The sequence below is a fragment of the Azomonas macrocytogenes genome (assembly GCF_014191985.1).
GTDB classification, from domain to species: domain Bacteria; phylum Pseudomonadota; class Gammaproteobacteria; order Pseudomonadales; family Pseudomonadaceae; genus Azomonas; species Azomonas macrocytogenes.
In genome coordinates, this window is record NZ_JACHXI010000003.1 from 114,205 (window position 1) to 171,875 (window position 57,671).

A 57,671-nucleotide genomic window follows, 5' to 3' on the forward strand; every position below is an offset into this window, starting at 1 on the left:
ACATTGGTCGCGTAATCCTTGTGCCGCCAGGTGGCATTCAGTTCGCGCCCTTCGGGCTCGTCGACCAGGCGGATGGTCAGCTCGGAGTCCGCCGTGCGCTGGCGCAGGGCCAGTTCGCACCAGCGGCGAAACTCGCTATCGCCGGGGGCAGCGGCCTGGGTGGCGCGCTGCAGGTCCAGTTCAAGCACGATCACCAGCCTTTTCGGATTGGTGGTTTTCGAAAGCCTCGTAGGCTTCGACGATGCGCTGGACCAGTGGGTGGCGCACCACATCCTTGGGCTGGAACTTCGTGAAGGAAATACCCGGCACTTCCTTCAATACCTCCATCACATGGGCAAGACCGGACTTGGTCCCGCGCGGCAGGTCGACCTGGGTGACATCGCCGGTGATCACGGCGGTGGAGCCGAAGCCGATCCGGGTCAGGAACATCTTCATCTGCTCCAGCGTGGTGTTCTGGCTCTCGTCGAGGATGATGAAGCTGTTGTTCAGCGTACGGCCACGCATGTAGGCCAGTGGCGCAATTTCGATCACCTGCTTTTCGATCAGCCGGGCGACCTGCTCGAAGCCAAGCATTTCATAGAGAGCGTCGTAGAGCGGGCGAAGGTAGGGGTCGATCTTCTGCGCCAGATCGCCAGGCAGGAACCCCAGCTTTTCCCCGGCCTCGACCGCCGGGCGCACCAGCAGGATGCGGCGCACTTGCTCGCGTTCCAGTGCATCCACTGCACAGGCGACGGCGAGGTAGGTCTTGCCGGTGCCGGCCGGGCCGATGCCGAAATTGATATCGTTGTCGAGGATCGCCTTCACGTAGCGCTGCTGGTTGGCGCCGCGCGGGCGGATATTGCCCTTGCGCGTACGCAGGGCAATGGTTTGCTCGGGCCCGCGCGGGTTGGCCAACTCCTCCATGCCGGACTCCTGCAGGTACAGGTGAACCAGGTCTGGCGACAGTTCGGTGCTTTTGGTATCCCGGTACAGGCGATGCAGAAGGGTTTCGACGGATCTGGCGATCTTGTCCGGGCCCAGCACTTCGAACTGGTTACTGCGGTTGCGAATCTCGATGCCGAGGCGTTGCTCGATCAGGCGCAGGTGTTCGTCGAACTGCCCGCAAAGGTTGGCGAAGCGCTGTGCTTCGAAAGGTTCCAGGGTGAAGCGATAGGGTTCTATAGGTGTGTTCAATGTCGTCGGAATGGCCACTAGGCGGCTTGGTTGATGGATAGAGGATAACCCCATGCCTGTAGCGGTGAAAGCGCGGGATTCTCTTTTTTAGTGGGCAAAACCGTTCAGACGACTGCCGGGCATGCTTGCAGGTCTTCGACCAGTATTCCACGCAATGAATGCGGTAGCGCTGCCTCGATCCGTAGTTCGACGAATTGTCCGATCAGGGTCGGATCGAGCGAGTGGAAGTTGACGATCCGGTTATTCTCGGTGCGTCCCTGAAGCATGCCAGGATCTTTCTTGGAGAAGTCCGTGACCAGGATACGCTGAGTCGTACCGACCATGCGCCGGCTGATTTCGAAGCCTTGCTGGGAAATCCGGTGCTGCAGGATCTGCAGGCGCTGCTTCTTGGTTTCTTCCGGGGTGTCATCCGCCAGATCCGCCGCTGGAGTACCGGGTCGAGCGCTATAGACGAAAGAGTAGGAGAAATCGAAACCGATCTCCTCGATCAGCTTCAGCGTCTGTTCGAAATCCTTTTCGGTCTCTCCAGGAAAGCCGACGATGAAATCTGAGCTGATACAGATGTCCGGCACCGCTGCCTTCAGCTTGCGGATGCGTGATTTGTATTCCAGGGCCGTGTGGTTGCGCTTCATCGCCGCAAGGACTCGGTCGGAGCCGGATTGCACTGGCAGGTGCAGGAATTTCACCAGTTCCGGCACTTCGGCGTGAGCCTGGATCAGGGCGTCGGAGAATTCCAGCGGGTGGGAGGTGGTGTAGCGGATACGGTCGATGCCGTCGATGGCCGCGACCACACGGATCAGTTCGGCCAGATCGGCCAGCCGGCCGTCATGGGTCCGGCCACGATAGCCGTTGACGTTCTGCCCAAGCAGGGTGACTTCGCGCACGCCGTTCTCGGCCAGGTGCAGTACTTCGGCGAGCACATCGTCGAGCGGACGGCTGACTTCCTCGCCACGGGTATAGGGCACTACGCAGAACGTGCAGTACTTGCTGCAACCTTCCATCACCGAGACGAAGGCGCAAGGGCCTTCGACGCGTGGTTCGGGCAGGTGGTCGAATTTCTCGATTTCGGGGAAGGAGATATCCACCTGGGGTTGCCGGGTGCTGCGCGCGGCATCGATCATTTCCGGCAGGCGGTGCAGGGTCTGCGGGCCGAACACCACATCGACATAGGGCGCTCGCTCGCGGATGGCGGCGCCTTCCTGGCTGGCCACGCAGCCACCGACACCGATCACCATATCCGGCCTGGCTCGCTTCAGCTCGCGCCAGCGGCCCAGTTGGGAAAACACCTTTTCCTGGGCTTTTTCGCGAATCGAACAGGTATTGAGCAGGATCACGTCGGCTTCTGCCGGGTTCTCGGTGAGTTCCAGAGCCTGGTGTTCGCCCAGTAGGTCGACCATGCGCGAGCTGTCATACTCGTTCATCTGGCAGCCGTGGGTTTCGATGAAAAGCTTGCGGGTCATGTGCTAATCGTGATCGCTCAAAAAATGACCGGATATTATAAGCGGCGAGCCTGGCCTGGGGAAGCGGGCCAGCAGTATGGTCGCGGTGCAGAACGTCGGCAGACCTTAGAGCCATGCCTTTCAACGTCTTTCATCGGTCTGTAGAGTGGAAAACTCGCGTAGCGATTTTCCACCAGGGATGGCCGGGCGACTGTTCTGCTTTCCCGTGCCTCGTCCTGGCCATGAGCCGAATCGGTAGACAAGGCTACGCCGTTGTCCACCCTACCCCTGGAAAATCCGCGTTGCGGTTTTCCATAGCTAGCGGGCACTTTTCGAAGACGTTGAAAGGCATGGCTCTTAACGCATGAGATCGGCAGCCTGTAGGTCCGTCAGGTAATCGCGGAAGATCTGCCCCAGTACCTGGGTGGCGATTTCCAGTTCATCGCCGCGCATCTGAGCCGATACCCGGTCGGCAGTATCGAGGGCTTCCTCGTCGCCGTTCACCGCGGCCATCTTCAATACCACATAAGCCTGGACGTTGTTCGCCCGGACGCCTTCGCCGCGAAAGTACATGACGCCGAGGCGATGCTGGGCCTGCGCATGGCCATGCAGGGACGCCTGTTCGAACCAGTGCACGGCCTTGACCAGATCCCGCGGCGTCCGCTGGCCGTCATACAGGAATTCACCCAATTCATAGGCAGCCTGGGCATCCCCCTTGCCGGCAGCCTGGCGGCAGAGGCGCAGGGCTTCCTGCAATTGGTCGGGGGCGGTATTGAGTGTGCAGCGGGCCGTGGCCGGAATCAGCAGGGAATTGCCTCCCGCCAGAACCAGCAGGGGAAGAAGAAGCAACAAGCAGCCAAGTGATAGCTTGCGGCCGGCGCGAATCATGGTTCGAGGAGCCTCGAATGCCTGGGCGAGTGAGATGGCCAGTCGCGGTGCGACTGGCTCGGCCTATTATGAATAAGGCCCAGGCTGCTTACAAACAGAAGGCAAAGCGTTTGTTGCCATGCGGTCAGCTTTTCGTCTGATTCTGCGGCACCCGTCGTGTTTCTCCAACTGGGTGCGCCGTTCGTCGGATCAGCTTGTAGACTGCTTCAGTTGAGCGAAAGCATGCTCGGCGGCGTCCAGGGTTGTCTGCAGTTCGGTCGCGCCGTGAGCAATGGAAGTAAAGCCCGCTTCGAAAGCGCTCGGAGCCAGGTAGATGCCGCCCTCCAGCATCAGGTGGAAAAAGCGCTTGAAGCGCTCGGCGTCGCTCGCCATCACGTCCTGGAAGGTGACGATGTCATCGGCGCCGCTGAAATACAGGCCGAACATGGCCCCGACCTGGGTGGTGACGAAGGGAATGCCGGCGGCATCGGCGCGTTCCTGCAGGCCCTGCAGCAACTGGCTGGTATATTCGCCGAGCTCCTGGTGAAAGCCGGGACGGCTGATCAGTTTCAGGGTGGCAAGGCCCGCCGCCATTGCCAGCGGGTTGCCGGATAGCGTGCCGGCCTGGTAGACCGGGCCGAGCGGGGCGATGAACTCCATGATCGCGCGCTTGCCGCCGAAACAGCCGACCGGCATGCCACCGCCGACGATCTTGCCGAAGGTGGAAAGGTCGGGGGTGATCTTGTAGTACGCCTGGGCACCGCCCAGGGCTACGCGAAAGCCGGTCATCACCTCATCGAAGATCAGCACGATGCCATGCTGGTCGCACTGTTGGCGCAATCCTTCGAGAAATCCCGGAGCCGGCGGTACGCAATTCATGTTGCCGGCTACCGGCTCGACGATGATGCAGGCTATTTCCTGGCCAACTTCCGCCAGCGCGGCCTTGACGGCGCCAAGATCGTTGTAGGGCAGCGTCAGGGTATGAGTGGCGAAGGCGGCCGGCACGCCGGGCGAGCTGGGGACGCCAAGGGTCAGGGCGCCGGAACCGGCTTTCACCAGCAGGCTGTCGGAATGGCCGTGGTAGCAGCCTTCGAACTTGATGATGGTGTCCCGGCCGGTATAGCCACGCGCCAGGCGGATGGCGCTCATGGTCGCCTCGGTACCGGAGCTGACCATGCGCACCATATCCATGGAGGGCACCAGGGAGCAGATCAGGTCGGCCATCTCGGTTTCCAGCGCGGTCGGCGCGCCATAGGATAGGCCGTGCTCCAGTTGGCGGCGGACGGCGTCGAGGACCTCGGGGTGGCTGTGACCGAGGATCATCGGTCCCCATGAGCCAACGTAATCGACATAACGCTTGTCGTCCTCGTCGATGACGTAAGCACCTTCAGCATGCTTGAAGAACAAGGGCGTGCCGCCGACGCCCTTGAAGGCGCGCACGGGCGAATTGACACCGCCGGGAATGTGTTTCTGGGCGTCGTTGAACAATATTTCGGAGCGGGACATGGGAGGATACCTCTCGAAGCCGTGATGGAAAGGCCGAACCCTTCTATCGAACGGAGCTCAATGGGTGGCAAAGAGTTCGCTGAAGGCACGGGCGCGACGTTCGACTTCGGCAGCAGACGATACGGAGAACAGCTCGTGGATCACCGCGAGCATGTCGGCGCCATTGGCGATCAGCACGCCGGCGTTCTGCTGGGTGACGCCGCCGATGGCGACGATCGGCAAGTTGAAGCGAGCCCGCGCCTGAGTCAGGAGTGCGAGGCTGGCAGCCGGCGCATCCGGCTTGGTCCTGGATTTGAAGAAGCGGCCGAAGGCCAGGTAGTCGGCGCCATCCTGTGCTGCCTGTTCGGCCAGTTCCAGTTGCGCATGGCATGTCGCGCCGATAATTGCATCCGGGTCAAGCTGGGTGCGGGCGGCAGGTAGCGAGCCATCTTCCTGGCCGAGATGCAGGCCGACCCGCAGGCGCGCCGCCAGCTCGACATCATCATTGATGATCAGCCGGGCTGTGTAGTGTTCGCAGAGATCGCGCAAGGCCTGGGCCTCATCCAGACGCCGCGCCGCGTCGGCAGACTTGTCGCGGTATTGCAGGATGCGGGCGCCACCTTTCAAAGCCGCTTCGACGAATGGCAGCAGCCGTCCGTCCGCCAGCAGCGTGCTATCGGTAATGGCATAAAGGCCGCGTAGCCGGTGCGTCATCGACGTTGCTCCGTCAGGAAATGTCCAGTGGCAGGCGCCGCGGCAGGTACTGGCCGCGGCCCGGTGCTTCGGCGTCGCGCAGGGTGCGCCAGGTGTAGTCGAGGGCTGAGCGCACGGCGCTGACCCAGGCTTCACCCAGCGCCACGCGGCCAGCCAGAGCGCTGGCCAGGGTACAGCCGGAACCGTGGTAGCTGCCCGGCAGGCGCGGACAGCTGAAGCTGTGCTGGTCGCCATCGCGTGAATACAGGCGATTATGTACTTCGGTCTCGTCGCCGTGGCCACCAGTGATCAGGAGATGCTCGACGTATGGCAGCAGTTTGGCGGCGCATTCGTCGGCCGTGCCTTCCGGCAATTCGGCGAGCAGGCGGGCTTCCGGCAGGTTTGGCGTGGCGATGCTGGCCAGCGGCAGCAGGCGTTCGCGCAACGCGAGCCCGACCTCGTCACGACCCAGCGCACCGCCACCACCGGCGCGTAGCACCGGATCGCAGACTATCGGCAGGCCGGGCAGTTTTTGCAGAATTTCCTGCACGACCTCGACCATTTCCAGCGAACCGAGCATCCCGAGCTTGACGGCAGCGATGGGCAGGTCGGCAATCACGGCGTTGGCCTGGGCCAGCACCCAATCGCGCTCCAGAACACGAAAATCAATGACGTTGACCGTATCCTGCACGGTCAGGGCCGTGATGGTTGGCGCGGCGTGGCAGCCTTGGGCGAGCAGGGCTTCGATATCCGCCTGCAGGCCGGCACCGCCACTGGGATCGTGACCGGACAGGCAGAGGACGACGGGGCGGGACGTGTAGGTATTCATGGCTGGCGAGCTTACCATCAAAACCCCGCAACGGCTGCCGGCACTGTTTCAGGGAATGGCGTTGCGCTGGCGTGCCAGCTCGGCCAGCAGACGCAGGGACGCGGAATAGTAGTCTTCTTGTTCACCGTCGATCGGTGCGATGCCGGTGATCTGCCCATCCAGCAAGTTGGCGATGGATTTCACTCCGTAGGACGCCGGATAGGGCGACAGGGTGCCATTGTCCAGAGCGACCCAGGCATGGACCTGCCCACAACAGGACCAGAAATTCCGGAAAGGGGACAGCAGCGGGCTGTCTGCCGGCATGCCACCCCAGACCAGATAAAGCGGTACGCGCACGGCATCGAAACCGAAGCGTTTGGGCCAGCCCTCGGCGGGTTGCAGGCTGCCATCCTGCTTCAGGGCTAGCCAGTCGGGCGGCAGTTGATAGGTGCCGAAGCGTGCCTTCAGCAGCAGGGTCTGGCTATCCTGGAGCACATCCCGCCAGCCTTCCGCTGGAGCCTGTGCGGCGAAGGCTTGGAGCGCCGGATAGACCAGATAGGATGGATTGAGGATCAACTGGTCAGGTCGCTCGAAACCGTTCAATCCCGGCAGCAGCACAGTATAGCCCGCGTACTGGCGGATCAGGTTCCGGGCGATGGCCTGGCGGATCGCGCTGGCAGCCTGTGCGTAAGTGTCGTTATCCCAGCGCTCGGCAGCGCGCAGCAAGGCCCAGGCAATCAGCAGATCGCCGTCGCTGGCATTGTTCTGGTCCTGCACCGGCGGTTTTGCCGCTGGATCGTAGCGCCAAGCGAACAGGGCGTCGTCCTTGCGCTGCAGATGGTGGCGAGTCCACTGCCAGAGGCGGTCGAAGGTCTGCCGATCGGCGTTGGCTTCGGCCAGCAACATCCCAAAGCCCTGGCTTTCCGAGTGGCTGACATTGTGATTGCCCGTATCCACCACGCGGCCGCCAGCGATGTAGTGCTGACGATAAGCCGGCCAGCCCTGGTTTGACGCGGTGCTGGCACAGGCTTGCAGGCAGTAGCAGCAAAGGAGTAGCAAAGGCAGGAATCTTGGCATGGAAAGAACTCAACTACCGCACCGGAAAACCAGGGCACCGTTCTTGCTCACGGCGATACATTGCACTTGCAGCAGGGATTCCCCGCTGCCTTGTACCTGGAACCATTGCTGATACATGCCTTCCAGCACGGCTGCCATGGCCTGTCCCCAGTAGTCTGCCGTTTCCATGATTCCCGGATAGGCGCCATGTACGATGCGGACGGACTGGTTGTCCACTGCCAGGCGTACCCAGCCCCACTCCAGTTCCTGCAGAATGCCATTGAGCGAGGCCTCGAATGCTTCCAGTGTCGGTTGCTCATCCAGCGGTTTGGCTGCGGCAACACGCGAACCGACATGGCGCAGGAAGTTGCCGGCATCGACACTACCGGCCGATTGATACATTTCGCCGATCAGCGTCAAGACAAAATCCCGCCACTGGCTGCTGCTGCGGCAATTGCCGTAATAGGCCAGGTTTTGCGCCTGGATGTCGTTTTCGGAAATCAAGGAAGATCCTCCATCGAGTGTTTCAGGTAGATCGCACCGGTCGCTTCCGAATATTCCCCGAAGCTGTCATAACCGACCGTCCCGCCCACCTTGGTCTGCTTGCCCAGTTTGTATTCCAGGCTGGCACCGCCATTGAAGGCGATCCCGCTGTCGCTGTTGGAGCTGTAGCGGGTTTGCATCGTCGGGGCGCTGAGCCCGGCTTCCTGATACAGCGCAGTGCTTGCTGACGACACCTGCTCCAGTTGCGATTGCAGCGACTTGTGGCCCGGAAAATAGGGTGCGCTGTCCTGGTTATAGGATTGGTAGCCGAGCGATGCTCGGGCCTTTATGTCCCAGCGCTTGTTGGTGAACGAATATTGCACGGGCAGGGAGACGCCGACGAAGCTCTGGGGGCTGAAATAGCCGCCATGGCCTAGGGTGAATTCACCCAGGTTCTTGTCGTAGCTCATCCAGTTGAGGTTGAAGCCGGTCTGGAGCTCCTGGTTCTTGGTGCGGAGCGGGCGTACATAGGCGCCGGCGTTGGCGCCGAACGAGTGGTTATCCTTGACGTTTTTGCCACGGTAGACGTTGACGTCGTTGCCGGCATAGAAGCCAGCGGTACCGTTGTCATAGGAATACTGGACGTTCACCCCGGTCCTGGTCACGCCACCCCAGGTCTTGCCGGTGAGCGGGTCCTTGGTTCCAGCGTAGGACAACAGGCTGTCGGTGACCGGCCGGCGCTCGGCACCCAGCGATACCTGGCCGTTTTCGCCGACCTTGGGCATCCATTTGAAGCCGCCGACGAGATTGGTCTTCTCGAAGCCAAGCGGCGTAGTGCCGATATCGGCCTTGAGCGAATCCGACGTGTAGGCGAGGTTCAGGCCGAGACCGGCGTCATCCTGGGATTTGGGGCGGTAGGGTTTGAGCGCATCATTGGCAGTGGAATTGCGTAGCGCATAGACTAATCGATCACCCTCGGCTTCTGTTATCCACCCTTTGTCGATCAAGGCTTGGCGCACTTTCTCTGCTGCATTGTCTCTGGCTGTTGCGATTGCTGTAGCGCGGTCTTCTAAGCTAAAGGGCGCATCTTTGGCTGCCTCCATTGCCTGCCGCAGTTCTATAGCGGACTGTATGATGAACTGCTCGTTATACAGTCCGAACGCCATCTGTAATTGGTTACCCTTTATCGCATTGCTGCCAAATCGACTGGTATCGCCACTCTTGAGCGTTCCCGCATCCACATAGGTTGGCGTGGCGCTTAGTTCGATGCGTCCGTTTTCCAGCGGCACCATCGACAGTTGCAGCGGTGTCTTCACTTCGTTCAGTTGCGACAGACCCTCGTCGCCTTCGCGTGAGCGCAAGGCAATGCTGCCTTGCACCTTGGTCGCGGTCTTATCCTTGAGAACGGCCAGGTTGCGTTCTATTTCGCTGGTCAAAGGATCTGCCGGAATGTGACTGGGCGATCCCTGGGCAAGCAGGAACGGGACTTTGGCAGACGCGCTATCCTCGTCATCTTCTTCGTCGATGAATGGGTTGCTGTAACGCGGCCTGGGGTTGGCCATGACCAGCGGGATGCGTGGATCGTCGCTGTCGCGGAACGGATTATCCTGAGCCATGAGTGGCGTCAAACCGCCGATGGCAACCCCCGGTTGGCCGCTCTTGGCCAACTGGCGGCGCCTGGCCAGTTCCAGCAGCCTGATCGCCCGGCGGTTTTCGCCGTTGGCAGCAGCGACCCGAGCGGAAAGCACCAGCGAGGTGGTTTCGTCGAGCGCATGGCCGACACGGTTGAGCAACTGGGACGCGCGTTGCGGATTATCGCTGGCCAGGGCGGTATCCACGGCGCCGCGCACGGCATCGGGGTTGTCCGGCGACTGCTGCAGCACCGCGTCGTAGACGGCCGTGGCTTCCTTGTTCATCTTTCCGGACTGGTAAAGCCGCCCCATGGCCAGCAGCAGCCCATCGTCGCGCGGCGTGCCCTGCAGATTGGCCATCAGCGTGTCGTAGGCGCCGGCCAGGTTGCCGCGGGTCCGCTGCTGATCCGCCTGGGCGACGGCGAAGCCATTGCGCAGTTCCTGCAGGCCTTGCCTGTCCTCCGTGCTCAGATCGCTGCGCCGTTCGAGCTTGCGCATCAAAGTATCGGCCTCGGCCGCCTGACCGGTTTTGGCCAGTACGGCGACGTGCGAGAGGTAGGCAGCGGCGCTTTGTTGCTCGTCGGTGTCGCGCAAGTCAGCGCGAACCATGGAGAGAGCCCAGGCCGGTTCGCCCAGATCCGCCAGCGCTACGGCCACCTGCCCGCGGCTGGCGAAATCCTGCGGGGTGTTTTCGTGCAGAGTGCGCAGGGCCTGACGGGCAATCACCTGGTTGCCGCTGGCTACCGCACTGCGGGCCTTGGCGATTCGCTCGTTGACCTCGACCCGCTGGAGCAGCGCCTGGATTTCGCTGGAGCCGCGTCGGCCCGGCGGAATGCGCTGCAGATAGCCGGAGGCGTCTTCCCAGCGCTCCTGGTCAATCGCGAACAGCGCGGCGGCCTGCAGTGCTTCGGCATCCACGGCGCCCTGGGTCTGCGGCTCGACCATCAGGCGAGCCTGCTGGGGCTCGTTGCTGGTGTTCAGAAAGCGTGCGTAGGACAAGCGTACCCACGGATTCTGTGGGGCCAGCGCCAGGGCTTCGCCGAATGCCTGGGCAGCGCCTTGCGTATCGCCTTGCTGACGTAGTGTTTCGGCGCGATCGCGTAGCGCCAGGGCTTCGGTTTGCTGCAGGTTGCCAAGCGGTCTGGCCGCGAGGCCGGGATGACTGCGCAGCAGATCACCGGCCTGTTCGCGCTTGCCCAGGCGCAGCAGGCTGCCATACAGCCCGAGCAGGGCCGGTTCGCTGCGCGGGTCTTCGGTCAGCACCTGCCGGTAGGTTTGCTCAGCGTCGGCCAGTTTCTGCTGGCGCAGTTGAATGTCACCCAGCAGCAGCCGGGCTGAGCGTGGCCGGTCACCGGCTCCCTGGGCCAGGCGCTGGGCCAGGGTTGCGGCAGTATCCAGCTGACCCGTATCGCGCTGCCGTCGGGCTGCCTGCAACTGTTCGTAGAATTCGGCATTGGCCAGGGCGTCGGCCCATTCGCTCCGCCGCTTGGGCGCCAGCGCGATGGCCTTACCGAGGCTGGTGCGTGCCGCGCCGTAGTTTTGCAGGCGCAGTTGGGCGATGCCCAGGCCACTCCAGGCGTCGGCATCCTTCTCGTTATGACGCAGCGCCTGGTCGAAGTTGGCCAGGGCTGCCGAGTTCCTGCCGCTGCGCAGATCATTGAAGCCTGCCAGGCGCGTCGTATCGCCGGGGTTGACCTGCCGGCTAGCCTGAACGCTGGCGAAACGGGCCGGTATTTCCGCATCGGCTGGATAGACTTCGCTGTAGTGAGCGTAGAGTGCGGCATCGTTGCTGCCGGCATTCAGCCAGAGCAACGACTGGCGCCAGTCGGCCTGGGCTTCCGGCAACTGCCGGGACAGCTCGGCAAGCATGCCGATGGCTTCCCGGCGGGTCGGTTCGCGGTAGCTCAGCACACGTGCCAGGGCGAGCTGGACACGCGGATTGTTCGGCTGCTGGAGCTTCAACTGTTCCAACCCTTTTCTGGCCTCGGTCCAGGTGTTTTCCTGGCCCGCCAGGGTTTGGTAATACTCCAGCGCCATGTCCGGCGGCGGGGTATCCCCACCGAAGAGTTCCCGATAGGACTGGATGGCACTACTGGTATCGCCACGGCTGGCCAGCAGACGAGTCTGGCTCAGTTTGCCCCGGTCCATAGTCCGGCTTTTGGAAGCCTGCTCCAGCGCCTCGATGCGCGGGCTGTTCGGATGGCTCTGGCGCAGGCGCTGCAACCAGCCCTGGGCAGCTTTCTCGTCGTTCTGCAGTGACATCAGGGCCAGTCGGTACAGCACTTCTTCCGAATCGGGTTGCACTGACAGGGCGCGATTCAGGGTTTGCACCGCCAGTTCCGGGCGGTTGCGCGCTTGCCAGAATTCAGCCTGCTGCAGCAATGGTTCGATACTGCTCGGCGACGGTTCGGCTGCCAGGATAGCGGGTACGGAAAACACGCCGATCTTGCAGTAGATGGCCAGGGACAGCGGCTTCAGGATTTTCGCGGCCATAAGGGGTGTTGTTCCTTTGCTAGCCCAGGCGTTGCGCGGCATGCGCACGCAGGAGCGGATAGAGGCCGGCGGCGACCAGCACGGTGGATACCAGCAGGAGTGACATCAACAGCAATGGGCGCTCACTGAAAAGCCAGCGGATATGGATCGGCCAGGGTAGATTGCCGTAGGCGAACAGAGGGCCGACGCGAAAGCTGCTGGCTTTTTCCGTACTTTCGAAATAGGTCAGGTCGCCGCGAATTTCCGCGTTGATTGCCGGCGTTCTCAGCGTTTGCACCATGCGCGGTAGCCAATCCTCCTGGGTGGCCAGGGCCATGACTACGACGCGAGTCGGGTCGAAGGGCGAGCGCCGGCTGAGCAGGCCCTGGAAGCGACCCGTACCGGATAGCTGGCGGTCAGCCGCACTTTCCTGGCGATTCCAGTCGCCCTGCAACAGCGTCCGTAGCTGTTGCAGAGGCTGTGGTTGGGCGACTCGCAGGGCCTGCCCTTCCAGCCGGTAATCGGAACCGGCCAGTAGCGGCGCCAGGTCCAGTCGCCCATCCAGTCGCCCGACCACCAACAGATCACGTCTGTGCAGCGGCGCGAGCTGGGCGCTGCCCTTGACTATTTCCACGTTGACTGCCGGATAGCCGGTGGATTCGCCGAAGCGTCCGAGCAGGCCGAGCATCGCTTCTATTTCGCCTGGCTCCGGCATGTCCGGCAGCACCACTCCGGTTTCGGCGAGGTCGGCCAGGCGGGTAAAGGGAAATCCCGCACCGACGAAGAAGGAAAGATTGGGTAGCTGAGCGAAATGCTGGGTGTGGCTCAGGTCGATGACCGATTCGCCATCGATCAGGCTCAGGGCTCGATCGGGCAATTTCAGGGCGCAGGTCGGATCAGGCGCATGCTGGATATTGAAAAAGAGGTCCAACTGATTATCGCCAAAGATCAGGTAAGGCGGGATTTCGAGCCGTGCCTGTTCCTGGCGCGTTGCATAACCGAAGTGGTTCCTGATTTTTTCCAGAACACCCGCTTTCAGCACCGGCAGAGACCCCAGGTAGCGGCCGTTGAGCGTGAGATCGAGATGAGACTGGGGGGCGTCGAGCCATTCGCCATCGGGGAAGCGATAGCGTATCTGCATCGGGATATTACTGCCGTCCCATAGAAAAGCGTCCGGTGCGGCCCGGAAGCCGAGCTTCATCAAGGCCGGGGAGGTACTTTCACTGAGCAGCGGTTCTTGGGCCAGCTCGGCGAAGCGAACCGGTCGGTCGTTGGGTATCCAGCGTGGGGCATCGTAAGGGCGGCGTGGTGTCACCATGACCGGCGCGACCTGCATGCTGCTGCCGCTCAGAGGGGCTGGCCTGAGCACCAGGTTCAGCGTCGCTGTACGCAGCTCAGCGGGGGTGCGGCCGGTTACCAGGAGTAGTTTGGCGAGTGGGTCGCGCGGGTTGTCGATGATGCTCAACCCGGGTCCATCAATGGCTGGCAGCGTGAGGCCGGCGATGGTTTCTCCGGCCTGGGCGAAGACGACGGCATGACCCATGGGCAACTCGTCGAGCCATACCGGGAAGCGCGTGCCGCGATAACTGGCCAGTGAACCGAAATAGGAGGTCATGATGGCCGCGTTGCGCAGTATGGTCGTGCTGGGATTGGCTGGCATCACCACCGGCAGGTTGAGCTGGCCCATCTGCGCTTCGTCGAAGAAGGGGCCGGGCAGCGCGGATAGATCGCTCGCCAGTGGCAGTCGCTGTAGGCCCAGCGCAACGGTCGAATCCTTGCCCACAGTGACTTGCAGTGGCGAGTCGGCGGGGTTTTCGCAACGTTCGGCATGCGCATGCAGTTTCAGGTTCAGGCGGTTATGCGGCAGTAACAGAAGCGGGTTGACCGGTATGTCGAAGACGGTGTCGGTAGCCGTGCCGGAAATCAGCTCGATCATGCTCAGCTGTTCGCCGTTGAGCAGTACTTCGAGTCGCGTGCCGCTGGGCAGCCGCTCGGTATACTGGACATGCAGATCGAGGCGTGCACCGCTGACGATCTGCTGCTGGCTGATCGAGAAGGGCAGACCGGCCTGTGCCTGTGCGCCTCTCAGGGTCAGGGCATCCTTGATCCCCATCTGCTCGAAACGCAGTACTTCGAGCATGGCCGTGGGGTCGGTGAGGTAATCGTTGCGGGGCGTTCCCTGACCCTGCCCCTGAACCGCCACTGGCGGTGGCAGCGGCGGCAGTTTGAATTCTTGTGCCTGCAGGGTAGACGCCAGGGTGGTGCAGATGATGAATAGCGCCAGGCAGAGCAGCAACTGGGGATTGGCCTTGCCGCTCTGGGTTTGCGCCGTCAGGCCGATGGGCGCCGGCCGGCTGGCGCTGGGTTTCTTCCGGCGCGCGGTCCAGCGCAGGACGGACAGGGCGTTCTTCAGGATTCCCCAGAACGAGCGGAGCGGCCTGTCGGTCTGCACTGGCGAGTCGTCCAGCCAGGCATCGGCGCGCCCCATGACCAGGCGCACCAGGTTGCGCCGCTGGGAAATGTCCAGTGGGCTGAAGCGCAGACGGATCTGGGTTTCTTCCGCACTCATGATTTCAGCTGGAAGCACTACGATGCGATCTTCGTAGGTCAGCTCGATTTCCTCGAGTACCCCAGGCAGTTCTCGGCCATTGCCGGTATGGGTGATCCGCACGCCCCCAATGGAGATGTCGCGTGTCACGCCTTGCAGAGTTCTGCCGCTGGCGAAATGCAGGATTACCGGCAGTTTCACTTCCAGGCGAGTGGCGGTGCGCAGTTGGCGGGTTTCCATGGCCACGGCGATGGCAGCCAGCAACATGATCAGGCTGAAAGTGGCCCAACTGATGTTCAATACCAGTACGTTCGGGTCGGAAGGAATCCAGTCGACCCAGAAGTGCCGGACCAGGCCGATGGCAATTGCCAGCAGAATCAGAGCGACGGTAACGATTTGGGGCCTGACCATCCGGTAGTCGAAGAAGCTTTCACTGAGCAGGCCGCCCTTGTCCGTCACGTTGAACTTGCCACGCTTGGGGGCGAGTAGGGTGATCAGGGTCGGCTTGAGAATGTGGAAAGCCAGCACCGTCTCGTAGATTTCCCCCCAGAACGAATAGCGATGGCGTCCATGAATCCTGCCATTGGTTGTGAGCGAGTGAACGAGGTGAGGCAGCGCGTAGGAAAAAATCGCGGCAGCCGACGAGGCGACCACGTTCTGCCCGAGCATCAGGTAGGCCATCGGTGCCGTCAGGAAGATGATGCGCGGCAAGGCGAATTGGTAGTACAGCATGGCGTTGAGGTAGCACAGCCGCTGCGTCAGCTTCAGGCCGCGGCCGAACAGCGGGTTGTCGCGGCGCAAGATCTGCGTCATCCCGCGGGCCCAGCGCATGCGCTGGCCGATATGCAGGGATAGCCGCTCGGTGGCCAGCCCTGCAGCTAGAGGAATGGCAATGAAGGCGGTATTCCAGCCCATGCGCTGCAATTTCAGTGCGGTATGCGCATCTTCGGTGACGGTCTCTACGGCAAAGCCATTGGTTTCTTCCAGTGCGGTTCGGCGAATCACGGCACAGGAGCCACAGAAGAACGCTGCGTTCCAGTAATCGTTGCCCTGCTGGATCGGGCCATAGAACAGTTCGCCTTCATTGGGGACGTTTTCCCCGGTGGACAGGTTGCGTTCGAACGGGTCTGGGGAATAGAAATGATGGGGCGTCTGTACCAGCGCCAGTTTCGGGTCCTTGAGAAACAGCCCGACCGTGGCCTGGAGGAAGGCTCGGGTGCTGACATGATCGCAGTCGAAAATGCAGATCAGCTCGCCATCCGTCCGGCGCATGGCGTTGTTTAGGTTGCCGGCCTTGGCATGGTTGTTGTCGCTGCGGGTGATGTAGCCGGCTCCCGCTGCCGCGGCGAAGGCACCGAATTCGGAGCGGCGTCCGTCGTCCAGGATGTAGACGCGCAGCTTGTCCGCCGGGTAGTCGATGTTCAGGGCGGCGAGAACGGTATCCTGCACCACGTTCAGGCTTTCGTTGTAGGTCGGTATGTAGACGTCCACGGTCGGCCAGGCCGAGGTGTCTTCCGGTAACGGTTCGATAGGCCGTTTCAACGGCATGATCGTCTGGACATAGCCCAGCATCAGGATGAGCCACACCCAAACTTCCGCCAGGTAGAGGCCGGCGCCAAAAAAGGCTTCCACGCCATTGTCGAAGGCCAGGGTTTCGGTAGTCCGCCAATACATGTATCGGGTTGAGACCGCCACCGACATGACGACCATGACCAGGGTCATGCCATAGGACTTGAAGCGATTGAGCAGGAGCATGAGCACGATCATCGAGATACCCATGAGAAACTGCATGGGCACGCTGAGCGGAACACTGATAAAGAGCAGCAGAGCGGGGCTGGCGGCTACGAACAGGAGAAGCGCCGATAACCGTTGCAGGCCGGACAAGGCAGGCTGTGAGTTCATGAAGTTACCCCGGACGTTGATCGAATGAGGGGCGCTTGATGGTTTCGATCAGTTGCCCGAGCTGTTGGGCGATCCGGTCGATGTCATAGGCGGAGGCGGAGGCGGATGTCGAGTCGAAAGTGAAAATCGAAACCTGCATGGCCAGTGCTTCTGCCAGGGCTTCGTCGCGATGCACGAGGCCGAGCAGGGAGGCACCCAGACGGGACTGGAGGAATTCCGTCGAATCGAGGTTGAGACGGCGGCGGCGATCCACTTGATTGACGATATAGGTCACGGGCAGCAGGCTTTTGGCATCCTGCGGGGAAAAGAAGCTGCCCCGTTCTATGGTCGGGATCAGCGCGGTGGACGCCGCATCGGCCAGCAGGACCGCAATGCGGATGTCAGCCAGCCGATTCAGGGCATTGAGTGCCGGTGACGGGCCGGGTGGCGTGTCGGCCAGCACGACCATCTGCGGAATCGACAGCAACCCTTGCAGGGCCTCGGCGAGAAACATGGGGTCTTCGGCCAGCCGGGTTTCGAATTGCAGTCGTTGTGCTTCATCGGCCTGGCCATAGGGGAGCAGCCTGATGCCGGTCGGAGTATTGATCGCGAATTGTTGCCAATCGGCATATTGCCCGGCCTGGGCAACATAGCCGCGCGGGTCGTCCAACGGCATGCCGAAGTGCAGGCGCAAGGCATTCTGTACGTCGAAATCGATGACGGAAACAGGGAGGCCGAGGCGTTGCATGGCGAACGCCAGGTTCGCCGTCAGCATGGTCTTGCCTACACCGCCCTTGGGTGAGCCGAGACAGATCAGCGGCATGACCCGAGGCCCTTTAGAAGCGACTTCAAGGAACCTGTCGGCTGGCTTTCCTGGGATTGCCCGGTTGCCGACTGGCTACGGAAAATTCTTCCGAAGGGGTTGTCGGAGGCTGTTGTTGCCGGTACCTGTACCGGTGGCTGTGCAGCCGCCTGTTCCTGGTGGCTGGTGAAAAACGGCTGTGGTTGCGGGTCTCGATGGGTGAAGAAAGGCTGCTGCGCTGGAGCAGGGGTAGCTGGCTGGGTGGCTGGCGGGTGAGTCGTAGTGCCAAAGGACTGCGGTGCAGACTCTGCTGGCGGATAGGGTGCAGATACCTGAGTTCGAGCGACTGGGTGCGGCGTTTCTTCGAAAAAGGGCATTGACGTGGCCTGGCCAGTCGCGGCGTTGTCCACTGCTTCCAGCAGTTTCCAGCGTGAGGCCTGGTGATTTAGATTGGTCGTACCGAATTCCTTATAGGAATCGGGGGTGCTACCCGAATGCTGCATCAAACGGCGTACGTCGTCTTTCGGTTCCACGGTGCGATCTCTGGAGTACTCAGTGGGTGGTGTCAGTGCGATATTATTAGGGGTTAATCCTTTTTTATCACTGGCGGATAGCCAATTTTTTATCACTGATCATTCGTGCGAAGCGAATCGGCTTTGAGTTTGCGTGACGTACTTCCTACTCTCTTACCCGGTGCTGCCTATATCGATAGAAATTGTCCGTCTGGACAGGGTTGGCTCGTGGAGTTTGCCAGGACATTCAGTGTCTGTTCGATATTGCAGGCAGGTTTTCGACGATGCGCGAAATGGCCCGGGAAGACTGGCAGAGGTCGTTGGTATCGTCTCGTTTTCGCCAGTCCTGTTCCCCGCGCAGGCATGCAGGCAAGATAGGCACCCGGTGCATGAACGGAAAACCAATAAGTGAAGAACCATACTGAAGCCTTTGTCGCCGCACATTCCGCAGAGCAGGCCGTGAACCTGCTGGCAGGCCTGCACGAGCGGGCCACCACGGCGCTGAGCCAGGCGCTCAAGCGCTACCTGGCAGAGCGTATCGAACCGACGTCTGCCGAGCGCAATCTGTTCCGCTATCCCGAGTTGCGTCTGACTTATCGCAGCCATGGCGAGGTTCCGGTGTTCACTCGTGCTTACGCCAAGGTTCAGGTGCCGGGCTCCTACAGTGTCACCGTGACTCAGCCGACCGCCTTTCGTGGTTATCTGCTCGACCAATTGGTCCCTCTGCTGCGGGATTTCGAGGTGGGTCTGGAGGTTGGTCCGAGCCAGCGCAACATTCCCTATCCCTATGTGGTGGAAAAGGGCGATGAGTTGGCCGGCAGCGGCGTGACCGCTGCGGAGCTGGCGCGAGTTTTTCCCAGTACCGACCTGTCCGCTGCCTCGGATGATATCGCCGATGGTCTGCACGACTGGGCGCATGACGAGGCTTTTCCGCTGGCGCTGTTCGATGCGGCGCGGGTGGATTTTTCCCTGCGGCGGCTGGTGCACTACACCGGTAGCGACTGGCGCCATGTGCAGCCCTGGATTCTGCTGACCAACTATCATCGCTACGTCGATCAGTTCGTTCGCCACGGCCTTCTACAGTTGCGGGAGGATCCGCGTTTCGTGCGCATGGTGCTGCCGGGCAATGTGATCATCGAGGACGGCACTTCCGAAGAAGATGCCCAGGCAATCGCCGACGCGGTGGTCTGGCACCGTTACCAGATGCCGGCCTACCACCTGATTGCGACTGACGGCCATGGGGTTACGCTGGTCAATATTGGCGTCGGTCCTTCCAACGCGAAGAACATCACCGATCATCTAGCCGTGTTGCGTCCGCATTGCTGGCTGATGATCGGCCACTGCGGCGGCCTGCGCCAGTCACAGACTATCGGCGACTACGTGCTGGCGCATGCCTACATGCGGCGTGACGGCATTCTTGATCGGGTCCTGCCCCCGCATATCCCGTTGCCGGCGTTGGCCGAGGTACAACAGGCGTTGCAGGAGGCCGCCGCGCAGATCACCGGCGAGCAGGGCGAAGCCCTGAAGCGCCGCTTGCGCACCGGCACTGTGCTGACCTACGACGACCGCAACTGGGAGCTGCGCTGGGTTCAGGAGCGGCCGTTGATCAACCTTTCCCGCGCTGTGGCGGTGGATATGGAGAGCGGCACCATCGCCGCTCAGGGCTATCGGCTGCGGGTGCCCTACGGCACACTGCTGTGCGTCTCGGACAAGCCGCTGCACAGCGAGATCAAGTTGCCCGGGTCGGCCAATGCCTTCTACGAGCGTGCGGTAAGCCAGCATTTGCAGATCGGTATCCGGGCTCTCGACCTGCTGCGCAGTCAGCTCAATTCATTGCATTCGCGCAAACTGCGCAGCTTCGACGAGCCGCCGTTCCGCTAAGACAGTGGATGCACTTCCCTCTGCCAAAGGGCGAGGGCGTGCTGCAGGCGAGTCAGGGGCAGGCCAGCGCCAGCCCGACGAAGACCAGATCCGGTACGGTTCGCGCTCCGGGCAGCACGGGCAAGACGAGTTCCGCATCGCCACCGGTCAAAAATACCTCGAAGTCGCTACCGAAATACTGCTGTGCCAGTTGCTGCTGGGCCTGGGCAAAGCCTTGCAGCATCAGCAGGCAGCCGCGCTCGACGGCTTCCGCTGTGCATTGTCCCGGCGAAAAATCGTGCAGGGCCATTTGCGCTTCCGTGTCGTCATAGCGAATCCGCGAGGTGTGGATGCGCAGCTGTTTGCGCATCAGTGGCATGCCGGGGCAGATGTAGCCGCCCAGGTGCGTGCCGTCGTGTGTGACGAAGTCGGCGGTGATCGCGGTGCCGAGATCCAGCACCAGGCAGGCGCGATGTTGCAGGTGATAGGCACCGACCAGCGCCAGCCAGCGGTCGAGGCCGAGCTTGTGGTAATCCCCGTAGCCATTGCGCACGCCGGCCAGCTCCCGGGCCGGCTGGGCACAGCGCGGTTCTATCGCGAAAAGCTCGCGCAACGTGGCGACCAGCGCAGCGGTTTCCTGCTCGGTGCGTACGCTGACCAGTCGACAATCGCGCAAGGCAGGGGCCAAGCCTTGTAGATCTGTCACAAGCTGCGTGGCCGATTCGGTCGATCCGGCCTGGCGGACGCTGCCATCGTGCTCGATGAGGCGCCATTTGATCAGGCTGTTGCCGCAGTCCAGTTCAAGCATCATGACTCAGCCTCAGGCTCAATTCGCCGCCGCTGAAGGTTTTTTCAATTCCGCCGACCAGCAGACGCAAGGCGCCCCGTTCGTTGACGCCCATGATCTTTCCTTCTATGGCTTGGTTGCCGCTGGTGAGCCGGACATCACGGCCTTGCCAGGCGTGGGCGGTTTCCCATTCCTGGCGCAGTGTCGAAAACCCTTTGGTTCGGTGCCGGGAAAGCCAGTCGGCCAGGGCATCGCACAATCTGGCGCAGAGAAGGTTTCGGTCGATCTGTTCTGCTGTCTCCATGCACATGGAGGTCCAGGGCTGGTCAATGGTTTCCGGGACCGCATGCATGTTTACGTTGATCCCGATACCGATGATGACATGGCAGGTGTCGGCCGGATCGCCGACGAGTTCGAGCAGGATGCCGGCGATTTTCTTGCCATCGATGAGTACATCGTTGGGCCATTTGAGACCCACCCGTACCAACCCGAAACCTTGCAATACGTGCCGCACGGCCAGCCCGACCACCAGGCTGAGGCCCTCCAGTTCACGGGCGCCGCGTTCGACTGGCCAGGCCAGGCTGAAATAGAGGTTGCAGCCGAACGGGCTGACCCAGCGTCGACCGCGTCGGCCACGTCCGGCGGTCTGGCGTTCGGCCATGATGACGAACGGCGGGCGTAAACCGCCTTGCAATTGGCGCATGGCTTCGACATTGGTCGAGTCCGATTCCAGATAAACCTGGACTGGCCAATCCACCAGACTGAGCTCGGCGTGCCTGGCCTCGTCCAGCAGGCTCAAGGGTTCGGCCAAGCGATAGCCCTTGCCGCGCACCGAGTGCAAGCGAAGGTCCAGTTCCTGCTCCAACTGCTGTAGGCGCTTCCATACGGCCATCCGGCTCAAGCCCATGGCTGAACCCAGTACCTCGCCCGAATGAAACTTCCCATCCTGCAATAGCTTGAGCAACGCGTACATGTCATTCGCCCCGAAAGAGGCGGCTATCATATCGGCGTATGCTGGCACTGCAAAGAATCGGGTGCTAGCGTGGCGATGCCGTCATTCATGCATGATTGACGAGGCCGCTATTCGCTATTGCTCCGGCGCTTGCTCAGAACAAGGGATGTTCGATCTTGAAAGTCAGCGTTTCGTCGCAGCGGGAGTTCTGCCCGGAGTAGGCGGCGCAGCTGTCGCCGGTGAGACTCGCGCCGCTGTAGGTCAGGCCGAGGCGGGCGCCGCCCCAGGGGCGCGAAAGGTTTAGCGACCAGTCGTTGAAGGTACGCACGGAGCCTCCCGAAAAATAGACGGGTTGGTCCAGGACGTGGTTGGCGTACTTCACGCTCATATCCAGGTTCAGTGGGTGCAGCAGGCCCAGATCAAGCAGCACGGTGCTGTCGCTACGCCCGGACGCTAGGCTCCAGGCAGCGCCTATGCGACTCCCCGGGAAGGTCAGGCCGGCATAGACTTCGTGCCGGTCGCGAGCATCCAATTCAGGAAAGTTATAGTGGATCAGACCGACTTCGTAGCCCATGTTCTGGTCGGCTTCGAGTGGACGCATGTAGCCCATATAGGAATCGACTTCCAGGGCACTGCTGTGGGCCACGCCGATGCTTGGCGACCACTGGCCAAGATACCAGCCGTTGGCATGGGACAGGTCGAGGCCACCATGGAAGGTGCCAAGGCCGATTGGTTTCACCAGGCCCTGGGCCATGCTGCGGCTTGGCGTAGTGCTCAGCCTCAGGGAAAAATCGCCGAGTTCGCGCTCCATCATTTGGGCATTGGCACTTGTCGCCATGCCGGCGAGTAGTGTCAGGATGAATGACTTCCCGTAAGACATTCGTTTTCCTCCTCCAGCAGTGCCGAGCGACTCCATGCCGGCTTCGGCAGATACAGCAGCCTTGTGCTCTCGAAGCGGCTGGGTCTTCACGAGGCGTCGATCTTTCATGCGTTCTGCAGGATAGCCAGCCTCGGCTGGCAAATTTGACCGTTCGTCGCTTGATAGCACAATAAATGAACTTTTCCTATTTCCTTTTTTGCGTTGAGCGCTTGCTCTGCAAGCGTTGCATTACAGGTGTGACGAATGCTTTGATTGCACATATGATTAGGTTGCTAACAAATAGTATTAATTGCTTGCACTTCTCTGATCTTGCGCTCGATATTTTGCGACTGCGCCAGTCGGCGCTGGTTTCCTTAATCAGACAGAATTATTGCCGATCGGTCCGTGACCGCCATCGGTTTGGCCAGCGCTATTAGCTGATTATTTAGGATGATAGTTGCTGAAGGTCGGGCGTGCATGAATCTGATCGATAACCACAGGGCGTTTCTATAATGAACAAGCGATTTTCCCATCACAGCCTGCGTAACGATTTTCGCAAACTCCTCGAATCCGATGGCTGCTTCCATACCGCCTCGGTCTTCGACCCGATGTCCGCCCGCATCGCCGCCGATCTCGGCTTCGAGGTCGGCATCCTCGGCGGTTCGGTCGCCTCCCTGCAGGTACTGGCTGCCCCGGACTTCGCCCTGATCACCCTGAGCGAATTCGCCGAACAGGCGGCGCGCATCGGCCGGGTCACCCGCCTGCCAGTGATCGCCGATGCCGATCACGGCTACGGCAACGCCCTCAACGCGATGCGTACGGTCGTCGAGCTGGAGCGCGCCGGTATTGCTGCGTTGACCATCGAGGATACCTGGCTGCCGGCCAAGTTCGGGCATAAGTCCACGGACCTGATCGAACTGCCCGAAGCGGTCGGCAAGGTGCGCGGTGCGCTGGAGGCACGGATCGATCCGGCGCTGGCGATCATTGCCCGGACCAACGCCGGAGTGATCAGCACGGAGGAAGCCATTGCCCGTGCCAAGGCCTACCAGGCGGCCGGTGCCGATGGTATCTGCCTGGTCGGCGTCAAGGACTTCGGCCACCTGGAAGAACTCGCCGCTCACCTGAGCGTCCCGCTGATGCTGGTGACCTACGGCAACCCGCAACTGCGTGACAATGCACGCCTGGCCAAGTTGGGTGTGCGGGTGGTGGTGAATGGCCATGCGGCGTATTTCGCGGCGATCAAGGCGACCTACGACTGCCTGCGCGAGCAGCGGCAGATCGAGGCGTCGGAGCTGACGGCCTCAGAGCTGTCGGTGAAGTATTCGACAGCCGATGAATATCTGGTCTGGGCCGAGGATTTCATGCGCGTCAAGGAGTGATGGGCGCTTTATCCGACAACTTTATTCGTCAGCTTTGCTCTGTCAGTCACACTTGGTTAGCCGCATTGTATTCCCGCGGTTAGCCAAGGCTTTGCCTTCACTTTCTCTCGTGCTGCCGGTGTCGGGCGGATTTCCGCCATCTCTTTTCAGGTGCCTGGCATTGTCTGGCGATATTCCGCCAAAAGCTTCTTGCGCTTCGGTCAGCAAATGTGTGCATCGATTGCTGCAGGTCATTGATACCGGAGCTCTCAGGATCGCTGGCATATCGCTTGCTAAATACCTGATGCCTGTTGCGATACAGGCTGTCTTCACAGGTATGCCCTTGTCGACCTGTCCTCACAGGTGCGTCCCTGGACCCGAACAATAAAGCCCTCCGATCATGGGGGGCATTCTGTATCGATTCGCTCGGAGTCGATATGGATCGCACAAGAGCCGAGCCCGAAGAGCAAAGGAGAAGTAAGCCATGATGTCCGATTCCCAAACGATCGATACGTTGCCTCTAACCAAGCCACCGATCTACAAGACCTTGTATTTCCAGGTTTTGGTTGCCATCACCATTGGCGTTCTGGTCGGGCATTTCTATCCCGACGTGGGCGCTTCGCTGAAACCCCTGGGCGACGGTTTCGTAAAACTGATCAAGATGGTCATTGCCCCTATCATCTTCTGTACGGTAGTGACGGGTATCGCTGGCATGCAGGATATGAAGGCGGTCGGCAAGACTGGTGGCTATGCCCTGATCTATTTCGAGGTGGTTTCGACCATTGCCCTGATCATTGGCCTGATCGTCGTCAACCTGGCGCAACCGGGCGTTGGCATGCATGTCGATCCGAACAGCCTGGATACCAAAGGGATTGCTGCTTACGCCGCCGCTGGTGAAAAACAAAGCACCATTGATTTTCTCATGCACGTCATCCCGAACACTGTGGTGGGGGCGTTTGCCGAAGGTGAAATCCTGCAGGTGCTGTTCTTCTCGGTGTTCTTCGGCTATGCGTTGCAACGCCTGGGTGACTATGGCAAGCCCGTATACAATTTCATCGACCAGATTTCCCACATCTTCTTCGGCATTATCGGTGTGGTCATGAAAGTCGCTCCCATCGGCGCCTTCGGTGCCATGGCTTTCACCATTGGTAAATACGGTGTGGGTTCGCTGGTGCAACTGGGCCAGTTGATGGTGTGTTTCTACGTTACCTGCGTGTTGTTCGTGCTGCTCGTGCTGGGTTCCATCGCCCGTTTTCATGGCTTCAGCATCGTCAAGTTCATCAAGTACATCCGCGAAGAACTGTTGATCGTACTGGGTACTTCTTCTTCCGAGTCCGTGCTGCCACGCATCCTGGCGAAGATGGAAAGACTGGGGGCGCAGAAATCCGTGGTTGGCCTGGTCATTCCGACCGGCTATTCCTTCAATCTGGACGGCACTTCTATCTACCTGACCATGGCGGCGGTGTTCATCGCCCAGGCTACTGACACGCCCATGGACATCACGCACCAGATCACCTTGTTGCTGGTGTTGCTGGTGGCTTCCAAGGGCGCTGCCGGGGTGACGGGTAGCGGCTTCATCGTACTGGCCGCCACGTTGTCCGCTGTCGGTCACCTGCCGGTTGCCGGTCTGGCGCTGATTCTGGGGATCGATCGCTTCATGTCCGAAGCCCGCGCGCTGACCAATCTGGTCGGCAATGGCGTCGCTACGCTTGTCGTCGCCAAGTGGTGCAAGCAGTTGGATGAAGAAACCCTTCACCGTGAACTGGCCAAGGGGCCGGCCGTTACCGAGATTGCCGAGGCCAAGGAGGCCTGAACCCGGTAAAGCCTGCTGTCTGCCGGTACTCTTCGGGGTGTCGGCGGATCGAGGCGGGGATGATGTGCTTTCCCTTTTCCCTCATTGCATGGTGATTCCATGAATAAAAGATTTTCCCATCACAGCCTGCGTAACGATTTTCGCAAACTCCTCGAATCCGATGGCTGCTTCCATACCGCCTCGGTCTTCGACCCGATGTCCGCCCGCATCGCCGCCGATCTCGGCTTCGAGGTCGGCATCCTCGGCGGTTCGGTCGCCTCCCTGCAGGTACTGGCTGCCCCGGACTTCGCCCTGATCACCCTGAGCGAATTCGCCGAACAGGCGGCGCGCATCGGCCGGGTCACCCGCCTGCCAGTGATCGCCGATGCCGATCACGGCTACGGCAACGCCCTCAACGCGATGCGTACGGTCGTCGAGCTGGAGCGCGCCGGTATTGCTGCGTTGACCATCGAGGATACCTGGCTGCCGGCCAAGTTCGGGCATAAGTCCACGGACCTGATCGAACTGCCCGAAGCGGTCGGCAAGGTGCGCGGTGCGCTGGAGGCACGGATCGATCCGGCGCTGGCGATCATTGCCCGGACCAACGCCGGAGTGATCAGCACGGAGGAAGCCATTGCCCGTGCCAAGGCCTACCAGGCGGCCGGTGCCGATGGTATCTGCCTGGTCGGCGTCAAGGACTTCGGCCACCTGGAAGAACTCGCCGCTCACCTGAGCGTCCCGCTGATGCTGGTGACCTACGGCAACCCGCAACTGCGTGACAATGCACGCCTGGCCAAGTTGGGTGTGCGGGTGGTGGTGAATGGCCATGCGGCGTATTTCGCGGCGATCAAGGCGACCTACGACTGCCTGCGCGAGCAGCGGCAGATCGAGGCGTCGGAGCTGACGGCCTCGGAGCTGTCGGTGAAGTATTCGACAGCCGACGAGTACCTAGTCTGGGCCGAGGATTTCATGCGCGTCAAGGAGTAACGGCAGTGCCGTACTCCTGTTTGTTTGTGACGGCTGTTCAGTCGTGGGTGAGGGACTTGGTGGTGAACAGGTAGTCCTTCAGCTCCTTGTCAAAGGTCGTATCTCGCCGGCGGATCCACTCCAGGACCATGGCAGCATGCTCTTTCTCCTCGTCGCGGTTATGGGCGAGGATCGCCTTGAGCTCCGGGTCTTTGCAAGCATCGACCCGCTGGTTGTACCAGTCGACCGCTTCCAATTCTTCCATCAGCGATACGATAGCCCTGTGCATATCGCGCGTTTCGTTACTGAGCTCGTCGATAGGCTCGTGATAACCCTCGCTTGCCATTACTGCTCCCTCTTCATTTACCATATTTGTCGATAGAACCAGGCCGGTGACGCGTAGCTCTTGGCTTTGGCGAAGTTGGCAGGTTTATCAGCTGTATCGACAGGTGGACTACGGCTTGGTTCTTTTCCGGGGCGTTTGCTATCGCGTCATGGCTCTTGCACTCGGAAAATAAGCTAGCCCTTGGCCGGCAGTTAGCAGCCCGAAGCCGGTAGACGGTGCCCATGAGTACCAAGACAAAGGCACTGCTGAGCCTGCTTATCAAGAAGCGGGCCAGTGACGCTTCATCACCGGGGAACCTCCTCACCGATAAGCCAGGATGCTGGCGATCCAACGCCACAGCCTGCGCCGGCCTTCAACCATCTGTAGCGGCTCAAGCGACATGAGGGCCTTTATATCCGTCTATCAGGATTACCCTCTCGAGTTGTATTAAGTTACAAATTTTTTTTAAGGCTTAGTGTCGCATTCACTGTGAAGCCAATGACTTGCTGGGTAGTTGTGCAGACAGCGGACAGAGGCATGGACGCGTGGCCGAGCGAGACAGTAGGGCACGCATGGGGATCAGCAATAGCGAACTCATGAGCTTAAGGCAGCATGCCGTTGCTTCGGCTTTTTGCCAGGTAGCTGTTTCCTTGCTATGGAGCGCCAGGTTTAAGGAATCAGGACGATGCTTTTCAACTCTACGGTGTTCATTGCCGGGTTCCTTCCGGTGGTGCTGATTGGTTTTTTCCTTCTGAGCAGCACGGGTCGGCAGCGCTGGGCTGTGATCTGGCTGACCGTTGCTTCCCTGGTATTTTACGGCTGGTGGAATCCGGCCAATGTACCCTTGTTACTCGGCAGCATCCTGTTCAACTACCTGCTCGGTGGCTATCTGCTTCGTCGTCCGTCGCGGGTCGTGTTGGTGCTCGGCATAGCCGCCAATCTTCTGCTACTCGGTTACTACAAGTACACAGGCTTTCTTTTTGGCACGCTTGATGACGTGTTTGGCCTGGGTTGGACGGTGGGGGACATTGCTTTGCCGCTGGCCATCTCGTTCTTCACTTTCCAGCAGATCGCCTATCTGGTCGATGCTCATGATGGCGAGGTGGTCGAGCATGATTTTCTCAACTACTGCTTGTTCATCACCTTCTTCCCGCACCTGATCGCAGGCCCGATCACCCATCACCGCGAGATGCTGGAGCAATTTCGCACACACGATAATTTCAAGCCGCGACTGGATAACATTTCCATCGGTACCACCGTGTTCCTCCTTGGCTTGTTCAAGAAGGTGATCATTGCGGATCCTCTGGGCGAGAAGGCTTCACCCGTGTTCGCCCTGGCGGCAGGTGGAGTGATTCCGCAGTTACACGACAGCTGGATCGGGGCACTGACCTACACGCTGCAGATTTATTTCGATTTTTCCGGCTACAGCGATATGGCCATCGGCCTCGGTCTGCTGTTCGGCATCAGCCTGCCGGCGAATTTCAACAGCCCATTCAAGGCGCGTAACGTTATCGAATACTGGTCGCGCTGGCACATGACGCTGACTCGCTTCCTGACTGCTTACCTCTACAACCCGATCGTCTTGCGCGTGACTCGCTCTCGACTGGCCGCGGGCAAGCCGCAGCCGCACCGTGGAAAGATGACAACGGGAACCTTCTTCGCGTTGGTAGCGTACCCCACGGTCTTTACCATGTTCATTTCCGGCATCTGGCACGGTGCGGGCTGGCAGTTCGTGGCCTTCGGGTTGCTGCATGGTTTCTATCTGGTGATCGCCCACGGCTGGCGAGCCTTCAAGGTGAAACAGGGATGGAAGATCGATAGCAACAACCGGTTGCATCAGGGAATAGCCGTGCTCCTGACCTTTCTCTGTGTCGTGGTGGCCATGGTGTTGTTCCGCGCGTCCAGTGTGTCGGCCGCGCTGACGCTACTCTCCGGCATGCTGGGCCTGGGCGGCGTGGCGGCTGATCTGCATCGCTCCGATTTCCTGTCGTTTCTGTTGATCGCGGCGTTGCTGGCATTCGTCTGGGGCTTGCCGAACATTCAGCAATGGATGTGTCACTTCCGCACGGCCCTGGATGCCCGGACGCGAGAGGGCTGGATCGAACGGTGGCTGCCCTTCACAACGTGGCGTCCTACACCAGTCCTTGGCGCCGTCCTTGGGGGGCTCGGTTTCTTCGCCCTGGCGTGCACCTTTTCTGCCGCACCGACCGAGTTTCTCTACTTCCAGTTCTGAGCCACGAAACAGGAGTAACCCCCGATGGAGCAGCTTCTCTGGCTTCCCTCGCACGCGGATCTTGGTGTCGCCATCGGTGCTGCCAAGCAGGAAACCGACCCGGCCAGGCGCCTGGCCCTGGCCGCCATGCTCGCCGGCTACCGCCGCGATGTCACGCTGACAGCTCGTCTGGACCGACTGGCGACAGAGGGCCTTGGCGATTGGACCACGGGCGAAACACTATCGCCCCAAGGGTTCACGCCTTTACGTGTTGCTTTGCTGTCCTCGCATACAGTGGATCATCTGGTGCCGGCAATCCGGGTCGCCGGGTTGCACCGTCGGCTGGCGCTTTCGGTATACGTCGCACCTTACGGCATGTACCGGCAAGTCCTGCTGATCGATGACCCGCAACTGGCAGCCTTCGCACCGCAAGTGGTGGTGTTGGCACTCGATGCCCGGGACGCGCCACTGCAATTGTCACTGGACGCATCGGCGGCGGAGGTTGCGGCGGCTGTCGAGGCCAAGGTCGAAGAGTTGCGTCTGCTTTGGCGCCGGGCACGGGAACGTTTCGCTGCACAAGTCGTACAACAGACCTTGGCGCCGGTCGATCCACCGCTCTTCGGCTCCTTCGAAGCGTTGGTGCCGGCTGCGCCTTATACCGTGACAGAACGCCTGAACAGCGCGATTCGTGCTGCTGCTCGCGAGGACGGCGTGCTGTTGATGGACCTTGCCTGGCAGGCTGCTCAAGGCAGTTATGGATCTGGTCTGGGCGACCCGGTCCGCTGGCATCAGGGCAAGCAACTGGTCAGCCCTAACCTAGCCCCCTTGTATGGCGATCAGCTGGCACGGGTGCTTGCCGCCAGTGTCGGCCTATCGCGCAAATGCCTGGTCCTTGATCTGGACAATACCTTATGGGGCGGCGTGATCGGTGATGATGGAATCGACGGCATCAAGCTGGGGCAGGGCAGCCCGACTGGCGAAGCTTTCCTGGCCTTCCAGCGCTACGCCGCACTCCTGGCCCAGCGTGGCATTATCCTGGCCGTGTGCAGCAAGAACGATCTGGCGGTTGCGCAAGCAGCCTTCAATCATCCGGAAATGGCGCTCAAGCGTAGCGATATCGCTGCCTTCGAAGCCAACTGGGAGGACAAGGCCGGCAACCTGCGGCGAATCGCGACAACCCTCGATATAGGCCTGGACAGTCTGGTATTTGTCGATGACAACCCGGCTGAGCGCGATATTGTGCGGCGCGAGCTACCCGAAGTCGCTGTGCCGGAACTGCCTGAAGACGTGGCCGACTATCCAGCCCGCGTGGCGGCAGCCGGCTATTTCGAAACGGTCTCCTTCACTGCCGACGATGCCACACGTGGCCGCAACTATGTGCTGAATGCCGAGCGTAAAGCTGCCCAGAGCCAGGCCACCGATATGGAAGGTTATCTGCGCGGCCTCGCCATGATCCTGAGCGCAACGCCGGTGGGGCCGGCCGAGCTGCCGCGAGCTACGCAACTGATCAACAAGACCAACCAGTTCAACCTCACCACACGCCGCTATAGCGAAGCCGAAGTACAGCGCCTCGCCAGTGATCCGCGTGCCGTGGCGCTTGCCTTGCGTCTGCGCGACAAGTTCGGTGACAACGGACTGATCAGCGTGGTACTGGCCCGACCCGACCCGAACCTGGCGCCCGACGAACTGCTGATCGATACCTGGCTGATGAGTTGCCGTGTACTCGGTCGGCAAGTCGAAGAGGCCGTGCTGGGTGTCCTGGTGACATCGGCGGCTGAAGTTGGCTGCCGAGCACTGGTAGGCGAGTATCGACCGACACCCCGCAACAGTATGGTGGCCGAGCATTATCCACGGCTCGGTTTTTCCCATCGACAAGCTCCCGAGGGTGCTGAACCCGATGCGAGCTTCTGGCATTACGACCTGATGTCCTCCAATTCCGCCAAACACTTCATCGAGGTTGCAGGCCCATGACCGAAACAGAAATCCTCACAGCGCTGACCCAGGTATTTCGCGATGTATTCGATGATGACGCGATCCTCCTCACCGAGGAGACGACCGCCGAAGATGTCGACGGCTGGGACAGCCAGGCGCACATCCTCCTGATCGTCTCGGTGGAAGAACGCTTTGGGATCAAATTCAGGACCGCAGAGCTGGAGTCACTGCATAACGTCGGCCACTTCGTTCAATTGATCAACGCAAAGCTCGAGAGGCGTTAACGCCATGAAGCAGAGTGCAGAATCTGCCAAGAAGGAAGGCACTACTGACCCGGCCAAAGTGCCTCCTGGTTATCTCCTGTCATTGTTCGGTGGCATGTTCGGTGCTCTGGCAGCGTTTTGCCTGCTGCTGTTTGGGCTGCAGGCAACCAATAACCTTCCGCCACCCGCTTTCTCCAACAGTTTGTGCCTTGATGAAAAGCTCGATTTCTTGCGCGAGCATCCTGTCACTGCACCCGATCTGTTGGTTGTCGGCTCATCGGTTGCATGGCGTCACTTCGACGGTGCGGCCATTGTCGAGCATTTTCCGGGAGCAAAGCCGCTCAATGGGGCCTTCTGCGGCTTGCACGCCAACCAGTCGGTGTATGTGGCCAACTGGTTGCTCGACCGTGAACCTACTGTCAGGCAGGTCCTGATGATCGTTGATCCGCAGGACTTCACCGGCTGCTGGAAAGCATCGAATGCTGTGTTCGATCGCAACGATGTGGACCAATACGTATATGGCCACGCCTCGCGCTGGGGGTATTACATGCGTTATTTCGCCCCTGGCTCCCTTATGCGCAATGCGCTGAACGTCAAGGATCAGCGAGCCAACCTGATCGAATTCGATCCACTGGTCTTTGACCGCTTCGGAGATGGACCACTCGACACAAAAAACAGTCGTGGCCTGCTTTACGGCCAACCTGAAGAACTTGACCCTGGCTGCTTCAATGCACTGCAGTCCCTGGCAAGCCGACTGAACAGGGAAGGGCGGCCATTTACAGTCGTCTCGACACCGCTACACCCCGACTGGAAGGCAAAAGAAGACCCCAGCGGAGTATTTCTCGAAAAATTCGATAGTGAGCTCATCGAGGCTCTGAAAACCACGCAAGCACAGTATTGGAACGCAGACAAGGAGTGGAGGACCGCTCGGACGTCATTCATCGACGCCATTCATTTGCGCTGGTCGGCGGCACAGGCGTTCTCGACAGCCTTGGCGCAGCGACTCCACGTTGGGCAAGTGAATCAAGATAGACCGCTTACCTCGCGTTGATAGATGACGGCTTACTATGAAATCACTGTTGTCGCAGAAAAAGCTGCTGCAACAGTGAGCTGGATAATTCTTTACAGGCCGAAGATCAGGATTCTGTTTCGCTTGAACAAGTCGGCGGATATTCAGCCAAGTAGTGCTTAAAGGTGGATTTCATCGTCTGGCCGGATGATTATTTGCGCTCACAATGATTGCAAATCTTGACGCAAGGATTGGCTGGGGATGCCACCCCTGGCCCGTAGGCTGGATGGTTGATGTTGGCGATCAGGGACTGCAGGGTTGATTCAGTGATCGTGTGCATTGCTGGCTCCAGCTGTTCATGTGCCGCCAGTATTGCGTCATGACATAGGAAAGCCTCATAAGCCTGCCGACGACCAGCACTGAGCTGCCGCCAGAAAAGAAGAAAGCCCCCGCCGCCGCAAGGCAGTGAGGGCTTTTTCGTTTTTTCAGAGAGTGACCGACAACTTCAATCTTGCAGTCACTCAACTGTCGCATATCAGATCAAGTTTGTTTTTTTTGTGCGCACAAAAAAATTGGTTGATTGCTCTTTTGTGCATACAATAAAAATTACGAAATATGAATTTGATCCCGCAAAATCCGCCACAAACCTCGAAAAACACGGGGTAAGCTTCGATGCAGTTGAAGATTTCGAGTGGGAAAATGCGATGGTCGAAGAAGATAACCGCAATAGCTACGGCGAAAAACGTTACATCGCATACGGTCCTATCCGTGACCGTTTATACGTTCTAGTCTTTACGCCACGTGCTGACCGGTTCCGAATCATAAGTTTGCGAAAAGCGAATCGCAGAGAACAACTTAAGAGAGGAAAGCCATGAGTAGTAAACGGAAATTTATCCTTCCAACGCCAGAAGAGGATGCCGATATCAATGCAGGGATTGCACAAGATCCAGACAATCCTGAATTGATCGATGAGAATTTCAAAAGAATGCGTCCTGCGTCCGAAATTTTTCCTGAGATGGTCATGGCTCACATCGAAAGCAAAAAAGGCCGAGGCCCACAGAAAACGCCAACTAAGGAGCGCATCACCATTCGCCTAGATTCAGACATCACTGAATACTTCAGAAGCTACGGCGATGGCTGGCAAAGCAAACTGAACCAGGCATTGAAAGAGTACATTCGTGATCACTAACAATAAAAAAGCCCCCACCGCCGCGAGGCAGTGAGGGCTTTCTCGTTTCAATTAAGCGGCTTCAACAGCAAGCGCCAGGCGCTTGCCCAGGGCAGCCAATGCCCGTTCGATTTACTCGATTTTTGATGTATGTAAAAAATCCACGAGCCGGTCAACCACTACCTGCTTGGTATCGAGTAGGCGACACAAATCAGCTTTGCGCATTCCACGCTCGACTATCGGGCCCGAGCGCAGCAGAACAAGAGCTCGCCAGGCGGACCGCACCGGAAGTGCGTGGGCCAGCAGAGAAGATTTCAGCAGGCAGCACCAATCGCCTGCAGACGCCGACAGCCACCTTGTGATAGTGCTCGGTCAAAATGCTGGGCGCGCTTCGACCTGAACCGCTCCGAGTTTCCCGCAGGCTCCTACTCTTGAGGGGTGGAACGAAACACATCGATAACGCTATGAGGCGTAGACGCGCAGAGCGTGAAAAATATGGACAGATAGCCAACAAAGGCTATGACGCAGGCAAGAAGGTCTCGGGCATCAAGCGCCACATCACAGTGGTATAACAGGATCTGCCTCACGCGCTACACCTGTGCTATGTGCTGCAGCCTCTAATGCGGACCATTTCAACTTTTATAACGTTTTGTCCATCTATTCCTTCAAATTCTTCAGCTCGAACCTCATTGACAACAATAAAGCCAAGCCTGGCGAAGATTTGGGAATTACCCGTTTCTTTGATGGTGCTCAAGGTAAGTTTTGGCTTGTTTTCGCGGATAGCGATTTCTTCAACAGCATTAATGAGTGCCTGTGCGATTCCGCGCCTCCGATGTTGTGGATGGGTAGCAAGTCCTTGAATATAAAGAGAATCAGGTTTCGTATAATACTCAGCTACACCGAATATGAGTTCCCCGTCGACAGCTACAAGCATCTTGGAAATGTATTTTTCTTCAAGAATGGCTCGCTTCATAGGCTTGCTTACAGGTCGATAGACACGACGAAGATCAGCGGTTGCTAGGGTAATAACCTCAGCGACAGCCGCACTATCGTTGATGGTTTTCTCTCGTATATGGACCATGCTATTCCAAACCAACGAACAGTATTAATGCTTAAACAATAAAAACGACTGCCAGCGGTAATGCTATAGATGTTAGGTATAAGCACATGCTTAGGCATATATCTAAGCATCTTGCGGAAGCCTGGCAGCGACTGTCCGTCTCTAATGTCCTGTTGAACGCTGAGTGGCACACGTTTTTTCAGATCACCTTTGAGCAACTGCAAACGGAGCAGGACTGAAATCGGTCTGGGTTGGGATCGTTACGCAAAATTCAGAGATTTTTTGCGTTGAGCTCTGTGCCTGGAATTGCGAGAGATTTCCCGCTTGAATCTGCTACTCTCCTGTCTTTCAATTTTGTTCCGCCGCTTGTGGGTGGAACTATCAATGACAAAATTCGCGCCGATGACTAACGATATCCCCGATCCTCAGCCCGTCTGTAATCCCATTACAAGCAGTGCGATTTTTATCGTCGCGACGTTAACTCCCGGTAGTGATCCTACCGATAAAGTGCGGGCTTGGTGCGCAGACGTTGCAGCCCTCACTCGTTCCATAGGCAAGCGTGTTCCCTCCGGGAATTTGTCGTGCGTATGCGGTTTTGGTTCCAGTGCTTGGGACACCTTGTTTGGCAGCCCGCGCCCTGCCTCACTGCACCCGTTTCGCGAGTTCGCTGCAGAGGGGCGCCGAGCTGTTGCAACGCCCGGCGACATTTTGCTGCACATCCGTGCAGATCAGATGGATCTCTGTTTCGAATTGGCGACGCACTTGCTCTCATCTCTTGGCGATGCGATCTCGGTCGTCGATGAAGTTCAGGGTTTCCGTTATTTCGACATGCGCAGCATGATCGGTTTCGTGGATGGCAGCGAAAATCCAACCGATCGAGAGGCTATCGACTTTACGATAATTGGTGATGAGGATCCGTCGTTTGCCGGAGGTAGCTATGTGCTGGTACAGAAGTACCTGCACAACATGGCTGCGTGGAACGAGTTATCCGTTGAAGCTCAGGAGCGCATTATTGGACGAAAAAAATTGTCCAATATCGAACTCGATGAATCGGTTAAACCGACCTATTCGCACAGCGCTTTGACGACAATTGCCAAGGACGGACAGGAAGTGAAAATCCTGCGCGATAACATGCCGTTTGGCCGGCCAGGTGCAGGAGAGTTTGGTACTTACTTCATCGGGTATGCACGTTCGCCAGAACCCATTGAACAGATGCTTGAGAATATGTTTATCGGGCGGCCGCCGGGCAATTATGACAAATTGCTGGATTTCAGCACGGCTGTCACCGGAAGCTTGTTCTTCGTTCCTTCAGCAGATCTGCTGGAAGCGCTCGCTGATCGGAAGCCTTAGGCTCTGTCGGCGTAAACCCAGTGCGAAAACTGGGTTTTCACCATGATCAACGGAAGCTGCCTGAGCCATAGTGAATGGGGCCGCATACAAAGCCTGTTGATGCCACAAAGAGTATTCGGCTCGACTATCGCGGCTTCGTCGAAGCGGTGCTCTGGATACTGTGCAGCGGCGCGGGAAACTTTTTCCCGGCTGGCTTCCCGCCCGATGCCTCGGTCGTTCAAGGTTTGGCTATGTGCCAGTTGTCGCCCTTGCCATCGCCGGTGGTATCTCCAGCTTTTTTATCCTTGGCATAGGTGTAGAGCGGCATACCTTCATAAGCCCACTGCATGCTGCCGTCTTTACGCTCGACTATGGTCCAGTCGCCGGAAGGCTTGCTGTTCTTGGTCGCCACCAGAGGTGGCCAGTTCTTCGCACAATCGTCATTACAGGCAGACATACCTTTCGAGTCCTTGTCGAAGGTGTACAGCGTCATGCCTCGCGAATCGACGAGTTTGCCATCTTTCTCCATGGCCGGAGCAGCGGCGAAAACGGCAGAGGAAGCAACAAGGGTGGTGGCAATAAGAAGATGAGAAAGGCGCATAAGGGCTCTCCTGATTTTTTTGACAAAACTTATGCATATTTACTACCTTGCATAGCTTTGACTTCACGTTGGAGAAAGCTGTTCATCTTTTCCGACTATCGGATCTTTTTCTTCTATGCCCTGATGCTCAACGAATAAGAGCGGGTAATGGTGGGTAATTGTAGCTGTCGAGCTGATTGGCGAAAGATTCCGCCGACCCCGAAGAGGAACCGTTACCCGGCCAACGTTGCCTGGCCAATTTGCGAGGCTACGACACACTCAGCCTGTGTGGAGCTTGCGCAGCAAGTCCAGCTTTTCAGTGACCCACTTGTCCAGGGGGATAGGCCACTCGTAGGCCCCATCGGAAACCGTGCCTCTGGCCTTGTTGAGAATGCCCCAGGCGGAATGAATGGCGTCGGGCTGCCAGCCAACCGCTACCGGCTCGGGCGCACCGGTTATGTCATCTTCGATGGCAACTTGCCAGCCAACGATATCCAGTTCGGCAATGGCGTGGGTTTCGCCATCGCCCTCATCAAAATAGGTGATTTCAATAAGCGCCAGGTCATGATTCATGTTCGGGATGGTGTGGAAAGATCGTTTCATGTCCAGTCGCCTCTCCGACTTGATTGGGTAGCTAAGTATGTTATTGGCGTTGTAGCCAGGGTCCCTGTACGGATTTGTAGATAGCGTTGCAGGGCTCGGCTCCCGACTCGGAAAGAATCCCGATGACTTTGCCGGTTGCCTGGCTCGGTTGGCCATTCTGGTTTGGTAGATCGACTGTAACGATATCGCCGACATTTACCGTCTGAGCGTCGAGGGTGCCTACGACGTCGTTTGTGAGCAGTACAGTGAAAATAGCCATGATGGTTCTCCGCTTCATGCAAACAGGGGACTCAGTCGGTGGACAACATATCTTGCTCTCTTTATTTATCGCGACTGAAAAAAGACTCGAAAATCGAACTGGAACGCACTTTATGTGATGCATTGCCTGGGATGCGCCGGAACGGCTCGGTAGCTGCTGCTCTTGCGGCCAGGGAGGGTAAGGCGCAAGGTGGTGATGGCTCCCCTCTGTTCGGGTGGCTATTGCTACGGGGGTTCTTTACTGGATTTTGGTCGATTCGTACTTATTTACTGTCTCAAAATATGCCTTGAACTGAAACATATCCTCTCTGGCTATTGGATACGACGGCCTGCTTCGAAAGGAGGTCAGCAATCGTTGAAACGAGGGAGGGGATATCTCCTCTGGTGCCGGGATACACGTACAACTAATCCAGAATGGCTGTCTGCGTACAGTCAACCTATCGCATCCCTCAAAGGGCGAGGAGAATCCATGATCGAATCTCTTCTACTGTCTGCTACGCGCATCATGACCTTCGAACAACAGCAGCATCTCACCAATGCCAGCGGCTTCTTTTTTGCACGGGAGGAGCGCTTGTTTCTGGTCACCAGCCGGCATGTGATGTTCGATGAGCCGAGCAAGCATTTTCCTGATCGTATCGAGATCGAGCTGCATATGGACCCGGACAATATGGCTCAGTCCATCGGGTTTTCCATCCCGCTTTACCGTGATGGGAAAAGCCTGTGGCGCCAAGGTTTCGATAGGGCGGGTGAAATAGATGTCGCGGTGATCGAGCTGGAGCGTTCAGCGTTTCCGCAAACAGCCGTTTATCATCCTTTTACACCTGACCATCTACTGTCTTCCTCCGGCTACATCGAGGTGGGTGCCCAGCTCTTGGTCGTGGGTTTTCCGCTCGGCTTTTATGACACGTTGCATCATATGCCTGTGGTTCGTTACGCGATAATGGCTTCGTCTTTCAACCTTCGTTTCCAGGGACAGGGCTATTTTCTTACCGACGCGCGTACTCACCGGGGGACGAGTGGTGCGCCCGTGGTCATGCGCGATCCCACCCGGGGGGAGCTGCCCTGGTTGCTCCTGGGTGTTCACTCGGCCAGGCTCGATATCGGTACCCGTGATCTGCAGATAGACGAAGCGCTTGGGCTCAACTGTACGTGGTATGCCGATATCCTGTTGACGCTTACCGAGCATTGATCTGCGCTTTGCCTGGCCCGGCGGTGTGACAGACGCAGGCTCGGTTGAGACGCCGGTTCGAAGACCTGTCAAAGATAAATGAGCAGGCGATGCCTGCGGTCGTCGAGCGGCACACGGATATGACGCTCAGTGATGGCCAGGTCTTCTCCATCGAGGCTGGCATGAGGGATGCCCGGGGTGCTTCCCGATGAGACCGTTATCTGAATTTCATAGTGGGTGGTGTCCAGGTTCACCACCATTTCGCAACCTGGCCAGTCCTCCGGCAGACAAGGATCGATGATCAGGTTATCGCCCTCGCGGCGAAGGCCGAGAATCCCTTCAGTGCCCGCTCGATACATCCATCCGGCAGCACCTGTGTACCAGGTCCACCCGCCGCGTCCGACATGTGGCGCAACGGAATAGATATCGGCAGCAACGACATAGGGTTCGACCTTGTAGCGTTCGGTTTGCTCCGCTGTGGTGGCGTGGTTGATCGGGTTGAGCAGGGCGAAGAGCCGGCCGGCTTCCCGACCGGCTCCCAACTTGGTAAAAGCCAGCATTGCCCACATGGCGGCATGGCTGTATTGCCCACCGTTTTCGCGCAGGCCGGGTGGATAACCCTTGATATAGCCGGGATCGTGCGGCGTTTTATCGAACGGTGGCGTAAACAGCAGCGCCAGCTTTTCCTGTTCCAGGATCAGGTAGCGGCTTACGGATGCCATGGCCGTGGCTGCCCGCTGGGGATCGGCAGCGCCCGATAGCACGGCCCAGGACTGGGCAATGGAATCGATCCGGCATTCTTCGTTTTCGCTGCTCCCAAGCCAGGTGCCGTCATCGAAGGTTGCCCGGCGATACCAGGCTCCATCCCAGGCATGCTGCTCGATTGCCTCCCGGATCGCCGTGCCTTGCGTACGCCAGTTCTGTGCCCGCCGGGTATTGGTGTCTTTCTCTACGCTATCCCCGCGCGCCTCGGCTATGGGGGCAAAGAGGTCGATGCTGCGCACCAGCAACCAGCCCAGCCACACGCTTTCACCCTGGCCACCTTCGCCTACCCGGCTCATGCCATCGTTCCAGTCGCCAGTACCGATCAGCGGCAATCCATGAACGCCGTTGCGTTCGAGGCAGTGCTCAAGACCCCGCGCACAATGCTCGAATAAGGATGCCGACTCAGTGGCGATCATCGGTTGGAAAAAGGCGTCGTGCTCATCCGGGCGTAGCTGCGGTCCATCGATGAATGGCACCGTTTCATCCAATATCGCAGTGTCGCCGGTGCAGGCGACATAGTGGGCGGTTGCAAAGGCCAGCCAGACCCGATCATCCGAGATATGGGTGCGCACGCCCATGCCTGACTGGGGAAGCCACCAGTGCTGGACATCGCCTTCGACAAACTGCCGTCCTGCGGCACGCAGCAGATGGGCGCGGGTCTCGGCGGGACGGGCCAGGACCATAGCCATGCCATCCTGAAGCTGGTCGCGGAAACCATAGGCTCCACTGGCCTGGTAGAACGCCGAGCGGGCCCAGATACGACAGGCCAGCGTTTGGTAAAGCAGCCAGCCATTGAGCATGATGTCCATTGCCCGGTCGGGAGTTTTCACCTGAATCGTGCCGAGGAGGGTCTCCCAATGTGTCGTCACCGTTTGCAATACGGCATCCAGATCGGCCTCGCGGTAGCCTGCGAGTAGCGTCTGGGCCTGTTCCAGCGAGGCGCACTGGCCAATGAACCAGACGACTTCGAGGGTTTCGCCAGCCTCGAGCTCGACCATGCGTTGCAACGCGGAGCAGGGGTCGTAGCCGGCGCCAGTCGTGCCGGACAAGGTAACTCCTCTGGCCAGTGCGGCAGGCGCGGCCAGCGTGCCGTTACGGCCGAGAAACTCCGTACGATCGGCTGTCCAGGCGCTTTGCAAGCCACCCAGGTCAGCAAAGGCAACACGCTCGGCAAACGTATTGCTCCAGGGATTGCGTGCCAGCATCGCCCCTGTTTGCTTGTCGATCTCCGTCATGATGAACGGTGCTGTAGCGGCTCGCGAAGTGCCCATTACCCATTCGGCGTATGCCGTGACCGACAATTGTCGTGGACGGTCGGAAAGGTTGCGCAGGGTCAGCCGTGAAACCTTGATCGGGTCCGTAAGCGGCACGTATTGCAATAGCTCAAGTTCGAGATCGCCGGTTTGGTGATCGAACCGGCTGTAGCCGTGACCATGCCGGGCTCGGTAAAGCCCATTGCTCCGAATCGGTTGTGCCGTGGCGGTCCACAGTTCACCGGTTGCCTCATCGCGGACATACAGGGCCTCGCCGGCGGGATCGACTACCGGATCGTTCGACCAGGGCGTGAGCTGGTTTTCACGGCTGTTCTCGGACCAGGTGTAGCCACTGCCTTCGGCCGATACCTGAAAGCCGAAGCTGGGGTTGGCGATTACATTGATCCAGGGCGCCGGCGTCGTTCGACCGTTGTTCAGCATGACCACATATTCACGGCCATCCTGGTCGAATCCACCCAGGCCGTTGAAGAACTCGAGATCGACTGGCGCAACAGCGGGTGAAGACCAGTGATGGGGCGGCCTGGCTGGCGGGTTCGGCTTCCTGATTAGCGAGACAGATCTGGCCGGTGACGCCAGGCGCACAAGCTGGTCGGTGAGCAAGCCACGGCGAGCGAACAGCACTACGTGTGCGATCGATTGCAGTAATTCACGAACCTCAAGCCCCAGAAGATCCGCGCGTAACACATGCACTGAGCCAAGCGCAGCCGTATCGCCGATACGTGGCCGCGATTGACTGCTGCGCACCGCCGTATCGATGGCTTCCTGCAACTCTTGCAGATAGGACGGCGCATGCTCGTTGATGATGACCAGATCCACCGCCAATTGCTTCATGCGCCAATACTCGTGGGCTTGCAGCAGTTGGCGTACCTGGGGCAGATCCACTACATCGTCGATGTGCAGAAGAACGATCGGCAGGTCGCCGGATATCGAATAGGGCCACAGTTTGGACTGCGCGCCGGCACCTCGCCGAATGCTCTCGGACGGTGCCCTGAAGCGCGAATGAGCGTACAGGATCGGCATGGTCAATCGCTGAAAGTCAGCCGCTTCATTCCCGCCGATGCCCAGATGGCGGAGCTGGACCTGGGCTTGAGTCCAGGCCAGGGTCCTGGCTCGTTCGAAGGCGCTGCGGTCATGATGCTTGTCGACAAGATCCAGCATTGCCTCTCGCGAGGAAGCGACAACGGTCCAGAACGAGACCCGTGCATGCTGGCCTGGCATGATCCTGATCCGCCGCCGGAGCGAGAAAATAGGGTCGAGGACTGCGCCGGCCGTATTCGAGAGTGGCCTGTGCTGGGTCAGGGCGAGCGCTTGGCCAATATGGCGGCCGCGTCCGATAAAGCGCGCCCGGTCAGATTCATACTGAGGATCGGCAACGGTTTCGGCCTCTACTACGGCGAAGTGAGCCGACCACACTTCGGCCTCCTGCGGCGAGCGCCGGCGCCGTGTCGCCGTCAGTGCGCCAAACTCTGGCGCATAGTCCGTCTCGACGAACAGCTTGCTAAAGACCTGATGGGCATTGTCGGTGCTTGAAGGGGCAAGGACTACTTCTGCATATGAAGTCAGTTCGATCGTGACTGCATGCGTACTGTCATTGGTCAGTGATATTTGACGCACTTCGCAGTCGTCTTCTTCGGAGACCACGACTTCCATGGCCGTGGTCAGCGTGCCGTGGTGACAGACGAATTCTGCATGGTCTTCGCTAAAGACCACCTCGCGGGTAATCGGACCGACCTTGGCGCTATCCGTCAATGGCTGACTGCTGGCGCACCAAACAGCGTCGCTGCGGACATCGCGTAGAAAGATGAACGTTCCCCAGTCATCGCGCGTCGTATCCTGTCTCCAGCGAGTCACGGCAATATTCTTCCAACGACTATAACCACCGCCTGTAGCGCTCAGCATGACGGTATAGCGTCCATTGGAGAGTAGATGCGTAATCGGTACGCTATTACGCGTTACCTGGTAGCGGCGCGCCATTGCGTCTTCTACATGCTCTCTGAGCGTGACGGTCTTTGCGGTCTCGATAAAGGTACTGACTGCTGCGATTTCTGTGGGTAACCGCTCCTGAAGCAACAGTTCGCTGGCCCGGATCATCGGCTCTCGATGGAACCGCCGGCGCATCGAACCGTCCTGCAGGACATTGGCGATAGCGACGATACTCATGCCCTGGTGATGGGCCATGAAGCTCTGCACAAACGCGAAGTGCTTGCCAAGCGGAACGCGCGACGCGGTGAAATCCAGCGCTTCGAAAAAGCCGTACCGACTGAGAGCTCCCATATCGATGAGGCGCGTGTAGTTGCGAATCGCCCCGACCGGATCGACCATGGCAGCCAAAGCGGTGGCATAGGGTGCGATCACCAGATCTTCGGATAATCCCCGTTTTAGCCCCAGGCCGGGTACGCCGAAGTTCGAGTACTGGTAAGTGAACTCCAGGTCGCGGGCATTGAAAGCAGACTCCGAGATACCCCATGGAACACCCCGCGAGCGCCCGTACTTCTGCTGCCTATGGACGGCACCGCGCGTCGTTTGCTCGATCAGGCTATCGGTTGGCGCACGCAGCACTAGCGATGGCATCAAGTATTCGAACATGGAGCCGGACCAGGACAGCAACACCGAGCTGCTTCCGAGCGGCGCCGAAATTCTGCCTAGGCGCAGCCAGTGACGTGTCGTTACGTCGCCTTTGGCGATGGCGACAAGACTTGCCAGCCGTGCTTCCGAAGCCAGCAGATCGTAGCAAGCAGGATCGAGGCGGCCATCGCTCACGGCATAACCGATGGACAATAGCTTGCGCTGCGGGTCCAGCAGGAACGCGAAATCCATGGCATGAACCATCTCCCGTGCTGTGTCGGCGATTGCCTGTAGGCGAGCCTGCAGGGCAAGCGGCGCAATCCGCATTTCGTAATGGTCGCGACCATGTTCAATGGCCGACTTCATCAGTACCTCGCTCCAAAACACCAATTCCGGCGTGCTTTTGTCTTTACTGACCGGATACAGGGCGCGGGCGGCCTTGGCCGCCTTGCTGGCGAGCCGCTTGAGTGCTGGAGACAAGGCCTGGATCGTTTGCGGGCTGTTCAACTGGCGCCGGCTTTCCTCGAATAGCGCTGCGATCTGCCGGCCCTGTTCGTTGGCGGCCAGAGATTCTTCATCCAGCGACTGGCTGGCCAGCAACAGGTGATCGTCCATGCCGTCCCGGGCATTTAGTGCAAGTCCGTTTGCGATCCATTCCTCGCAGGCATTGGCGAGGGCGAGCAGATGCCCGGCCAGGTTGCCGCTATCGACGGAGGATACATAGGCAGGTGCCAGCGGCTGGAGATCCTGGGTTCCATACCAGTTGAAAAAGTGCCCTTTGAAGCGGGCAAGCGCACGCATGGACGTTAATGCCGCTTCCAGTCGCTCAATGGTTTCCAGCGTGCCTGTCCAACCGAAGTCGCGGGCGGCCACGGCAGCCAGCAGATAAAGCCCGATATTGGTCGGCGATGTCCGGTGGGCGACAGCAGGCTTCGGGGCTTCCTGGAAATTATCCGGTGGCAGCATATGCTCTGCCGGGGTGACGAAGGTTTCGAAGTAGCGCCAGGTACGCCGTGCGATCAGGCGTAGCGCGAGGGCTTGCTGCGCCGGGAGTGCTTGCCGGCTGATATTTTCCGGTGTCCTGCTGGCCCACCAGGCCAGCACGGGGGCGGTCATCCACAGCACGGCAAAAAACCAGGCGAGCGGCCAGGATGACGGTGTGATAAGGGTCGCGCCGGCGGTCACGCCGAGCCCCAGCAGCGTACCGCCGGCCATCTGTCGATAAAAGCCGGGAATGTCCGGGGGCGACTCGCGGGCCAGTTGCTCGGCTGTCGTCCATTCCAGCAAATGGCGGCGTGTGGTGTATAGCCGGTTCCAGGTCCGGACGATGGCATCACCCATTCGCCAGGCTTGATCGGCGAGAAAGGCAATCGAGAGCAGAATGCGCAGCACGGCGAGCCAGGCCTGGGCCAACAACCTACGAAAGTGATAGCGCCAGTGAGTGCTCCAGCCATGCGGAATCAGCGAGAAAAGTACCGGGAGCAGCATGGGCAGCGCGAGGGTGGCGACAACGAACAGGGTGCCCTTGACTGCCGAGGTTAGCGGCAGCATCCAGCAGGTGGCCAGTGCGAGCAGTGTGCTGGGAGCCAGTAGCGAACGCCGCAGGTTGTCCAGGATCTTCCAGTAGCCGACTCCCGGTATGGCCTGCTTCGGCTCGGGACGGCCGAGCAGCCATGGCAGCAGTTGCCAGTCGCCGCGTGTCCAGCGGTACTGTCGCTTGGCTGCAAGGTCATAGCGCGATGGTGCATCTTCGACCAGTTCGATATCGGAGGCCAAACCTGCCCGGGCAAAAATGCCCTCGAACAGATCATGGCTGAGCAGTGCGTTTTCGCGGATACGCCCGGCCAGCGCCGCTTCGAACGCATCGACATCGTAGATGCCTTTGCCGGTATAGGAGCCTTCACCGAACAGGTCCTGGTAAATATCCGAAACGGCCGATGCGTATAGGTCGATCCCAGCCGCCCCGGAAAAGACTCGCTGGTATAGGCTGCCGCGACCTAGCGGCAGGGCAAAGGTCACTCGCGGCTGGAGAATGGCATAGCCGGTCACGATCCGCTGCAGTGCTTCGCTGAAGCGGGGACGATTCAATGGGTGTGCCATCTTGCCAATCAAGCGCAAAACGGTCTCCCTGGGCAGGCGGGTATCGGCATCGAGGGTAATGACGTAGCGGACATCTGCCGGCACGCTTGGTGGCCGGCCTTCGACGGCGACGAACGTGGTGTCGGTCGCTCCACGCAATAATCGATTGAGTTCGTGTAGTTTCCCGCGCTTGCGTTCCCAGCCGATCCACTTGCCTTCACTCTCGTTGAAGATGCGCCGCCGGTACAGCAAGAGGAAGCGCTCGCCTGTCGATCCGGGAAAAGGCTGCGGTCCATAGCGGCGGTTCAGCCTGGCGATGGCTTCTGTAGCCGTTGCCAGCAGAGCGGCATCGCTGTCCAGCACCTCTTGATCGGCATCGGCTCCGTCCAACAGAAGGGCAAAGCTGAGATCGCCACCGATTCCTGCAAGATAATGAGCTTCCAGTTGCTCGACCTGCTTGAGCAGGCCAGCTTCGCTGGTTAGTAGCGTCGGTACCACGACCAGCGTTCTGAGCGCCGTCGGTACGCCTTGAGCGAGCTCAAGGCCAGGTAACGGCGTCGCACCGAGCCGCAGGGCGAAAGTCCGATTGGCCAGTGCCGTCGCCGCCTCGGTTGCAGGCAGGAACATGAACAACGTAAACAAAGCCAGCCAGCCAAGCCCGGAGCCGGGCAGCAGCAGAACGTCCAGCATGAACACCAGCCCTATGATCGCTGTCAGGAGGATCGAGCCGATGTAGCCATTGATGTTGAGAAAAGCACTGAATCGATGGCAATACCCCAACAACGAGGGGCGAAACCCAATCCTATGTTCGAACGCCGGGCGGCCTTCGGCTATCAGGTGATAGCCTGGATCGGCAACCCGCAAGGCCTGCGCAGCATCGGGGTTCGCTGTCATGGCCTCCTGGGCCGCGAGAAGCGTCTGTTTGGCCACATCGAGCTCGGTATATCCTGAACCGCGCGCCAACTGTTCGATGGCACTGCGATAGAGATTGCGCGTCGCGAAATCCATGGTGGCAAAATTGCTACCGTTACGCAGTCGCTCATCCACCAGGCTCACGTCCTCGAACAGCTCGGCCCAATCCAGGTCGGAAATCAGTCGCATGCTGGTAATGACGTTGCGTACGCTGACGTTCGATGCGCCTAGTCTTTCCTGGACATGCTGGACCGCATCCTCGACGGCTACGTTTTGCTTTTCGAGTCTACGTTCCAGCCATTCAAGGGCCGGCATCGTGCGCGGATCGCAGCCTCTGAGGCGCTTGGCCAGTTGCGCCGCGAAGAGCTCGGGCAGCGGAGCCGGCGAGCGGGTCGCGATGTCCGCGTCGAGAACCGCGCGAGCGTTCTCGGCGGCAAGCAGTGCATCGGCCAGTGCATCGGCATCGGCCCGGATGGCTCTGTCCGCCATGATCTGATCGGTGAGGCGGCGCAGGTTCTCGATCAGAATGATGCGCAGCGTAATCGCTACGGCCCAGAGTTCGCCAATCGTCAGCGGTTGCACCTGCTGATAGGCCGCGATGAACTGGCGCAGCGCCTGCGGATCGAGATGGCTGTCCGTATGGGCGACGAAGGCCCATGCAATGCCCAGAATGCGTGGGTACCCGGCAAAGGGACCATCGGCCAGCTTTGGCAACTGCCGATAATAGCCAAGCGGAAGATCTTTATGGATCTCGCGGATCTGATTTTCGATGAGATGGTAATTGTCCAGCAGCCACTGCGCTGCCGGTACTACCGGTAGCTCATGAGCCGCGTCTGTCGCACATACCTGATAAGCCGTGCGCAGCGATGTGGTGTTGCTGGCGAGCCGTGCGTGCAAGGCCAGAACCTTGGGCGGCTGCGTCGTAACAGGCTGCGCCGATGCCAGCGTAATGGCGTGCTGTTCCAGGCGTTCGACACTGAAGCGCTCTGCACGTATCGGCGTCTTGTCGCTCCAGGGCAAGAAGGAAAAATGGGCTCCGAACAGACGGTACAAGATCGATTTCATGGTCACCTTTCATGCCGTCATCGGCTTTTTCTTTATTGAGGTAGCATTAACGCTCCCACACGCGGTGACGTTCCCTGTCCGAAGCGCAACCAGTACTACGGCGATGTGCAGTGACCAAGGTTCGTCCTGCTCTTGCAGGCCCGACTCGCACCTGATGTAGGGTTCGACCGTCTATCACTGAGCCAGTGCTACCGATACAGAGTTTCTTGAACGAGGGCCTGGGTAAGGGTTCCGTTTTTGCGCTGTGTATGCCGGGTTTCCACGAAGGGTTAATTCGGCCAACCCTGCACTGCAGGCCAAGGCAGAGCTTGCGGAACATTAATTTTCAAGGCGTGAAGCGGCATTAGGTGGATACTCGAAGATGTCGAACCATCCAAGGGCACATGAAATGACCAAACACCCATGTGTGAACCGATGCACACCATCCAGCAAGGCATGCAAAGGCTGCCTGCGAACAGCGACCGAGATACGAGACTGGGACACCTACACAGTCGAGGAAAAGCTGAAGATCCTGGAGGATTTGGAGGTGAGAAAAAGAAGGTATGTGCCTGATCCGACTGCCTGTTCCGAAGTCGAATAGCAGGCAGGTGCTCATTTGCATCTGCATCTGGACGAAATCCCCCGCGATCTGATCGACGACATCATTCTGCTGGCTGGCATCGATAAGATTAACGATCGCAAGCGCGTACAAGTCTGGCGTACGCCGGGCGACACCTCTGGTAGCATCAACCTCTAAGGTTAAGTGGGTAAATCGATACCAACGCTTTTGCTCAAAGACGGTTTCCGCGTCTACTTCTACAGCAACGAACAGGGTGAACCTGCTCACGTGCATGTTGATCACTCTGGACGTACTGCGAAAATCTGGCTGCATGACTGCAGCGTGGCCCGGAATATCGGTTTCTCGGCTAAAGACCTTGGCCGCGTTGTTCAGTTGGTGCGTGATCACAGCAACCAGTTCCAGGAGGTTTGGAATGGCCTTTTCAGTGCCTGATACAGATACTCGGGTGATGAATGTCACCCTTGACGAGAACCTTCTGACTGTCGAATTAATGGACGGTCGACTGATTTCAACGCCTCTTGCGTGGTATCCACGCTTACTGAACGCTACACCAGCGCAACGCAGCAATTGGGAGGTTTGCGGAGCTGGCCAAGGCATTCATTGGCCCGATCTGGATGAAGACCTGAGCACCGAAGGCATGTTACGAGGCTTGCGGTCTAAGGCATCGGCTCAAGATTTGCGCGTCTAACTGTGGACATCAGCAACACAGCCAGCCGGTCAGGTCATGGAATTCCGTTATGTTACGCAAAACGATCAAAATTAGGCGCGAACACTGCCAGGTCAAGTGCGAAGCGCAAGCCGCAGCCCGCGCAACGAGGAACGAGGAACGAGTGAGCAGGAACGGGTGAGCATTCGGCGAAGCGCACACTTGACCCCACACTGACTAAAAAATCTCTTGGCTTTGCTCTGGTCCCCACGGGATCGGAGCAGATGCTGCCCGGCGAGGGATGCTTTTGCTCTTTGCTAGACTTCCCGGCTCCTTTGCAGTTTGGGAGTACTACCAATTGTCGAAGGCACGCCGTACATGGAACGACGCCGCTGCTCGCTGGGTGCGCGAAACTCAGCACAAAGCCGACCACGCCAAAGACCAAGCCAAACCACGCTGGCTCTCACCGCACCTTTCACAACGCTACTTGGACGAAATCACTCGCGACCTGGTCGACGACATCGCTCAATTCAAGCTCCAGGACTCAACACCCGCCACCGTCAACCGCTACCTCGCCCTGATACGCGCCATCCTGCACATGGCCCGCGATGAGTGGGAATGGATAGCCCGCGTACCGCGCATACGGCTCCTACACGAACAAACGAAGCGAGTCCGATGGCTAACCCCAAAAGAAGCCGAACGCCTCATATACGAGCTTCCAGAGCACCTGGCCGCCATGGCTAGATTCACCCTCGCCACAGGATTACGCCAACGCAACGTCAGCTACCTGCGTTGGGACCAGGTCGACCTGGAACGATCCATGGCCTGGATTCACGCTGACCAGGCGAAATCGCGCAAAGCCATTGCCGTGCCATTGAATACCGCCGCGATGCAGGTACTCAGGTCACAGAAAGGCAGAAATCGAGAATGGGTGTTCGTCTACAACGGCAAGCCGGTGGATCGAACCAGCACGGCAGCATGGAAGAAAGCGTTGGAGAGGGCGGGAATCAAGAACTTCAGATGGCATGACTTGCGCCACACCTGGGCGTCATGGCATGCCCAGGCAGGTACATCGCTACACGAGCTGATGGAGCTAGGAGGCTGGTCGTGCATGGAGATGGTGCTGAGATATGCCCATCTTGCGGGTGAGCATCTGAAGCGACCGGCGAGCAACATTGAACAGTTGCTGAAGTAAACGACGGCGACCTACGTGAGATGGTGCCCAGGGACGGAATCGAACCGCCGACACGGGGATTTTCAATCCCCTGCTCTACCAACTGAGCTACCTGGGCAACGGGGCGCAATTAAACGAGTTTGCAGGCTGGGTGTCAACCCGCCGGATTAAATTTTTTCAGGGTTTACCGGCGGTTAGGGGCAAGGTGTGGATTAGGTCATTTCACGGGTGGCGGAACGTAGCCTTCGGCCTGGGCGTAGTCTTCGCCGGAGAGAAATTTGTCCATCTCGCTCTGGAGGAATTTGCGATCCTCTGTGTTCATCATGTTCAGACGTTTTTCATTGATCAGCAGGGTTTGGTGTTTTTGCCATTCCTCCCATGCCTTTTGGGAGACGTTGTTGTAGATGTCTTCTCCCTTGGGGCCGGGGTAGGGCGGGCGGTCGAGGCCGGGGAGTTGTTCCTTGAATTTGCGGCAGTTCACGGTGCGGGTCATGGTATGTCTCCTGCGTTGAGCGCTTCAACCGCGTGCTTGAGCAGTTTTTTGATCGGGGCGGCGAGGCCCAGGCGCGGCGGCGAGGCCAGGTTATACCAGAGCCAGTCGGCCTCGGCCATTTGTGGCGCGGCGTTGTCGACTCTGATCAACCAGGGTTCTATGGCTAATTGAAAGTGGCTGAAGGTATGGGTGATAACGGGCAGTTCCTGACTATTGCTCAGTTGTAGTGCATGCCGTTCGGCAAGCGGTTCCAGAGCAGACAGGTCATCGAGCTCCGGCAGGCTCCACAGGCCACCCCAGAGCCCGCTGGATGGGCGACGGTAAAGCAGGACGTCACCCTGGTCATTGATCATCAACGGCATCAAGGTGCGTTTTTGCGGTAGCGTCTTGCGCGGTTTGGCGGTAGGAAAATCGGTTTCGCGGCCTAACCGATGCGCCTGGCAACTGCTTTGTAGCGGGCAGAGCAGGCAACTGGGCTTGCTGCGTGTGCAGAGTGTAGCGCCAAGGTCCATCATCGCCTGGGTGTAGTGGGCTGCTCGTGCTACGGGCATGAAGCGCTCGGCGGCCTCCCATAGACGTTTGGCCACTTTGGGTTCGCCAGGATAGCCGTCGATGGCGAGGTAGCGAGCCAGTACGCGCTTGACATTGCCGTCGAGAATCGGTGCGCGCAGGTTCATGGCGATGCTGGCGATGGCACCCGCAGTGGAGCGGCCGATGCCGGGGAGCTCTGCCAACTGTTCGACCGAGCAGGGAAATTCGCCAGCGTACTGCTCCACGACGATCTTCGCCGTCTTGTGCAGGTTGCGGGCGCGGCTGTAGTAGCCGAGCCCGGTCCATAGATGCAGGACTTCATCTTCCGGCGCGCCAGCCAATGACTGCACGGTCGGCAGCGTGGCCATGAAGTGTTCGTAGTAGCCGAGCACGGTAGCGACCTGGGTCTGCTGCAGCATGATTTCCGAAACCCAGACCCGATAAGGGGTGATGTCCTGCTGCCAGGGCAGGTCCTTGCGGCCGTGGCGGTCGAACCACTCCAATACCGCCGGGCCGAACGCTTCAGGACTCATCTATTGAACAGCCCCTTGAGCTTGTCCTTCAGCTCGGGGCTGACCTTGTCGCCCAGTTTTTTGTCGATTTTCTCGTCAAGTTTGTCCTGAAGTTTATCGCCGGCGAGCTTGGTAGCAATCTTGGTCAGGCCGTCCTGGTCCAGACGGCAGGCCTTGGCGCCCAGTTCCAGTGGTCCGCGGCAACGCAGTGGCAGTTCGATGCCGGTGTAGCGCTCGTTGATCTGGCAAGCCGGGTCGGGCATGTCGCTCTTGTCGCCTTCGAGAAGTACGCCAATGCGATAGTCCATGCCCAGCACACGCAAGTCCACGTCGCCATTTCCCTTGACGGTGAGCCCCGGAATACTGGCCTGGAGATCGCGGTTGCTGGCTACGCCATTGTTGAAGGTCAGGCTGCCGCCGAGCTTGCGGAACGGAGTGTCCTTGGCCCGTGGTTCGCTGCTGAGCGCCTTGCGGTTGAGCGTGGCGATGGCGCGGCAGATTTGCTGTTCGAGGTTGGCCTGGACCAGGACGCCGTTCTTGAGAGCGAAGTCCAGGGTGCCGTCGAGGGCGTTGACCCAGGCTCTTTGGCTGTTGCCTTGTGTGCGCAGCTTGGTGTTCAGATCGAGCAGGCCTTTGACGATGTCTTTCTGCTGCTTGGCTTCGAGCATTTGCTCGACCGGCACGTTGGCGATATGGCCCTGGAAGCCGATCTGTGGATTGTCGCTGCGGGCGTCGAGGCTGGCGTTTGCCCGGATCTGACCGCCGTGCAGGTTGCTGCGTAGCTCTTCAAGACGCAGTTGTCCGGCCGCACTGCGCGCCTTCATGCTGAAGTTTTCCAGTGGCAGCCTGGCCAGGGTCAGTTGGCCTACGGCGAAGGAAAGCTGGGTATCGAGGCGGCGCAGTTGTTCGAGCGGCAGGATTTTTTCGTTGCTCCAGCTCTGCTGGGTCGGTTTGTCCGGCAGGGGTGTAGTGCTACCGGCTGCGATGCCCGCTTCGGTTTTCTGGACTTCGCTCTTGCGTGCCGCGCTGGCGGTCTGGTCTTTCTGGTCAGCCGGGGGCAAGTAGCGGTCGAGATCGAGACGGTCACCCTTGAGGTCGACTCGCAGGGCCTGGGTGGCGAAGTCATCGATGGCCAGGCGGCCGGTCAGGGTGCTGCCATCCAGCTTGAGATTGAGTTTTTCCAAGGCTAGGCTTTTCTGCGTTCCAGCCAGTTGAGTGACCAACTCGACACTGTCCAGCGCCTTATCGTCCGCCATGGCCGGGAGCTGTTGGCCAATGCCTTGGAGAAAATCGCCGAGATTGAACTGGGCAATGGACAGGGTGCCGGAGAATTTCGGTTCGCTTTGCAGATCGTGAGCTTTCAGTTCGCCAAGCGTGCGCAGTTGATTGATATCGAGCTTCATGGCGTTCCATTCGGCGGTTTGCGCGGTAAGGTCCGCCAGCAGTTCGCCCTGTGCGCTGAAGGTTGCGGTTTTGCCCTTGAGTGGCTCGCCTGACGCTTCTCCGGTGAGCTTCAAACCTTCGAACTGGTAACGCTTGAGGCCTGTGTCGAAGCGCAGGTTGCCTTGCAGTTCGCTCTGCACGCGCATGACCGGCTGGTTGGTGCTGAACAGGGCATTGAGTTTGAGCGGGACCGGAGCGCCTTCGCGAATGGTTCCGGTGGTCAGTGCGATGTTTTCGGCGCCGAATTGCTGGCCGCTGCGGGCGTCGCGATAGGCGATGCTGGAGTTCTTAACGGTCAGGCTGTCGATATCCAGGACCAGCGGTTTGGCTGCACTGTCCGGTTCGTCGCTGTTTCCGGCCGGGGTTTCAGGTGTTTGCTCCTGTGCGGTCGTGGCCTGATCCTGCGTGGTGGCCGGCGGTTGGCCTACGCCCTCCCAGTTGCCTTTGCCTTGCTCATCACGGGCAAGCGTGAGGGCAAGGCCATCGACGGTGATATCGCTCATCTGGATCTGGCGCTGCAAGAGCGGCAACACGCGTATGGAAAGACCAAGCATGCGTAGGTTGGCGAACGGCTGGTCGGGCGTGCGCACGCTGGCCAGACGGGTGTCCTGCAGTTCCAGGCCGAGCCAGGGAAACAGGCTCCAGCCGATATTGCCGTCGATACCGAGTTCGAGCCCGGCTTTTTCGCGTGCCAGCCGGCGAATCTCGTCTTTGTAATCGTTAGGGTCGAACAGGTGGGTCAAGGCGAAGCCCAGGCCCACGATGAGCAACAACAACCCCAGGACGACTAGCCCCAGGATTTTGCCAAGCGCTTTCATGCCAAATCCTTATGTGTATCTTGAGGAAGTGACTGAGTATAGCGCGGTGCTTTCAGAGTGCAGGATCGCTCAATGTCTGCTGCGCATAAGCCATACGGCGTAAAAATAGCTTCGGAATACTCATTCTGATGCCTACCGGCCGTCCAGCGGGCGTAAATAACCTGCTGGAACGAGACTTCACGGCTCTGGAACCCGAGCGTAAATGGATTACGGACATCACGCAGATTGCCACTTTGTAAGGCAAGCTGTTCCTGTGCGTGGTACTCGACCTGTACAGCAAACTGGTGATCGGTTGGTCGATGCATCACCGCCAGGATCGGCAGAGGGTAATTCGAGCTGTGGAGATGGCGATCTGGCAACGTCAGGGTGACTGGTCGGTGATCCTGCATTCGGATCGCGGCAGCCAGTGCTGACTATCAACGATTTCTGAGTCGCAACACGTTGGTTTGCAGCATGAGTGCGGTTGGTCGTTGTGGCGATAACGCTGCCTGCGAAGGCTTCTTCCGGATGCTCAAGCGAGAGCGTGTTGCTCACCAATCGTATCGGACACGTGATGAAGCACGAGCGGATCTATTTGACTACCTTGAACGGTTTCACAACCCAAGAATGCGTCGTAGAGTCGCCCGGCAAGATTTGAAGTGTTCAACCCTTTCAAAACCGTCCGTGGAAATGGGGTAGAACCCCATATCGCACCCTGTGTAACCTAGATCCGCATGCACTCGTGGTAGAGAAACCTATTCACTCGCTCACCCACCCCGAGCATAAACGATGTCGCCTGGTGACAACCCTACTTACTCGCCTGAGATGTGTTCACTTTGTATGATCCGACTCCAGTAACAGGCCGTGGCGCCCCTGCGGGGGTGCCGAGAGCGGCACTGCCACGCGCCTCGTTTCCGCGACCCGGGATGCGCGCGCCACTGAGCCTGCCAGTGCCCGCCAACGCGAAAGGAACACGGCGGCCGAACCGAGGTTGGAAATCAGGCCCACGCGAAGGCTACCGAAACCCGCAACGAAACCACTGGCGACACCCAGCAGGTTTGCCAGGTAGACCGTTCGATAGTCGGCCTGTAACCGATTGAGATGCGTAATAGCACCCGCTCGCGGCGCCAGTAGCGCGCGAAGATCATCACGCAACAAAACGATATCGGCCGTGTCGCGCGACAGGTTCGCCAGACCGGCGAGAGAAATTGAGACAATGCTCGCGGCACTGACCACCGCCGCCTCAGGATCGGTTCCATCGCCAAGCCAAGCTGTGTGCGCACTGAGCGAACGAATCGTCGACGCTTTGGCTTGCGTGTCGAGACCGCCAAACACCGCATCGAAGCCAATGCCCTCCGTGCGCGCTTCGGCCTCGTCTTGGGGCGCGCCAGAAACATGCACGAAGCGCGCCTCGGGATGTTGCGCGCGTAAGGCTGTGACGATCTCGGCCACGCGCAGAGCGCCCTGCCGCTCAAACTGAATGACGCCCAGAATGCGGCGATCACGCGTGACGACTAGCGGCCGTACAGCCGGGTCGTCCAAGGCTTGCGCCGCGAGCCGCTCCACCAGATTCAATATCTTGCTTGAGGGTGCCACGAAATGCTCGGCCAATGCCCGCGCCGGCGTCGTGACGACAATCTCGGCACCCGAGCGATCCCAGAAACTCACCGCACCGGCATGCTGACGTCGGCTACGCGTCAAAGACGGCGTACTGTCCTCGTCGAGCTCCTGATGCAGGGCGATGGCCCGGGCGTCGTCGTGTCCTGCAAACGCAGAGGCGGCGAATACAAGCGCTTCGTACCCAGCCGCACGCGTTACCGCATTAACTTTCGCAACATTGACGCTACGCTGGACAAAATCAACGCTATCGTCGAATACATAAACGTCGACGGCCGACAACTGGTCGAGCGAGGCCGGGTGTCGAATCAAGACACCTTGGCTCAACAGCTCCGCAATCGCGGTCAGCGCCGATACGTGCGCGCTCAGGCGCGGCGCAGTCGCATAGTCCGGCCGAATCACGACTTGCGACAAACGTGGAGTGCGTGTCGCAAGCAACAGCAAGGCTGCTGCCGCTAATGCGGGTTTGGCGTTGCGGTTGGCAATCCGTTCTGCTTCGGCGCTCGAAGGCAAAGCCGTCAACACACCACGAGGGAGTGTGCCACTCAGTACGGCCAGCGTGGTATCTACGCCCACGCGCTCGACCCGCACCGTCAACGAGCCTTCACGCACAAACGTACCGGCGTAAACCCAATCGCCAACGGTCTTGTCCGCCGCACCACGTGCGCCGGTCAGAATGTCTTCGTCAATGGACGCGTTACCGTCGATTACCACTCCATCGGCGGGCAGAAAATCGCCTGCGTGCACTAGGATCGCAGCACCAGGCTTCAAGTCTCCCAAATCGATGGAGATTTCACCGTGGCGCGTGTCCTCGAGACGTGCCCATGCCAAGCGGCGGCGCTGTTCGGCAAACAAGCGTCGTTCGGCGTTCGCGACCAGCCGATTGGCCAGGGACGGCCACAATTGGCGAAAAACCGACATTACGCCTGATGCAAACGGCAGGCGATTCCAAAGCAGGAAGCCAAGGCCGGCCGTATATAGCGCGGGTAATCCGATCCGGCCGCGCGCCAAATCACGCAGAGCGGCAAACAGGTTTGGCAGCGCATAGAGGGCCGCCGCCGCAGTAGCCCAAGGGAGTAGCACAGGCCGCAGGAATTGGGCGGTAAACGAAAACGCCAACAGGCCCGTGGCCACAATGAGCTTACGTGGACGAGGCACTAGCGGCTCGCCATCCACGACTTCTGGCCAGGCGCGTTCGGCCAAGCGTAGGATCTGCTCGATGCCGATCAAGGCTGAGTCATAAACAATCAGCACGCTTGCCCCGAGCCTCACCGAGCGTACTTCCGTTACGCCATGCACGGATCGAAGCAGGTCCTCGAAACGCTCGCGTGTCCCATGCTGCCGGAGCAACGGGTGGCCGATTAACAGATGCGCCTCAGCCAGCACCCGCGTGCGGAAAGTGGTCAAGGTGTTGCCGGCTCGGGTAACACGTACCGGCAGTCCGTATGCTGGACCCGCTAGGTCAAGGGCAGCAGTGCGTGGTGCCACCGCCTGCGTCACCCCGTTGCCCACTTCGCGCAACAGTGCTGCCAGCCGTTGCCAGACCGCTGTGGCATCGGCCGACGGCGCAAGATCGATCGTGACCTTACTGTGTTCGCGCCGCACCACGATCGAGCGCACCTCGTCCAACCCAAATGCTTGATCGATCAACCAGCGGGCACGGCGATCATCGTCAAGGAAGAGATCTCCATGGATCAACTGGAGACGTCGTGCATTAAGACGTACCTCAAAAGCCCCACTGCCGCGAGGCTGTTGCCGGGCCCGGTCAAGTACGAGGTAATCCGAGGTGTCGCGCCTCGATACGACGTGCGTACCCAAAACCATACCCTTCTCCTTATTGATAAAAGGAATTTCATTTGTCAATAAGGGTATTTGACCACCAGCAGCGCCGTCTAATAATCTCGCGCCATTAGTATATGTCATGTGAATGTCATGAGTATTTTTGAAGGAGCCGATATGACGCGGGAGTTAATAGCGCAGTCCCCCATTGGAGATGCCGATCATTCAGATCAAGGCCATCCGCAGCCCGGTGACGCTTCAAGTCAGTCGAGCAGTACGCGAATCACAAATGTCTTCGGCGAACTGTATGCGGCAATTGCAGGGCGGGCTCTTGTATTTATCGAAACATTGGCCGATCAACGCGCAGAAGTCCAGGCTACCCGCCTGACCCAACTTCGTGCCCTTAAAAAATCCAAAGCGATTGAAGCACAGCAGGAAATACCCAAACCAAAATCTGCCCGCAGTCAGTCTCGGTAACGATCGCCTCAAACCAGGGTTTCAGCGAGAAGTGGCCTTGCCTTAATGGTGAGTTGATTTATCTACACACTTACACACCCCAACAGTCAGACGTGGAATGCCATCTTTGAATACGCCTATCAAGACTCGCCAACTGGCGGCAAGTGCTGAATTAGCGTCACACTCTTTGTCTTCGCGCACTGCACTTATACGTCAGCCGTCCGGATCAGCCACACCATACGTCGATGTCTCCCAGGCAGGCTTGATCAAGATCGTTGGCGCACCATTCATCGCCGATCCAACCGGCTTGCTCGCACGCAGTTTTTTCGAGCGCGCATTCGGCGATGCCACGGTCGATAGCGTCTCTATCGATATGCAGAAGGAAACGGTAGAAATTCGTTATTCTGCGAATGACAGCAACCTAGCCGGGCAAATCGTGCGATTATCCCGGCTGATTGCTGGTGCAATCAAAACGGAGAAACCCGTTGCCCTACCCGTAACCTGGGGGCGCGGGGGCGGTACACGAATACGCCTGCACCGCTATGGCAAAATTCTGTCCGGCTGGGCCGTCAAGCACGAAATCCAAGGACGTATCCGTTTCGAGAATCCGGTACTGCTTCGGCGGCGTGCTTTGCACCAAGCCTTGGAAGCTGAGCTGATCAATGCGCTCGGC

Annotated in this window: 45 protein-coding genes, 1 tRNA gene and 2 pseudogenes (2 of these 48 only partly in view); 21 read left to right on the plus strand and 27 right to left on the minus strand. The window is 59.2% G+C overall.

Features of this window, described 5'->3' with window-relative positions; genetic code table 11:
* From ybeY to FHR87_RS04535, 13 genes are all read right to left on the minus strand, one after another.
* Positions 1-188, minus strand: partial view of an rRNA maturation RNase YbeY gene (gene ybeY, locus FHR87_RS04475; protein WP_183165523.1) — the 5' end (the start) only. 295 nt of this gene lie to the left of the window's left edge; the window shows 188 of its 483 coding nt (coding positions 1-188); it begins with the start codon at positions 186-188; its stop codon lies beyond the left edge, outside the window.
* On the minus strand, positions 181-1,173 hold the full coding sequence (locus tag FHR87_RS04480; protein ID WP_183165680.1) for a PhoH family protein: 993 nt from the start codon (positions 1,171-1,173) through the stop codon (positions 181-183). Before FHR87_RS04480 ends, ybeY begins: the two co-directional genes overlap by 8 nt.
* A gap of 104 nt (positions 1,174-1,277) precedes the next feature.
* A complete protein-coding gene (gene miaB / locus FHR87_RS04485) occupies positions 1,278-2,633 on the minus strand; it encodes a tRNA (N6-isopentenyl adenosine(37)-C2)-methylthiotransferase MiaB (RefSeq protein WP_183165524.1) in 1,356 nt (451 codons plus the stop codon).
* A gap of 336 nt (positions 2,634-2,969) precedes the next feature.
* Positions 2,970-3,500, minus strand: a complete 531-nt coding sequence (locus FHR87_RS04490) for a tetratricopeptide repeat protein (protein ID WP_183165525.1) — start codon at positions 3,498-3,500, stop codon at positions 2,970-2,972.
* A gap of 189 nt (positions 3,501-3,689) precedes the next feature.
* Positions 3,690-4,985 (minus strand): glutamate-1-semialdehyde 2,1-aminomutase, encoded by a 1,296-nt coding sequence (gene hemL, locus FHR87_RS04495; protein ID WP_183165526.1) that lies wholly within the window; start codon positions 4,983-4,985, stop codon positions 3,690-3,692.
* Positions 4,986-5,042: 57 nt separating this feature from the next.
* Positions 5,043-5,678 (minus strand): thiamine phosphate synthase, encoded by a 636-nt coding sequence (gene thiE, locus FHR87_RS04500; RefSeq protein ID WP_183165527.1) that lies wholly within the window; start codon positions 5,676-5,678, stop codon positions 5,043-5,045.
* A 13-nt stretch (positions 5,679-5,691) separates the two neighbouring features.
* Complete coding sequence (locus tag FHR87_RS04505) at positions 5,692-6,486, minus strand: bifunctional hydroxymethylpyrimidine kinase/phosphomethylpyrimidine kinase (protein ID WP_183165528.1); 795 nt, start codon at positions 6,484-6,486, stop codon at positions 5,692-5,694.
* Between the two features lie 48 nt (positions 6,487-6,534).
* Complete coding sequence (locus tag FHR87_RS04510; RefSeq protein WP_183165529.1) at positions 6,535-7,542, minus strand: family 8 glycosyl hydrolase; 1,008 nt, start codon at positions 7,540-7,542, stop codon at positions 6,535-6,537.
* A 9-nt stretch (positions 7,543-7,551) separates the two neighbouring features.
* Positions 7,552-8,025, minus strand: a complete 474-nt coding sequence (gene bcsD / locus FHR87_RS04515) for a cellulose biosynthesis protein BcsD (protein WP_183165530.1) — start codon at positions 8,023-8,025, stop codon at positions 7,552-7,554.
* Positions 8,022-12,128 carry a cellulose biosynthesis protein BcsC gene (locus FHR87_RS04520; RefSeq protein WP_183165531.1) on the minus strand — a complete coding sequence of 1,369 codons (4,107 nt, stop codon included), beginning with the start codon at positions 12,126-12,128 and terminating at the stop codon, positions 8,022-8,024. Before FHR87_RS04520 ends, bcsD begins: the two co-directional genes overlap by 4 nt.
* Before the next feature lie 19 nt (positions 12,129-12,147).
* The gene (bcsA, locus tag FHR87_RS04525; RefSeq protein ID WP_183165532.1) at positions 12,148-16,557 is read right to left on the minus strand and encodes a UDP-forming cellulose synthase catalytic subunit; all 4,410 of its coding nucleotides are present in this window, start codon (positions 16,555-16,557) and stop codon (positions 12,148-12,150) included.
* Positions 16,558-16,561: 4 nt separating this feature from the next.
* Positions 16,562-17,359 carry a cellulose biosynthesis protein BcsQ gene (gene bcsQ / locus FHR87_RS04530; protein WP_183165533.1) on the minus strand — a complete coding sequence of 266 codons (798 nt, stop codon included), beginning with the start codon at positions 17,357-17,359 and terminating at the stop codon, positions 16,562-16,564.
* Positions 17,350-17,871 carry a hypothetical protein gene (locus FHR87_RS04535; protein ID WP_183165534.1) on the minus strand — a complete coding sequence of 174 codons (522 nt, stop codon included), beginning with the start codon at positions 17,869-17,871 and terminating at the stop codon, positions 17,350-17,352. The genes bcsQ and FHR87_RS04535 overlap by 10 nt, the downstream gene beginning before the upstream one ends.
* Positions 17,872-18,258: 387 nt before the next feature.
* Between FHR87_RS04535 and amn the strand changes: the two genes are divergently transcribed.
* Positions 18,259-19,731, plus strand: coding sequence for an AMP nucleosidase (gene amn / locus FHR87_RS04540; RefSeq protein WP_183165535.1), 1,473 nt, complete (start codon positions 18,259-18,261; stop codon positions 19,729-19,731).
* Between the two features lie 52 nt (positions 19,732-19,783).
* On the opposite strand, the gene FHR87_RS04545 is transcribed toward amn, so the two are convergent.
* The 3 genes from FHR87_RS04545 to FHR87_RS04555 form a co-directional block, all read right to left on the minus strand.
* Positions 19,784-20,521: a pantothenate kinase gene (locus tag FHR87_RS04545; protein WP_183165536.1), complete on the minus strand. Its 738-nt coding sequence runs from the start codon at positions 20,519-20,521 to the stop codon at positions 19,784-19,786.
* Entirely contained in the window at positions 20,511-21,470 is a 960-nt protein-coding gene (gene birA, locus FHR87_RS04550; protein WP_183165681.1) for a bifunctional biotin--[acetyl-CoA-carboxylase] ligase/biotin operon repressor BirA, read from the minus strand. Before birA ends, FHR87_RS04545 begins: the two co-directional genes overlap by 11 nt.
* Before the next feature lie 133 nt (positions 21,471-21,603).
* Entirely contained in the window at positions 21,604-22,329 is a 726-nt protein-coding gene (locus tag FHR87_RS04555; RefSeq protein WP_183165537.1) for a TorF family putative porin, read from the minus strand.
* Between the two features lie 491 nt (positions 22,330-22,820).
* Here FHR87_RS04555 and FHR87_RS04560 point away from each other — a divergent pair, with 491 nt between their 5' ends.
* The 3 genes from FHR87_RS04560 to FHR87_RS04570 all read left to right on the plus strand — a co-directional run bounded on the left by FHR87_RS04560 (position 22,821) and on the right by FHR87_RS04570 (position 26,445).
* Positions 22,821-23,687 carry an isocitrate lyase/PEP mutase family protein gene (locus tag FHR87_RS04560; RefSeq protein ID WP_183165538.1) on the plus strand — a complete coding sequence of 289 codons (867 nt, stop codon included), beginning with the start codon at positions 22,821-22,823 and terminating at the stop codon, positions 23,685-23,687.
* A gap of 466 nt (positions 23,688-24,153) precedes the next feature.
* Positions 24,154-25,479 (plus strand): dicarboxylate/amino acid:cation symporter, encoded by a 1,326-nt coding sequence (locus tag FHR87_RS04565; protein ID WP_183165682.1) that lies wholly within the window; start codon positions 24,154-24,156, stop codon positions 25,477-25,479.
* A gap of 99 nt (positions 25,480-25,578) precedes the next feature.
* On the plus strand, positions 25,579-26,445 hold the full coding sequence (locus FHR87_RS04570) for an isocitrate lyase/PEP mutase family protein (RefSeq protein ID WP_183165538.1): 867 nt from the start codon (positions 25,579-25,581) through the stop codon (positions 26,443-26,445).
* A gap of 37 nt (positions 26,446-26,482) precedes the next feature.
* Here the strand turns inward: FHR87_RS04570 and FHR87_RS04575 are convergent, their stop codons facing one another.
* A complete protein-coding gene (locus FHR87_RS04575) occupies positions 26,483-26,770 on the minus strand; it encodes an encapsulin-associated ferritin-like protein (protein ID WP_183165539.1) in 288 nt (95 codons plus the stop codon).
* A 664-nt stretch (positions 26,771-27,434) separates the two neighbouring features.
* Here FHR87_RS04575 and FHR87_RS04580 point away from each other — a divergent pair.
* The 8 genes and pseudogenes from FHR87_RS04580 to FHR87_RS04615 form a co-directional block, all read left to right on the plus strand.
* Positions 27,435-28,982 (plus strand): MBOAT family O-acyltransferase, encoded by a 1,548-nt coding sequence (locus FHR87_RS04580; RefSeq protein ID WP_183165540.1) that lies wholly within the window; start codon positions 27,435-27,437, stop codon positions 28,980-28,982.
* A 24-nt stretch (positions 28,983-29,006) separates the two neighbouring features.
* The gene (locus FHR87_RS04585; protein ID WP_183165541.1) at positions 29,007-30,932 is read left to right on the plus strand and encodes an HAD-IIIC family phosphatase; all 1,926 of its coding nucleotides are present in this window, start codon (positions 29,007-29,009) and stop codon (positions 30,930-30,932) included.
* Positions 30,929-31,177 (plus strand): acyl carrier protein, encoded by a 249-nt coding sequence (locus FHR87_RS04590; protein ID WP_183165542.1) that lies wholly within the window; start codon positions 30,929-30,931, stop codon positions 31,175-31,177. The genes FHR87_RS04585 and FHR87_RS04590 overlap by 4 nt, the downstream gene beginning before the upstream one ends.
* Before the next feature lie 4 nt (positions 31,178-31,181).
* On the plus strand, positions 31,182-32,207 hold the full coding sequence (locus FHR87_RS04595) for a hypothetical protein (protein ID WP_183165543.1): 1,026 nt from the start codon (positions 31,182-31,184) through the stop codon (positions 32,205-32,207).
* 3 nt (positions 32,208-32,210) lie between these two features.
* Positions 32,211-32,348: an AgrD family cyclic lactone autoinducer peptide gene (locus FHR87_RS19610; RefSeq protein WP_183165544.1), complete on the plus strand. Its 138-nt coding sequence runs from the start codon at positions 32,211-32,213 to the stop codon at positions 32,346-32,348.
* Between the two features lie 407 nt (positions 32,349-32,755).
* A complete protein-coding gene (locus FHR87_RS04605; protein ID WP_338021221.1) occupies positions 32,756-33,040 on the plus strand; it encodes a BrnT family toxin in 285 nt (94 codons plus the stop codon).
* Entirely contained in the window at positions 33,037-33,354 is a 318-nt protein-coding gene (locus FHR87_RS04610; RefSeq protein ID WP_183165545.1) for a BrnA antitoxin family protein, read from the plus strand. The genes FHR87_RS04605 and FHR87_RS04610 overlap by 4 nt, the downstream gene beginning before the upstream one ends.
* A 450-nt stretch (positions 33,355-33,804) precedes the next feature.
* A pseudogene (locus FHR87_RS04615) lies at positions 33,805-33,899 on the plus strand (IS5/IS1182 family transposase); the annotation flags it as partial.
* 35 nt (positions 33,900-33,934) lie between these two features.
* On the opposite strand, the gene FHR87_RS04620 reads toward FHR87_RS04615, so the two are convergent.
* On the minus strand, positions 33,935-34,414 hold the full coding sequence (locus FHR87_RS04620; protein ID WP_183165546.1) for a GNAT family N-acetyltransferase: 480 nt from the start codon (positions 34,412-34,414) through the stop codon (positions 33,935-33,937).
* Positions 34,415-34,777: 363 nt separating this feature from the next.
* Here FHR87_RS04620 and FHR87_RS04625 point away from each other — a divergent pair, with 363 nt between their 5' ends.
* Entirely contained in the window at positions 34,778-35,743 is a 966-nt protein-coding gene (locus tag FHR87_RS04625) for a Dyp-type peroxidase (protein WP_183165547.1), read from the plus strand.
* A gap of 217 nt (positions 35,744-35,960) precedes the next feature.
* Here the strand turns inward: FHR87_RS04625 and FHR87_RS04630 are convergent, their stop codons facing one another.
* From FHR87_RS04630 to FHR87_RS04640, 3 genes are all read right to left on the minus strand, one after another.
* A complete protein-coding gene (locus tag FHR87_RS04630; RefSeq protein ID WP_183165548.1) occupies positions 35,961-36,323 on the minus strand; it encodes a COG4315 family predicted lipoprotein in 363 nt (120 codons plus the stop codon).
* Between the two features lie 258 nt (positions 36,324-36,581).
* Positions 36,582-36,905 (minus strand): hypothetical protein, encoded by a 324-nt coding sequence (locus tag FHR87_RS04635; RefSeq protein ID WP_183165549.1) that lies wholly within the window; start codon positions 36,903-36,905, stop codon positions 36,582-36,584.
* 40 nt (positions 36,906-36,945) lie between these two features.
* Positions 36,946-37,164 (minus strand): hypothetical protein, encoded by a 219-nt coding sequence (locus FHR87_RS04640; RefSeq protein ID WP_183165550.1) that lies wholly within the window; start codon positions 37,162-37,164, stop codon positions 36,946-36,948.
* 468 nt (positions 37,165-37,632) lie between these two features.
* Here FHR87_RS04640 and FHR87_RS04645 point away from each other — a divergent pair, with 468 nt between their 5' ends.
* Entirely contained in the window at positions 37,633-38,352 is a 720-nt protein-coding gene (locus FHR87_RS04645) for a S1 family peptidase (RefSeq protein ID WP_183165551.1), read from the plus strand.
* A gap of 68 nt (positions 38,353-38,420) precedes the next feature.
* Here the strand turns inward: FHR87_RS04645 and FHR87_RS04650 are convergent, their stop codons facing one another.
* Positions 38,421-46,991 carry a glycoside hydrolase family 94 protein gene (locus FHR87_RS04650; protein ID WP_183165552.1) on the minus strand — a complete coding sequence of 2,857 codons (8,571 nt, stop codon included), beginning with the start codon at positions 46,989-46,991 and terminating at the stop codon, positions 38,421-38,423.
* Between the two features lie 388 nt (positions 46,992-47,379).
* On the opposite strand from FHR87_RS04650, the gene FHR87_RS19615 reads away from it, so the two are divergent.
* The 4 genes from FHR87_RS19615 (at position 47,380) to FHR87_RS04675 (ending at position 49,391) form a co-directional block, all read left to right on the plus strand.
* Positions 47,380-47,571 (plus strand): DUF1289 domain-containing protein, encoded by a 192-nt coding sequence (locus tag FHR87_RS19615; RefSeq protein WP_420826724.1) that lies wholly within the window; start codon positions 47,380-47,382, stop codon positions 47,569-47,571.
* Between the two features lie 15 nt (positions 47,572-47,586).
* The gene (locus tag FHR87_RS19620; protein ID WP_183165554.1) at positions 47,587-47,727 is read left to right on the plus strand and encodes a hypothetical protein; all 141 of its coding nucleotides are present in this window, start codon (positions 47,587-47,589) and stop codon (positions 47,725-47,727) included.
* Between the two features lie 313 nt (positions 47,728-48,040).
* Positions 48,041-48,238, plus strand: a complete 198-nt coding sequence (locus FHR87_RS04670) for a DUF2442 domain-containing protein (RefSeq protein WP_246335790.1) — start codon at positions 48,041-48,043, stop codon at positions 48,236-48,238.
* 316 nt (positions 48,239-48,554) lie between these two features.
* On the plus strand, positions 48,555-49,391 hold the full coding sequence (locus FHR87_RS04675; protein WP_221189730.1) for a tyrosine-type recombinase/integrase: 837 nt from the start codon (positions 48,555-48,557) through the stop codon (positions 49,389-49,391).
* A gap of 21 nt (positions 49,392-49,412) precedes the next feature.
* On the opposite strand, the gene FHR87_RS04680 is transcribed toward FHR87_RS04675, so the two are convergent.
* From FHR87_RS04680 to FHR87_RS04695, 4 genes are all read right to left on the minus strand, one after another.
* Positions 49,413-49,488: transfer RNA gene (locus FHR87_RS04680), tRNA-Phe, on the minus strand.
* Positions 49,489-49,587: 99 nt separating this feature from the next.
* Complete coding sequence (locus FHR87_RS04685) at positions 49,588-49,863, minus strand: oxidative damage protection protein (protein ID WP_183165556.1); 276 nt, start codon at positions 49,861-49,863, stop codon at positions 49,588-49,590.
* The gene (gene mutY / locus FHR87_RS04690) at positions 49,860-50,927 is read right to left on the minus strand and encodes an A/G-specific adenine glycosylase (protein ID WP_183165557.1); all 1,068 of its coding nucleotides are present in this window, start codon (positions 50,925-50,927) and stop codon (positions 49,860-49,862) included. The genes FHR87_RS04685 and mutY overlap by 4 nt, the downstream gene beginning before the upstream one ends.
* The gene (locus tag FHR87_RS04695) at positions 50,924-53,167 is read right to left on the minus strand and encodes an AsmA family protein (RefSeq protein ID WP_183165558.1); all 2,244 of its coding nucleotides are present in this window, start codon (positions 53,165-53,167) and stop codon (positions 50,924-50,926) included. The genes mutY and FHR87_RS04695 overlap by 4 nt, the downstream gene beginning before the upstream one ends.
* Positions 53,168-53,304: 137 nt before the next feature.
* Between FHR87_RS04695 and FHR87_RS04700 the strand changes: the two are divergent.
* Positions 53,305-53,845: pseudogene (locus FHR87_RS04700) on the plus strand (IS3 family transposase); the annotation flags it as partial.
* A 132-nt stretch (positions 53,846-53,977) separates the two neighbouring features.
* Here FHR87_RS04700 and FHR87_RS04705 read toward each other — a convergent pair.
* Positions 53,978-56,587 (minus strand): P-type ATPase actuator domain-containing protein, encoded by a 2,610-nt coding sequence (locus FHR87_RS04705; protein ID WP_183165559.1) that lies wholly within the window; start codon positions 56,585-56,587, stop codon positions 53,978-53,980.
* Between the two features lie 108 nt (positions 56,588-56,695).
* Between FHR87_RS04705 and FHR87_RS04710 the strand changes: the two genes are divergently transcribed.
* Positions 56,696-57,019 (plus strand): hypothetical protein, encoded by a 324-nt coding sequence (locus FHR87_RS04710; protein WP_183165560.1) that lies wholly within the window; start codon positions 56,696-56,698, stop codon positions 57,017-57,019.
* 106 nt (positions 57,020-57,125) lie between these two features.
* Positions 57,126-57,671: the start of a heavy metal translocating P-type ATPase gene (locus tag FHR87_RS04715; RefSeq protein ID WP_221189731.1), read on the plus strand. It continues 2,022 nt past the right edge of the window; the window shows 546 of its 2,568 coding nt (coding positions 1-546); the start codon lies at positions 57,126-57,128; its stop codon lies off the right edge, out of view.

Bases quoted from the DNA above. Each gene is read 5' to 3' on its own strand.
- miaB (WP_183165524.1), bottom strand. From the start codon at position 2,633: ATGACCCGCAAGCTTTTCATCGAAACCCACGGCTGCCAGATGAACGAG.
- FHR87_RS04490 (WP_183165525.1), bottom strand. From the start codon at position 3,500: ATGATTCGCGCCGGCCGCAAGCTATCACTTGGCTGCTTGTTGCTTCTT.
- hemL (WP_183165526.1), bottom strand. From the start codon at position 4,985: ATGTCCCGCTCCGAAATATTGTTCAACGACGCCCAGAAACACATTCCC.
- thiE (WP_183165527.1), bottom strand. From the start codon at position 5,678: ATGACGCACCGGCTACGCGGCCTTTATGCCATTACCGATAGCACGCTG.
- FHR87_RS04505 (WP_183165528.1), bottom strand. From the start codon at position 6,486: ATGAATACCTACACGTCCCGCCCCGTCGTCCTCTGCCTGTCCGGTCAC.
- FHR87_RS04510 (WP_183165529.1), bottom strand. From the start codon at position 7,542: ATGCCAAGATTCCTGCCTTTGCTACTCCTTTGCTGCTACTGCCTGCAA.
- FHR87_RS04520 (WP_183165531.1), bottom strand. From the start codon at position 12,128: ATGGCCGCGAAAATCCTGAAGCCGCTGTCCCTGGCCATCTACTGCAAG.
- bcsA (WP_183165532.1), bottom strand. From the start codon at position 16,557: ATGAACTCACAGCCTGCCTTGTCCGGCCTGCAACGGTTATCGGCGCTT.
- bcsQ (WP_183165533.1), bottom strand. From the start codon at position 17,359: ATGCCGCTGATCTGTCTCGGCTCACCCAAGGGCGGTGTAGGCAAGACC.
- FHR87_RS04545 (WP_183165536.1), bottom strand. From the start codon at position 20,521: ATGATGCTTGAACTGGACTGCGGCAACAGCCTGATCAAATGGCGCCTC.
- birA (WP_183165681.1), bottom strand. From the start codon at position 21,470: ATGTACGCGTTGCTCAAGCTATTGCAGGATGGGAAGTTTCATTCGGGC.
- FHR87_RS04555 (WP_183165537.1), bottom strand. From the start codon at position 22,329: ATGTCTTACGGGAAGTCATTCATCCTGACACTACTCGCCGGCATGGCG.
- FHR87_RS04560 (WP_183165538.1), top strand. From the start codon at position 22,821: ATGAACAAGCGATTTTCCCATCACAGCCTGCGTAACGATTTTCGCAAA.
- FHR87_RS04565 (WP_183165682.1), top strand. From the start codon at position 24,154: ATGTCCGATTCCCAAACGATCGATACGTTGCCTCTAACCAAGCCACCG.
- FHR87_RS04570 (WP_183165538.1), top strand. From the start codon at position 25,579: ATGAATAAAAGATTTTCCCATCACAGCCTGCGTAACGATTTTCGCAAA.
- FHR87_RS04575 (WP_183165539.1), bottom strand. From the start codon at position 26,770: ATGGCAAGCGAGGGTTATCACGAGCCTATCGACGAGCTCAGTAACGAA.
- FHR87_RS04580 (WP_183165540.1), top strand. From the start codon at position 27,435: ATGCTTTTCAACTCTACGGTGTTCATTGCCGGGTTCCTTCCGGTGGTG.
- FHR87_RS04585 (WP_183165541.1), top strand. From the start codon at position 29,007: ATGGAGCAGCTTCTCTGGCTTCCCTCGCACGCGGATCTTGGTGTCGCC.
- FHR87_RS04590 (WP_183165542.1), top strand. From the start codon at position 30,929: ATGACCGAAACAGAAATCCTCACAGCGCTGACCCAGGTATTTCGCGAT.
- FHR87_RS04595 (WP_183165543.1), top strand. From the start codon at position 31,182: ATGAAGCAGAGTGCAGAATCTGCCAAGAAGGAAGGCACTACTGACCCG.
- FHR87_RS19610 (WP_183165544.1), top strand. From the start codon at position 32,211: ATGACGGCTTACTATGAAATCACTGTTGTCGCAGAAAAAGCTGCTGCA.
- FHR87_RS04610 (WP_183165545.1), top strand. From the start codon at position 33,037: ATGAGTAGTAAACGGAAATTTATCCTTCCAACGCCAGAAGAGGATGCC.
- FHR87_RS04620 (WP_183165546.1), bottom strand. From the start codon at position 34,414: ATGGTCCATATACGAGAGAAAACCATCAACGATAGTGCGGCTGTCGCT.
- FHR87_RS04625 (WP_183165547.1), top strand. From the start codon at position 34,778: ATGACAAAATTCGCGCCGATGACTAACGATATCCCCGATCCTCAGCCC.
- FHR87_RS04630 (WP_183165548.1), bottom strand. From the start codon at position 36,323: ATGCGCCTTTCTCATCTTCTTATTGCCACCACCCTTGTTGCTTCCTCT.
- FHR87_RS04635 (WP_183165549.1), bottom strand. From the start codon at position 36,905: ATGAAACGATCTTTCCACACCATCCCGAACATGAATCATGACCTGGCG.
- FHR87_RS04640 (WP_183165550.1), bottom strand. From the start codon at position 37,164: ATGGCTATTTTCACTGTACTGCTCACAAACGACGTCGTAGGCACCCTC.
- FHR87_RS04645 (WP_183165551.1), top strand. From the start codon at position 37,633: ATGATCGAATCTCTTCTACTGTCTGCTACGCGCATCATGACCTTCGAA.
- FHR87_RS04650 (WP_183165552.1), bottom strand. From the start codon at position 46,991: ATGAAATCGATCTTGTACCGTCTGTTCGGAGCCCATTTTTCCTTCTTG.
- FHR87_RS19615 (WP_420826724.1), top strand. From the start codon at position 47,380: ATGACCAAACACCCATGTGTGAACCGATGCACACCATCCAGCAAGGCA.
- FHR87_RS04670 (WP_246335790.1), top strand. From the start codon at position 48,041: ATGGACGGTCGACTGATTTCAACGCCTCTTGCGTGGTATCCACGCTTA.
- FHR87_RS04685 (WP_183165556.1), bottom strand. From the start codon at position 49,863: ATGACCCGCACCGTGAACTGCCGCAAATTCAAGGAACAACTCCCCGGC.
- mutY (WP_183165557.1), bottom strand. From the start codon at position 50,927: ATGAGTCCTGAAGCGTTCGGCCCGGCGGTATTGGAGTGGTTCGACCGC.
- FHR87_RS04695 (WP_183165558.1), bottom strand. From the start codon at position 53,167: ATGAAAGCGCTTGGCAAAATCCTGGGGCTAGTCGTCCTGGGGTTGTTG.
- FHR87_RS04705 (WP_183165559.1), bottom strand. From the start codon at position 56,587: ATGGTTTTGGGTACGCACGTCGTATCGAGGCGCGACACCTCGGATTAC.
- FHR87_RS04710 (WP_183165560.1), top strand. From the start codon at position 56,696: ATGAGTATTTTTGAAGGAGCCGATATGACGCGGGAGTTAATAGCGCAG.